Below are 57,067 nucleotides of genomic sequence, written 5' to 3' on the forward strand. Positions count from 1 at the left end.
TTTAAAGAAAGCGTAATAGCTCACTGGTCGAGTCGGTCTGCGCGGAAGATTTAACGGGGCTAAGCACGAAACCGAAGCTTGGGGTGCATCACTTTGTGATGCGCGGTAGAGGAGCGTTCCGTAAGCCTGCGAAGGTGGATTGAGAAGTCCGCTGGAGGTATCGGAAGTGCGAATGCTGACATGAGTAACGATAATGCGGGTGAAAAGCCCGCACGCCGAAAGCCCAAGGTTTCCTTGCGCAACGTTAATCGACGCAGGGTTAGTCGGTCCCTAAGGCGAGGGCGAAAGCCGTAGTCGATGGGAAGCAGGTTAATATTCCTGCACCTCGCGTAAGTGCGATGGAGGGACGGAGAAGGTTAGGCAGGCCAGGCGTTGGTTGTCCTGGTGAGAGCGTTGAGGCGGTTCCCTTTGGCAAATCCGGGGGAGCAACGTTGAGACGAAGGACCAGCCCTTTAGGGCGAAGCTGCTGATATCACGCTTCCAGGAAAAGCTCCTAAGCTTCAGCTTACGCAGACCGTACCGTAAACCGACACAGGTGGGTAGGATGAGAATTCTCAGGCGCTTGAGAGAACTCGGGTGAAGGAACTAGGCAAAATAGCACCGTAACTTCGGGAGAAGGTGCGCCTCTTCTGGTGAATAGCTGGGGGAGGCCGAAGTGACCAGGCCGCTGCGACTGTTTATCAAAAACACAGCACTCTGCAAACACGAAAGTGGACGTATAGGGTGTGACGCCTGCCCGGTGCTGGAAGGTTAATTGATGGGGTCAGCCGCAAGGCGAAGCTCTTGATCGAAGCCCCAGTAAACGGCGGCCGTAACTATAACGGTCCTAAGGTAGCGAAATTCCTTGTCGGGTAAGTTCCGACCTGCACGAATGGCGTAACGACAGCGGCGCTGTCTCCACCCGAGACTCAGTGAAATTGAAATCGCTGTGAAGATGCAGCGTTCCCGTGGCAAGACGGAAAGACCCCGTGAACCTTTACTATAGCTTTACATTGAACGTTGAGTTCGTCTGTGTAGGATAGGTGGGAGGCTATGAAACTGTGGCGCTAGCTGCAGTGGAGCCATCCTTGAAATACCACCCTGATGTGCTTGACGTTCTAACCTAGGTCCGTTATCCGGATCGGGGACCATGTATGGTGGGTAGTTTGACTGGGGCGGTCTCCTCCCAAAGAGTAACGGAGGAGCACGAAGGTACGCTCAGCGCGGTCGGACATCGCGCACTGTGTGCAAAGGCATAAGCGTGCTTGACTGCAAGATCGACGGATCAAGCAGGTACGAAAGTAGGTCTTAGTGATCCGGTGGTTCTGTATGGAAGGGCCATCGCTCAACGGATAAAAGGTACTCCGGGGATAACAGGCTGATACCGCCCAAGAGTTCATATCGACGGCGGTGTTTGGCACCTCGATGTCGGCTCATCACATCCTGGGGCTGTAGTCGGTCCCAAGGGTATGGCTGTTCGCCATTTAAAGTGGTACGCGAGCTGGGTTCAGAACGTCGTGAGACAGTTCGGTCCCTATCTGCCATGGGCGTTGGAGATTTGAGAGGGGCTGCTCCTAGTACGAGAGGACCGGAGTGGACGAACCTCTGGTGTTCCGGTTGTCACGCCAGTGGCACTGCCGGGTAGCTATGTTCGGAAGCGATAACCGCTGAAAGCATCTAAGCGGGAAGCGCGCCTCAAGATGAGATCTCCCGGGACACAAGTCCCCTAAAGGAACCATCAAGACTAGGTGGTTGATAGGTCAGGTGTGTAAGCGCTGTAAGGCGTTGAGCTAACTGATACTAATGATCCGTGTGGCTTGACCATATAACCTCAAGTGGCTTCGCCTAAGCGAAGACCAACTTAGCCTCGACGCACGTCGATGCTCACTAAACACTCTCTACATCACAAGTAACTACGCGAGACTGAGCGCCTAATCCAGCTGTATCGGATGGCGACGCTCCAACCGTCTCCCTGGTGAAATTAGCGCTGTGGTCCCACCCGATCCCATCCCGAACTCGGAAGTGAAACGCAGCTGCGCCGATGGTAGTGTGGCTTAAGCCATGCAAGAGTAGGTCATCGCCAGGGTCTTACCCCAGACCCCCTCGGATCTCGCGATCCGAGGGGGTCTTCTTTTGCGGGAAATAAAACCCTTAGGAAACCGCGGCCAAGCGCCCGCCCTCATCGAGGCAGGCGCACCTCACGGCGGTGATCGGGAAGCGAGGCAGGAGCGCCCGTCGGCGTGCGGCGATCAGGGCTGGCACGCCGGTAGCTGGCCGAGCACGCGGACCCAAGTCTCACGCGGACACGCCGTCGGACCCGCCTGAACTCCTGAACTCACCCGGCGCATACGCTGCAGTCCACTGGATAAACAGGAGGCGCCGGATCGTCGCTTTTTCACCGGAGATTGCAGGAGCAGATGGCTTCATGGCGGCACGTATCGTTACGCAAGCGAGGTTCGCCATGAAAACGTCCCATATCCATGCTTCGCGCCTGATGCTGTGCGTCGGCTTGCTCGGAATCGCTACCTCGGCCATGGCCCAGCGCTACGGGCCGCAGGACGAGGGCCGTCGCTTCAACGACGGCACGCGCGTGGTGTGCAAGAACGTCGAGGTGCGCAAGAACAGCAAGGATTCCAACCGGATCCTGGGCACCGCGACCGGTGCGGTGGTGGGTGGCCTGCTGGGCAACCAGATCGGTGGCGGCAACGGCAAGAAGCTGGCGACGGTCGGTGGCGCTATCGCCGGCGGCGCCGCCGGTCGCACGATCCAGGGCAATCACCAGATCGACCACGGCGACCGCGTGGTGGAGAAGCAGTGCGTTCGCCGCTGATCCGCAGCGCTTCGTGAGACCAACAGAACGGCCGGGCATTGCCCGGCCGTTCTGCGTTCTGGGCCGGGCGTGGGCGCGGAGGCTGCGGCCAGCGGTGTGTCCTTCGCGAACCCCGCGCGATGGATGATGTGTTCGAATCGGCAGGCTTCACGGGTCAAGTGCTGCGCGCTGAGGCCGCCGCCTGCGCGAACGCCTCGAATGCACGCGCTACCGCTTCCGCACCGGGATCGACCACGCCTTCCAGCGCTTCGGCGCGCACCGCGGCCGAGCGGCCGGCCTGCGCCTTCGCCATCTGCGAAGTGGCGTCCGCGCCCTTGCGTGCCACCGCCGCGGCCGCGGACAGATCCTCAGGCCGTGCGCGCAGCGCCGCGACGGCGGGAATGAGGGCGTCGAGCATGGTGCGATCGCCCTGGCCGGCGCCACCGGTTTCCCGCATGCGGGCGAGGCCGCGCTCCAGCGCCTCGGGCCAGGACGCGCCATCGGTCAGGGCCTGGGCGGCGGAGGTGAGCATGATCGACAGCAACACGCCGCTGGAGCCGCCCATGCTGTGTTCGACCAGCGCCGCCAGTTCCTGGGCGAGCTGCGCCGGCGTGCCCGTGCTCAGCGTCTCGGCCTGCAGCGCCTCGAGAACGGCGCTTGCGCCCTGGGCGAAGGTGGAGCCGGCATCGCCGTCGCCGACCTTGGCATCGAGCGCGTCCAGTTCCTCCTTTGCGGCGACCAGGGTCTCGGCGGCCTGTCTCAGGGCCTGGGCAAGGCCGGCGTCGCGGCGGCCGCTGCCCGGAGTGTGGGTGGCACGGGGACGCTCGGGGTCGAACTGCGTCACCGGCCGCGGCGTGGAAACGCCGGGCCAGGCCAGGGTTTCGACCGGCGCGCGCAGGGCTTCGAGCACGTCGGCATCGGCCGGGCCCAGCGTGATCGAGAAGCCATGCATGTCCATCGAGGTCATCAGCGCGGCGGGGCGCACCATCAGGGCGATGCGGTCCAGGCCGATGCGTGCGATCAGGCCGTTGGCCAGGCTGCCGAGCTCCTGGGTGGAGCAGCCGCCCAGGTCGTTGAGGAACACCACCAGCGGCGCGTCCGCGCCGAGGCGGGCGTCGGCCGCCTCGAGGAGCGGTGCGAGCACCAGGTCGAGCGCGTCCTGGAGCGTCTGCGGATCGGCCTTGCGCGCACCCGGTTCGTTGTGGATGCCCAGGCCGAGTTCGGGCGAGCGCTTGCCCTGGTGCTGGCCGGGCACGGTGGCGCTGGACAGGGCCATGCCCAGCGACAGCAGACGGTCGGCGAAGGCCTGGCCGCGCTCGGCGATCTGTGCCAGTTCCACGCCCTGCGCCGCGAGGTGGCCGACGTACTTGTGCACCAGCACGGTGCCGGCCAGGCCGCGGGGCTGGGCGGCATCGGGCAGGGCGATGTCGTCACGCACCAGCACGGTGGCCACATCGATGCCGTCGCCGCGCGCGCGCTCGGCCGCCAGGCCGAAGTTGAGCCGGTCGCCGGTGTAGTTCTTGATCACCAGCAGCACGCCGGGCGCCGCGCGGCAGGCCTGGATCGCGGCCAGGACCGCCTCGACGCCGGGCGAGGCGAACAACTCGCCTGCGATGGCGCCGGTGAGCATGCCCGGGCCGACGAAGCCGGCGTGCGCGGGCTCGTGGCCGGAGCCGCCGCCGGAGAGCACCGCGACCTTCGAGGCGTCCGGTTCGGCCTGCAGCACGATGCGCATGCCCGAATCGGGCGCGCTCATCCGCAGCGGCATCAGCTGCGCGGTGGCGTTGAGGAGATCGGCGACGATGGCGCGCGGTGCGCCGAGGAACTGCTGCATGCGTCGGTCCTGTGCGGGTGGGGCTTGCGAGCCTAGGACATGACGCGTGAGTCAGGTGCGCAGACAAGGGGGGGCATGCACAATGCCTGTCCCCCTCTCCAGGACGACCCGCACCATGGCCGGAGCCAGCCTGTTCACCCTGCTCGACGATATCGCCACCATGCTCGACGACGTGGCGGTGATGACCAAGGTCGCCGCCAAGAAGACCGCCGGCGTGCTGGGTGACGACCTGGCGCTCAACGCGCAGCAGGTCACCGGCGTGAAGGCCAACCGCGAGCTGCCCGTGGTGTGGGCGGTGGCCAAGGGCTCGCTGCTGAACAAGGCGATCCTGGTGCCGGTCGCGCTGGCGATCAGCGTGTGGCTGCCGGTGGCGATCCCGTATCTGATGATGATCGGCGGCGCCTACCTGTGCTTCGAAGGCGTGGAGAAGCTGGCGCACAAGTTCCTGCACTCGAAGGAGGAGGATGCCGCCCATCACGCGCAGGAGGCGCGCGCCCTTGCCGACGAGCGCGTGGACGTGGTCGCGTTCGAGAAGGACAAGATCAAGGGCGCGGTGCGCACCGACTTCATCCTCTCGGCGGAGATCATCGTGCTGTCGCTGGGCGTGCTGAGCGAGCGCACGCCGCCGCCGACCTTCGTCGAGGAGGTGATCGTGCTGGCGCTGATCGCGCTGCTGATGACCGTGGGCGTCTACGGCCTGGTCGCGGCGATCGTGAAGCTGGACGACCTGGGCCTGTGGCTGTCGCGCAAGGGCGCCTCCCTGGCCGCGATCGGCCGTGGCCTGCTGGTGGCCGCGCCGTTGCTAATGAAGTTCCTGTCCATCGCCGGGACCATCGCCATGTTCCTGGTCGGCGGCGGCATCCTGGTGCACAACATCGGCCCGCTGCACCACCTGCTCGAAGGCCTGGGTCTGAGCGGCGCGGCCGGCGGCGTGGTCGGCATGCTCTACAACGGCCTGGTCGGCGTGCTGGCCGGTGCCATCGTGCTGGGCGTGGTGCAGCTGGTCGGCAGGCTGCGCGGCAAGTCCGCCGCGCACTGAAGGCGTTCGGTCAGGCGGTGCCGCCGCCGCGCCCGCGGCGCACCAGGCACAGCGACACGGCCAGCAGCCAGCCCAGGATCAGCACGATCACCGACTTCTGCCCCAAGCCGGTGAGCGGCGGCGGGCACCAGGCCATCGCCCAGATCGCCAGGAAGCACAGCGCCGCCCAGGGCAGCGCCCAGCGCCGATGCGCGCGCCAGTAGGCGTCGTGGCGGAAGTTGTAGGACTGCCAGATCAGCCCGATCGTGGCGCAGACGAACGCGGTGCTGGCCGCGCCGATGTGGATGCGTCCCTGCAAGGTGGTGTGCGCACCGGGCATGTCCATCCAGGCGTAGGCGGTGATGCACAGCGCCAGCGCGGCGGTCACCAACAGCGCCATCGGGATGCGGCCGCGCGCGCGCGGATGCAGGCTGCCGCGCAGGCCGAACACCAGCGCCAGCATGCCGACGCTGAGCACGCAGTACGCCGACTGCAGCAGATGGCCCCAGGGCCCGATCAGATACAGGCTCATCTGGTTGCGGACCACGTCCAGGTCCGGGCGCAGCAGGTGTACGACCACGGTGATGGTGACGAAGGTCGCCAGGCTCACCAGGGCCACGCCCGGCCACAGCGGATTGACCCGCCCGTGCGGCGTCGAGGAGGAAGCGAAGGCGGAGGCGAGCGGCGCCGGTCCTGGCATGGGGGCGGTCTGGCGATGACATTGCTTCGTGCAATCCGCTGATTCTATCCCCGGCGCGGGCCCGCCCGATCCCGGATCGCTCACGCGGCGCTGGCTAGCATGCGGGCCTGTGTTGGTTGGAGGATGGGTCATGGCGTTCAAGGCGTTGCTGGTGAACAGGGTGGACGGCGCGGTGCGGCCGCAGCGGGTGTCGCTGGAGGACAGCGACCTGATGGACGGCGACGTCACCGTCGCGGTCGAGTACTCCACGATCAACTACAAGGACGCGCTGGCGGTGACAGGCCGTGCGCCGATCATGCAGGTGTTCCCGTTGATTGCCGGTATCGATCTGGCCGGGCGTGTGCTCGAATCGGCGGATCCCCGCTTCAAGCGGGGGGATGCGGTGCTGGTCAACGGCTGGGGCCTGAGCCAGACCCACCACGGCGGCTTCGCCCAGCGCGCGCGGGTCCCCGGCGACTGGCTGGTGCGCGTGCCGGACGCTTTCGACACGCGCCAGGCGATGGCGATCGGCACCGCGGGCTACACGGCGATGCTCAGCGTGCTGGCGCTGGAGCACAACGGCCTGACCCCCGATGCGGGCGAGGTGCTGGTCACCGGCGCCAATGGCGGCGTGGGTTCGGTGGCCATCGCCGTGCTGGGCAGGCTGGGCTATCGCGTGGTCGCCTCGACCGGGCGCATGGCCGAAGCCGAGCATCTCAAGTCACTCGGCGCGGTCGAAGTGATCGAACGCGGTCCGCTGGGCGAACCTGGCAAGCCGCTGCAGAAGGCGCGCTGGGCCGGCGCGGTGGACAGCGTCGGCAGCCATACCTTGGCCAACGTGCTGGCGCAGACCCGCGAGCGCGGCACGGTCACCGCCTGCGGCTTGGCCCAGGGCATGGACCTGCCGACGACGGTGGCGCCCTTCATCCTGCGCAACGTCACCCTGGCGGGCATCAATTCGGTCGATGCGCCGCAGGCGCTGCGCGAAACCGCCTGGCAGCGCCTGGCCCGCGACCTGGATCCGGCGCTGCTGGCCTCGGTCACCACGCAGGTCTCACTGGCCGAAGTGCCGCGGGTGGCCGACGACCTGCTTGCCGGCAAGGTGCGCGGGCGCGTGGTGGTGGACGTCAATGCCTGAGTCGGCCCTGGGCAGGGCGCCCGCGATGACGCAGGTGCTGTTAGCGGGTGCGACCGGGCTGGTCGGCGGCCTGGTCCTGTCGCAGCTGCTGCTGGACGAGCGGGTCACGCGGGTGGTGGCGCCGACCCGCCGCCCGCTGCCGATGACCCACGCGCGCCTGTTCAATCCGGTGGTGGACTTCGACGCGCTGCCGGCCGATGCGGACTGGTGGCGGGTGGACAGCGTGATCTGCGCGCTGGGCACGACGATGCGGCAGGCCGGTTCGCGCGCGGCGTTCAGGCGGGTGGATCACGACTATCCGGTGGCGATCGCGCGCCATGCGCTGTCCGGCGGGGCGCTGGCCTATGCGTTGAACTCGGCCACCGGCGCCGATGTCGCCTCGCGCTTCTTCTACAACCGGGTCAAGGGCGAGGTGGAGCGCGATCTGGACGCGTTGGGCTATCTGTCGCTGACGGTGGTGCGTCCCGGGCTGATCGAAGGCGAGCGCACGCAACGCCGCACCGGCGAACACCTGGCTGGCCTGGCGCTGCACGCGCTCGCGCCCGTGTTGCCACGCCGCTTCCGGCCCAGCCCTGCCGACCATGTCGCCGCGGCGCTGGTCGACGCGGCCCTGAATGCGCGTCCCGGCCATCACGTGATCGAAGCCGCACAACTGGCGCGCTGATCCACGCGCGCGTCGGTGGCGGGTTGGTCACGGCTGCAACCATGCGCGGCGGAGTCTGTCTTCGGTGTTATAAAGCACGCCGTTTTTAACGGATCGGTAACGCGCATGACGCTCTGGAACCCCCGCCCACAGGCGCGCCGCATGGCGCCGGTGCTGTGCCTGCTGGCTACCGCCATCGCCATGCCCCTGCAGGCGGCCGAATTCAAGCTCGCCGACGGGGAGGTCACCGGGACCTGGACCACCCGCGCGACCTACGGCATGGGTGTGCGCACGACCGGGCGCTCGGCGCATCTGGTCGGCAAGGGCTTCCGCTCCGATGGCGCGGCCAAGGGCGGCGACGGCGCCGATACCGCGGACGACGGCAACCTCAACTACGGCGCCGGCGATGTGTATGCCTCGCTGTTCAAGCTCAGCACCGCGGTCGACCTGAAGTGGCGCAATCTCGGCGTGGCCGTCAGTGGCCGCGCCTGGTACGACACCGCACTGAAGGACAACGACGTGCCGCAGGGCAACCAGCCCAGCGCGTTCAAGGGCGACGCGCCGCTGAGCGACCATGACTTCTCCCAGTCCAACCAGTTCTCCGGCGCGATGCTGCTGGACGCCTATCTTTACGGCCGCTTCAAGCTGGGCGCGTCCACCACCTGGGATTCGCGCCTGGGCAAGCAGCGGGTGAAGTGGGGTGAAGGGGTGTTCTTCCAGGGCGTCAACCAGGTCAATCCCTACGACTACACCACGCTGCGCCGCCCGGGAACCGACCCGGCCACCGAAGCGCAGCTGCCGGTGGAGCTGTGGTGGAACAAGCTCAGCTTCGACAACGGCCTGTCGGTGGAGGCCTTCTACCAGTGGAAGTGGCGCCCGACCGAACTGGATCCGTGCGGCACCTTCTGGTCCGGCGCGGACATCGGCATCGACAACGGCTGTTCGGGCCTGCAATCCAACGCCTATTACCCGATCAACGCCTACTCGCCCGGCGCGGGGCAGTGGCTGAGCGATGGCTACATGAACGCCGTCGGCGCCTTCCTGCCGCGCGGTCGCGACATCGAGGGCAAGGACAGCGGCCAGTACGGCGTGGCGGCGCATTACACGATCAAGCCCATCGCCACCGACCTGGGCCTGTACTGGATGCGCTACAACTCGCGCCTGCCGATCCTCAACGCCACCACGCCGAACATGGCCAACGCCGATCCGACCCTGGTCGCGCGCATGACGGCCGACGGCGTGCCGGTGGCCTATGCCCAGCTGTCCCAGCGCCTGTCCACGATCACCGAGTTCTGGGAGTACCCGCAGGACCTGACGCTGATGGGGCTGTCGGCCTCGCACAAGGCCGGCCCGTGGAAGTTCGCCGGCGAGGTCAGCTTCACCCAGGACCTGCCGGTGCAGATCAACACGGCCGACATGTTCGCCGCCCTGACGCGCAACGGCGGGCCGGTCGGCGGGCGCACCGCCGGACAGGACCCGGGCTCGCTGCTCAGGGGCTACGACCGCTTCGACAAGTGGCAGGCGCAGGCCTCGGTTACGCGCACGCTGGGGCCGGTGCTGGGCGCCAGCAGCGGCGTCATCGTCGGCGAGGCGGCCTGGCAGCACGTGGATCTGCCCGGGCTGGATGTCGCCCGCTATGGCCGTGGCTTCGCCTGGGGCTATTCGCCGCAGGGCTTCGACGGCAGCTGCGGCGCGGTGCAGAACCCGCAGGGCTGCGTGAACAAGGGCTACTTCACCAAGATGGCCTGGGGCTACCGCGTGCGCGGCCAGCTCAACTATGCCGTGGGCAGCACCACGCTCTCGCCCAGCCTGACCTGGGGCCAGGACGTGCACGGTTACGCGGTGGACGCCACCGTGGTGCAGGACCGCAAGACGGTCACGCTGGGGCTGGCGGCGAAGTTCGCCGGCAACGCCTTCGCCTCGGTGGCCTATACCAACTACCTGGGTAACAACCCGTACGACGTGCTGGCCGACCACGACAACGTGGTGATGGCGATCGGCACCACGTTCTGAGCAGGGAGGGTGCCGTGCCGCCGGTCGGCGGCCCGGCATGCCCGTTCAACCCGCGCAGCGCGTGCCCGGGCCGGGCGCTTCGGCCTGCACGCATTCGCGCACCTGCATGTCCAGGCCCTGGAACACGCGCTGCTCGCCGGCGCCCAGGCTGAACTGGTCCACCGACGTGCGTGCACAGGCGCGCTTGTCGCCGGTGCCGCCGCGACAGGTCTCCTCGAACAGCTGGTAATGGCAGCGCCCACTGGCGCTGCGCACGCACTGGAACGTCGCCGAGCCGGCCTCGCGCGTGGTCCGGCTGAACAGCGTATCCACGCCATCGCGCTGGCTGCGCGTGATGGACGTGCTGCTGCTGCCGTCGTGGCAGCCGAACAGCGCAAGCATGCAGTAGAACATCGAGGTCAACAGGCGCATGGCGCGCTCCTTGTCATGTGATCGGTGGGCCGGCACGCAGGCAGGCCGGGGCTGGCCGTCCCGCTGGGCCAGGATGCAAAACCGTCGTCGCGCCGCCCGAGACCGGCGCGCGGCGACGCGCTACATGCCCTTGAACAAGCCCATGAACGGCTGGCTGACGGTCAGCAGTTCCGGGCGGTTGCGCAGCTTCAACTGGCCCTTGCCGGTGTCGTCGCGGATCACCGAGGCCACGGCCTTGAGGTTGACGATGGTGGAGCGGTGGATCTGCTTGAACACCGCCGGATCCAGCACGCCCAGGAGCTCGCGCAGCGGCGTGCGCAGCAGCGCCTCGCCCTCCGCGGTCATCACCACGGTGTACTTGTGGTCGGCACGGAAGTACGCGACGTCGTCGATCAGGATCAGCCGCGTCTCGCGCCCGGTGCTGGCCGTCACCCACGCCAGCGGCGCGGCCGCGGGACGCGCGCTCGGTGCGAGCCGCCGCAGCAGCGCATCCAGCACGGCGACATCCGGCGCCGACGGCTGGGTACGCGCCTGCAGGCGCTGCACGGTGGCGTCCAGGCGGTCGCGCGTGACCGGCTTGAGCAGGTAATCGACCGCGCCGTGTTCGAAGGCTTGCACCGCGTACTGGTCGTAGGCGGTGACGAACACGACCTGCGTGCGCGGGCTGGCATCGGCGGCCGCGCGCGCCACCTCGATGCCGGTCAGGCCCGGCATGCGGATATCGAGGAAGGCCACGTCCGGCTGGCGCTCGGCGATGGCTTCCAGCGCGCTGGCGCCATCGCTGCATTCGGCGCCGATCCCCAGCTGTGGCCACGCCTGGCGCAGCTGCGCGACCAGCGCGGCGCGCAGCAGATCCTCGTCTTCGGCGACCACGCACTCAGCCATGGGCGTCGGCTCCGGCGCTGGCCTGTTCGGCCGGCAGCGGCGGTGGCGCGACCGGCGCAGGCGAGGGCGATGGCGGCACGAGCGCCGGCTGCGGGCGTGGCAGCACCAGCGTGGCGGCCACGCCCGCGGGAAAGTTGGAGGTCAGCGAGAAGCTCGCCGCATGGCCGTAGATCAGGCGCAGGCGTTCGCGCAGGTTGGTCAGGCCGATGCCGGTGCCGCCGTTGTGCGCGCCGCCGAGGCCCAGGCCGTCATCGGCCACGGTCACCGCGATGCCGTCGTCGACGCTGCGCGCCATGATCCACAGCGTGCCGCCGCCGGGCTTGGGCTCCAGGCCGTGCTTGATGGCGTTCTCCACCAGGGTCTGCAGCATCATCGACGGCAGCGGCACGCCCTTGAGCGCGTCGGGCACCTCGATGCGCGGGTCCAGGCGTGGCCCCATGCGGATCTTGAGGATCTCCAGGTAGGCGCGGGTGCGCTCCAGTTCCTCGCCCAGCGGCGACATCGCGTTTTCCTCGCGCGGCAGCGAGCGGCGCAGGTACTGGATCAGGTGCCCCAGCATCTGTTCGGCGCGCGGCGGGTCGGCGGCGGCCAGCACCTGCGCATTGGCCAGCGTGTTGTAAAGGAAGTGCGGCTCCACCTGCGCCTGCAGCAGGTTCAGGCGCGCCTGGGTGAGTTCCTTCTCGGTGGCGTTGTGCGCGGCGGCGGCCTGTTCGGCGCGGCGGCGCTCGGCCACGCGCCGGGCGATGGCTCGGGTGAGCGATTCGATGTGCTCGTAGTTGACGCCCTTGTCCACGGTGTACAGGTCGCGCCAGGCGCCGGCATCGGGCTCGCAACGCAGGCTGGCGCGGCAGGTGCCCTCGCCCGGCATGATGGTGATCAGCACTTCGTCGCGCTTGATCGCGCACAGCGCTGGCAGGTTGTACCAGGCGATCCTGCGCTGTGGTCCGAAGCCCGGACGTGGCACCTGGCCCTGGATGCGCAGGCTGTCGTGGACGATCTGCAGCGCGGTGATGCGTGGCAGTTCGCGCACCGCGCCTTCCAGCAGGGCGAAGGCGGCATCGGCTTCCATCGGAAGGTCGACCACGCGGCGCTGGCGGTTGGACAGGGTCGCCGCGTCCAGTTCGTCGGCCATGCCCCGGACGCGATGCAGGTGATCGATCACGCGGATGAGCGCCGAGAGCAGCAGCCCGATCGCCAGCAGCCAGAAGATGACCCCCGGCGGCGCCTGGAACTGGTGGAAGAACGCCGCCCACAGCGGGAAGGCGATGGCCAGCGTCAGCAGCCACGCGCCCATGACACGAACGAAGAAGAAGAAGCGCGGAAGCATGGTGACGACCCCTGGGGAAACCTGTTGCGGCCGAGCATACCCAGCGCCCCCTGGAGCACCAGCCCGGACGCGACCAGTCCCCGGAATCGGCGACGAAAGGCCGGTTCGCGGGGACCAGATCCATGCCGTCCATCGATGACGTCCCCCATTTGCGCCGCCCGGAGCGTCCGCGACCCTTGGCATCCAGCCCGCCGCGCGCCTGCGCGCGGGTGCTTGCGGATCCACGGCCGATGCCCAGGACACCGCCCGCTCGTCGGTGTCCGCGTCCACCGCCGTGCCGCTGGCCGCGTACAAGCCAGCAGCGCCGTCGGCCCAGGCCGCCGCCGGGCCTTGGCTCGGCCAAGCCGCTGCCCGCGCGCCCCGCGGGGCCTGCGCCCGCTTCCTGGCGGACAGGCCCGGGTCGGCGCCAGCGCGGTGACGACGCCCGGCACTTCACCTGGGGCGGGGCGATCACCGGGGCCGCCGCCGTGCGGACGGGCTCAAAGCGGCGCGTGTTCTTCCTTGTAGATCCGCAGTCCGCGCGCCTGGTAGTTGGCCAGGGCGGCCGGGTGGTCGAGGGTGCAGGTATGCACCCAGACGCGTTCGGTGCCCGGCCAGTCCCAGGCGGCGCGGATGGCGTGGCTCAGCAGCGCGCCACCGAAGCCGCGGCCCAGGAACGCGCCGGCCAGGCCGAAGTAGCGGATCTCGACGTCGCGGCCGTCCGGGCGGTACAGCTCGTAGTAGCCGGCGATGGCGCCGCGGTGGTGGGCAACCCAGGTGCGGTGGGCCTCCTGTTCCACCAGGGCCCGCCAGTCGGCCTCGCTCCAGCGATCCAGGTCGCGCCACGCCCAGGCCTTGCCGACCAGGCCATAGAGAAAGCGGTTGAGTTCGGGCTGCGGCACCTCGCATTCGACGATCCGCAGGTCGGGACGCTGCGGCGTCTCCCGCAGCGCCTCCGGCGAGGTCATCTCCAGATAGAAGGTGGTGTGGTGCTGCGCCATCCGGCGGCTCCCTGGGAAGGCCAGGCCCGATTGTGGCCAAGGCGACGGTGCCCGCGCGAGGGGGCGTGTCGCCGGTGTCGGCTGCGGCCGCCCTCGCGGCAGGCACGACGGTCCCTTCAGGATCGCGTCCATCCCGATAGTCAGGCTGTACACGCGGCAGCCGTCCGGAGAGAGGTCCGTGTCGTTGCCGGGTTGGCCCTGCGCATCGAGGCGGAGCCCTCGGCCGCCTGCGGAACACCGCGCGTCGCCGCCTCGGGTAGCGGGACCCACGGGCGGTTTCCCCGCGTGTCCCTCGTGCGCGACGGCGTGCGGGTCCGGTCGAATGTGACCCGTTGGACACCTGTGCCTGGGACGGGCGCCGCGATGGACGCCCCATCCGCCGGCGGATGGTGGGATGGACAAATTCTCGCCAATCGCCGGCACGCGTGCGCTGCGTCCGCCGCATGCCCGACCCCGGCGGCTGCGGCCTGGAAATCGCGCCGACGCATCGCTTGACGGCTGTCATCGAATCGTGGCATTTGGTTCACACGTCTTTTATCGCGGCGTTCGTAGATTCGATTCGAGCGGCGTCCCACGGACTTCCCGTCCGCCACGCTTCTCCCTCTCACCCGCGTCACGTCGCCGGTCGCTCAATGGCTTGGCGGCGGTTCCTTGCTCTGCGCTCGTCCGCTGTTGCTGTCAGGTCTCCTCTCTTTCGTTCCTGCGACGGATGTTCGATCCCCCATGTCTGCGTCTGTGCTGCCCGAGATTCCGCGCCCCCTGAAGACCACGCCCAGCGCCGTGCTGCCGCTGCCGCACGAGGCGCTGCGCGCCCGCGATGCGCGCGGCCGGTTCGCGCCGCGCGCGGCCAACGATCCCGATGCGGTGCGCCCCGGCGCCTCGGCGCGCCGGACCTCGCTGTTCGTGACCTCGGAAATGGCCGACTTCATCAAGGCCGGCGGCCTGGGCGATGTCGCCGCCTCACTGCCGCGCGCGCTGCGTCACCGCTACGACGCGCGCGTGCTGATTCCCGGCTACCGCGCCGTGCGCGCCAAGGCGGGCAAGCTGGAGATGGTGGGCCGGATCGCGGCCAAGGCCGGTCTGCCCGCCTGCGCGCTGGGCTACACCACGCTGGCCGATGGCCTGCCGGTCTATGTGCTGATCTGTCCGGAGCTGTTCGAGCGGGAGGGCTCGCCCTACGTCTCCAGCCTGGGCGCGGAGTGGGAAGACAACGCGGTGCGGTTCGCCACGCTCTCGCACGCCGCCGCCGAGATCGCCGGCGGGCGCGCCGGGCTGGAGTGGACCCCGGACCTGCTGCACCTCAACGACTGGCCGTGCGCGCTGGCCTCGGCCTACGTGAAGTGGTCCGGTGGCAGCACGCCCTGCCTGCTGACCATCCACAACCTGGCCTACCAGGGCCTGTTCCCGCATGCGGTGGCACCGCTGCTGGGCATCCCCGACGCGGCGCGCGAGGACCTGGAGTTCTATGGCCAGATGTCCTTCCTGCGCGGGGGCATCGTGCATGCCGCGCACGTGAACACCGTCAGCGTCAGCTACGCGGCGCAGATCACGCTGCCGGCGATGGGCTGCGGCCTGGACCGGCTGCTGGCGCGCCGCGCCGCGGCCGGTGGGCTGACGGGCATCCTCAACGGTATCGACGCCAGCTGGGATCCGAGCACCGACAACCACCTGCAGGCGCATTTCAACCTGCACGACTGGGCCGGGCGCCAGGCCAACGCGCGCCAGGTGCGGCGCGAGTTCGGCCTGCCCGAGCGCGACGGCCCGCTGTTCGCCGTGGTCTCGCGCCTGGTCCACCAGAAGGGGCTGGACCTGATCTGCGAGGTCGCCCCGCAGATCGTCGCCGCCGGTGGGCAGATCGTGGTGATCGGCGGTGGCGAGCCGCAGATCGAGCAGAGCGTGCTGGCGCTGACGCGCCGCTACCCCGGTCATGTCGGCGCCTTCATCGGCTTCGAGGAACAATTGGCTCGGCGCATGTTCGCCGGCTCGGATTTCCTGTTGATGCCTTCCCGTTTCGAACCCTGTGGTCTGAGCCAGATGTATGCCCAGCGCTTCGGCAGCCTGCCCATCGCCCACGCCACCGGCGGGCTGATCGACACGGTGGACGATGGCGTGACCGGCTTCCTGTTCCAGGAGCCGTCGGCCGACGCGCTGCGCCGCTGCCTGGCGCGCGCCTTCCGCACCTTCCGCCTGCCGGGCCTGATCCAGGCCATGCGCCGCGCGGCCATGCTCAAGCCCAGCGGTTGGGACGTGGCGGGCAGCAAGTACCTGGCCCTCTACGACCGCACCGCGGCCCTGGCATGAGTGAATCGGATCCGGCCGGACAGATGGCAAAGCTGACCCTGGCGCACGACGGCGACGCAGGGCACGGCCGTGGCGAGGCGCCGCTCGATCCGCGCCTGCAGGCCCTGGTCGATGGACACGAGAGCGACCCGTTCGCCCTGCTCGGCCCGCGCGCCACGGCGCGGGGCGGCATGCGGATCACCGCGATGGCGCAGGGGGCCGAGGCCATGGCCGTGCTCAACGCGCAGGGCAAGGTGGTGGCGCTGATGCGCTGCGTGCATCCGGCCGGCCTGTTCGAGGCGGAACTGCCCACGCAGATGGCCTACCGCCTGCGCATCGCCTGGCCCGAGGCGCTGGAGGAGATCGAGGATCCGTACCGCTTCGGCCCGGCCCTGAGCGACGACTGGCTGCAGGGCATCGTGTCGGGCGATGGCGAATCGGCGCGGCAGGCGCTGGGCGCGCACCGGGTGACGCACGAGGGCGTGGATGGGGTGCGCTTCGCGGTGTGGGCGCCGAACGCGCGCCGCGTGTCGGTGGTCGGCGACTTCAACGGCTGGGACGGGCGCCGCCATCCGATGCGCCTGCGCCACCATGGCGGGGTATGGGAGCTGTTCCTGCCCGGCATCGCGGCGGGCAGGCGCTACAAGTACGAGATCACCGCGGCCGACGGCACCCGCCTGCCGCACAAGGCCGACCCGCTGGCCCGCCAGTGCGAGCTGCCGCCGGCCACCGCCTCGGTGGTGCCGCAGGCCGAGGCCTTCGCCTGGACCGACGACGACTGGATGGCCCGGCGCGCCGCGCGCGCGACCACGCCCGAGCCCATCGCGATCTATGAGCTGCATGCCGGCTCCTGGCGCCTGCGCGAGGACGGCAGGCACATGAACTGGGACGAGCTGGCCGATGCGCTGATCCCCTACGTGCAGTGGCTGGGCTTCACCCATATCGAACTGCTGCCGATCACCGAGTATCCCTTCGGCGGCTCCTGGGGCTATCAGCCACTGGGCATGTACGCGCCGACCGCGCGCTACGGCAGTCCGGAAGGGTTCGCCCGCTTCGTGGAGGCCTGTCACAACGCCGGCATCGGCGTGATCCTGGACTGGGTCAGCGCGCATTTCCCCAACGATGCGCACGGCCTGCAGCGCTTCGACGGCACCGCGCTGTACGAGCACGCCGATCCGCGCGAGGGCTTCCACAAGGACTGGAACACCCTGATCTACAACTACGGGCGGCACGAGGTCTCGGCCTACCTGGTGGGCAGCGCCCTGGAGTGGATCGAGCGTTACCACATCGATGGGCTGCGGGTGGATGCGGTGGCCTCGATGCTCTACCGCGACTACAGCCGCAACGAAGGCGAGTGGGTACCCAACCAGCACGGCGGCCGCGAGAACCTGGAGGCGGTGGAGTTCATCCGCCGGCTCAACAGCGAAGTCGGCCGCCGCTTCCCCGGCGTGATGATGATCGCCGAGGAGTCCACCGCCTGGGGCGGGGTGACGCAGCCGCCGGAGCACGGCGGTTTGGGCTTCACCCACAAGTGGAACATGGGCTGGATGCACGACACGCTCGAATACATGAAGCGCGATCCCATCCACCGCAAGCATCACCACAGCGAGATGACCTTCGGCATGGTCTATGCGTTCTCCGAACGCTTCGTGCTGCCGCTCTCGCACGATGAAGTGGTGCATGGCAAGGGCTCGCTGCTCACCCGCATGCCGGGCGATGCCTGGCAGCGCTTCGCCAACCTGCGGGCGTATTTCGGCTTCATGTGGGCGCATCCGGGCCGCAAGCTGCTCTTCATGGGCGGCGAGTTCGGCCAGTGGTCGGAGTGGAACCACGACACGCAGCTGGACTGGGGGCTGATGCAGCAGCACGAGCATCACGGCCTGGCGCAGCTGGTGGGCGATCTCAACCGCCTGCTGCGTGCCGAGCCGGCGCTGTACCGCAACGACCACATGCCCGAGGGCTTCGACTGGTCGGTGGGCGACGACCATGCCAACAGCGTGTTCGCCTTCGTCCGCTTCGATCGCGACACCGGCGGCGCGCCGGTGCTGGCGGTGAGCAACTTCACCCCGATGCCGCGCTACGGCTACCGGGTCGGCGTGCCGCTCGCGGGACAGTGGCGCGAGATCCTCAACACCGACAGCGGCCACTACGGCGGTTCCAACGTCGGCAACGCCGGGGCGGTGAGCACCGAGCCGGTGCCCATGCACGGGCACGCGCAATCGCTCTCGCTGGCGTTGCCGCCGCTTTCCACCATCTGGCTGCGGGCCGTCTGATGCCGGGCCAGGGGGAGCATCCGGGCAGTTCGTGGCTCGGCGCGGTCGCATGCGCCGATGGGCAGACGCGGTTCCGGCTCTGGGCGCCGGATGCGCGCCAGGTGCGGCTGGAGGTGGAAGGACAGGGCCCGCAGCCGATGACGCGGCGCGAGGACGGCAGCTTCGACACCGTCCTGCCGCTGCCACCCGGCACGCGCTATCGCTACCGCATCGACGATGCCGAGCCGGTGCCGGACCCCGCCTCGCGCTGGCAGCCAGAGGGCGTGCACGGCCCGAGCGAAGTCATCGATGCGCGTGCCTACGCGTGGCGGCATGCCGACTGGCAGGGCCGCCCTTGGCGCGAGGCGGTGATCTACGAACTGCACGTGGGCACCAGCGGCGGCTACGCCGGGGTGATGGCGCAGCTGCCGCGCCTGGTGGAGCTGGGCATCACCGCCATCGAGCTGATGCCGCTCAACGCCTTCCCCGGCACGCGCAACTGGGGTTACGACGGCGTGCTGCCGTATGCGCCGGCAGCCGCCTACGGCCGTCCGGACGAACTCAAGGCGCTGATCGACGCAGCCCACGGCCACGGCCTGATGGTGCTGCTGGACGCGGTCTACAACCACTTCGGTCCGGACGGCAACTACCTGCACCAGTACGCGGAAGGCTTCTTCAACGCCGACGCGCACACGCCCTGGGGCCCGGCCATCGACTTCCGCCAGGAGGCCGTGCAGCGCTACTTCATCGACAACGCGCTGATGTGGCTGCACGAGTACCGCTTCGACGGCCTGCGCCTGGACGCGGTGCATGCGATCATGCCCAACGATTTCCTGGAGACCCTGCGCCAGGCCATCGTCGCCAGCGTGGACGAAGGCCGACATGTGCACCTGGTGCTGGAGAACGAGGCCAACCAGGCCGCCCGCCTGGCCGACGGCTATACCGCGCAGTGGGACGACGACTTCCACAACGCCCTGCACGTGCTGCTGACCGGCGAGGACGAGGGGTACTACGCTGCCTTCGCCGACGACGCCAGCGGGCATCTGGCGCGCGTGCTGGGGGAGGGCTTCGCCTACCAGGGCCAGCCCGACCCGCGCGGCCATGTGCGCGGCGAGCCCTCGGGCCATCTGCCGCCGACCAAGTTCGTGGTGTTCGCGCAGAACCACGATCAGATCGGCAACCGCGCGATGGGCGATCGCCTGATCACCCAGGTCGCCCCGTCGGCGCTGCGCGTGGCGCTGGCGCTGACCGCGCTGACGCCGATGATCCCGCTGTTCTTCATGGGCGAGCCCTGGGGGGCGCGCCAACCGTTCCAGTTCTTCACCGATTACCAGGCGCCGCTGGACGAGGCCGTGCGCGAGGGCCGGCGACGCGAGTTCGCGCAGTTCGCGGCCTTCGCCAATCCGGCGGTGCGCGCCAGCATCCCGGATCCCAACGCGGTGCAGACCTTCGAGGTGTCCAGGGTGGACATCGGCGAGTCGCTGCGCGGCGAGGGCGCGGCGTTCGCCGGCTGGTTCGCGCAGCTGTTGCAGGTGCGCGCCACACAGCTGGTGCCGCATCTGGATCAGGCGCGCGCGCTGGGCGCGCAGGTGCTGGCGCCGGGCGCCATCGTCGCGCGCTGGCAGCTGGGCGCGGCGGTGCTGCAGGTGGAATTCAACCTGGGCACCGCGCCGCTGACCGTGCCCGTGCCGGCCGGCGCGCGTCTGCTGCATGCCGAAGGCGCCGATGCCGGCAGCGATGCCCTGGGCCCGAACTCCTTGCGCGCGTGGTGGCAGGACGCGCAGGCATGAGCGCCGACGCGCTGCATGCGCTGGCGGACGCCGCCGGCCTGCTGGTCGACTGGGTCGACGTGGCCAGCCAGCCGCGCACGGTGGCCGATACGACGCTGCGCGCCGTGCTCGAGGCGATGGAACTGCCCTGCGCCACGCCGGCGCAATGCGCCGACAGCCAGCGCCGGCTGGAGGCCCTGCAGGGCAGGCCGGCCCTGCGCACCGCGGTGGTCGATGCGCCGGTGGCCCTCGAGGGTCGGCCCGGCGCCCCGTACAGGCTGCTCGATGAGCATGGCCAGGCCCAGGAAGGACGCTTCGACGAGCAGGGCGCGCTCGGCCCTGTCGCCGTGCCCGGCTACTACCGCGTGCTGTGCGAAGGCGCCGGCGAGGACGGCATCGCGCTGGCCGTCGCGCCGACGCGCTGCTGGTCGGTGGCCGATGCCTGCGGGATGGCGCAGCCGCGCGCCTGGGGCGTGGGCCTGCAGGTCTATTCGGCGCGCACGCCGCTGGATGCCTCCATCGGCGATGCCCAGGGTGCGCTGGACTGGGCGCGGCGCGTGGCCGCCGCCGGCGGCGATGCCCTGGCGCTGAGCCCGATCCACGCCGCGCGGCCGCTGCAGCACCATTACAGCCCGTATTCGCCCAGCGACCGGCGCTTCTTCGATCCGCTGTACGCCGCGCCGGCCCTGGTGCTGGGCGATGCGCTGGCGCAACAGGCCCTGCGGACAGCCGGACTCGAGGCGCGCTTTGCCCAGTTGAATACGGCCGCGCTGGTGGACTGGCACGGCGGCGCGCAGGCCAAGTGGGCCTGGCTGCGCGCGTTGCACCAACAGCCCTTGCCCGACGCGCTGCAGACGGATCTGCAGGCCTTCATCGCCGAGGGCGGGCCGGAACTGGAACAGCACGTCGCCTTCGCCGCCGCCGATGCCGGCGATGGCGACCCGGGCCTGCACCGCTACGCCCAGTGGCTGGCCGCGCGCAGCTGGCAGGACGCGCAACAGCAGGCCCGTGCGGCGGGCATGCGCCTGGGCCTGATCAGCGACCTGGCGGTGGGCTTCGATCCGCATGGCGCCGAGGCCGCGGCCTGGCCGCAGGCGGTGCTGCACGGCCTGGTGCTGGGCGCGCCACCGGATGCCTTCAATGCCGACGGCCAGGCCTGGGGGATCGGCAGCTATTCGCCGGCCGGGCTTCGCGCCAGCGGCTTCGCGCCGTTCATCGCCCTGTTGCGCGCGGTGATGCGCGGGCGCGGCGGCGTGCGCATCGATCACATCCTGGGCCTGCTGCGTCTGTGGGTATTGCCCGAGGGTGGCAGCGCCGGTGACGGCGTGTACCTGCGCTATCCGTTCGAGGATCTGCTGCGGCTGCTGGCGCTGGAATCCTGGCGGCAGCGCTGCATCGTGATCGGCGAGGACCTGGGCGTGGTGCCCGACGGCCTGCGCGACGTGCTGGCCGCGCACGGCGTGCTGGGCATCGACGTGCTGATGTTCACCCGTGACGCGGACGGTGCCTTCCTGCCGCCCGCGCGGTGGCGCCGCTCCGCGGTGGCCACCACCACCACCCACGACCTGCCGACCCTGGCCGGCTGGCGCATGGGCCGCGACCTGGACTGGCGCGAGCAACTGGGCACCGGCGGCCGGATCGACCGCGCCGCCGAAGACGCCCAGCGCAGCCAGGACGTCGCGCGCCTGCAGGCGCAGGTCCGCGCCGACGGCGACGATGGCGACACGCTGGCCGGCTGGCTGGCCTTCGCCGCGCACAGCCCGGCACCGCTGGCGCTGCTGCCGGCCGAGGACGCGCTGGAGCTGGAGGAGCAGCCCAACCTGCCCGGCGTGGTCGAAGGCCATCCCAACTGGCGCCGGCGCCTGCCGCAGGACACGCCACACCTGGATGCGGCGCTGGCCGCGTTCGCCACCGCACGCGGCGAGGGGACGCCATGACCGAGTTACGCGCCACCGCGCGCCTGCAGCTGCATGAAGGCTTCACCCTGCACGATGCCGCCGCGCAGGTGCCGTACTACGCGCAACTGGGCGTGAGCCATCTCTATCTGTCGCCGATCGGCACGGCCGTGGCCGGCTCGACCCATGGCTACGATGTCACCGACCCGACCCGCGTCAATCCCGAGCTGGGCGGCGAAGAAGCGCTGATGGCGCTGCACGCGGCGGTGCGCGCGCACGACATGGGCCTGCTGCTGGACATCGTGCCCAACCACATGGCCGCCCATGCCACCAATCCTTGGTGGTGGGACGTGCTCAAGCATGGTCGCCGCAGCAAGCATGCCGACTGGTTCGACATCGACTGGCGCAGCCCCGGCCACGACGGCAAGCTCTGGCTGCCGGTGCTGGACCGGCCCTACGCGCAGGCGCTCGCCGAAGGCGCGCTCAAGCTGGGCGTGTCCGCGGCAGGCGAGCTGCAGCTGGAGCACCACGACGCCTGCTTCCCGGTGCGCGTGGACGGCGCGGCGGTCCCTGCGGACCTGGCGCTGCGCCGCGACTGGGCCTGGCGCATCAGCCAGGGCACCGCGCGCGGGGAGAGCACGCTGCACCGGCTGCTCGAACGCCAGTCCTATCGGCTGGCGTGGTGGGCGGTCGGCAACGACATGGTCAATTACCGGCGCTTCTTCGACATCACCTCGCTGGCGGCCATCCGCGTGGAGCGGCCGGACGTGTTCGCCGCCGTGCACGCGCTGTCGCTGCGGCTGATCGCCGAGGGCGTGCTCGACGGCCTGCGCCTGGACCACGTCGATGGCCTGGCCGATCCGCGCGGCTACCTGCGCCGGCTGCGCGCGCAGGTCGACAAGGCCGGGCGCAAGCGCGGCCTGCGCCCGGGCAAGGTGACCCTGCTGGTGGAGAAGATCCTGGCGCCGGGCGAGACGCTGCCGCGCGACTGGCCGGTGCAGGGCACCACCGGCTACGACTTCATGGACCAGGTCTCCGGCGTGCTGCACGATGCCGCTGGCGAAGCGCCGCTCACCGAGTTGTGGCGGCGCGTCAGCGGGCGCAGCGGCGACTTCGCGCGGGAAGAATTCCAGGCGCGCGGCGAGATCCTCGATGCGTCGCTGCAGGCCGAGTTCACCCGCGCCCAGCAGGCCGCGGCGGCCTGCGCGCATCTGGACCCGGCCTGCCGCGAGTTCAGCCCGCAGATGATGGGCAAGGCGCTGGCGGCGGTGATGCGGCGCTTCCCCGTGTACCGCACCTATGCCGGCAACGACGGACTGGACGCGGGCGATGCGGCGCTGTTCGATCGCGCCGCGCAGGCCGCGCGCGAACACGCCAATCCACGCGTGCAGGCCGCGATCGACGCGCTGCAGCGCTGGATGCACGATGATCCGGCGACGCCCAACGTGCAGCGCAGCCTGCGCCGCGTGCTGCGCCGGCGGCTGGAGCAGCTGTCCGCGCCGCTCAACGCCAAGTCGGTGGAGGACACCGCCTTCTACCGCCACGGCGTGCTGCTGTCGCGCAACGAGGTCGGCTCGCACCCGCAGCACCTGGCGACCGATCCGCAGGTCTTCCACGCCAGCGTCCAGGCGCACGCCGCCGGCCACCAGCGCGCGATGCTGGCCACCGCCACCCACGACCACAAGCGTGGCGAGGATGTGCGCATGCGCCTGGCGGTGCTGAGCAGCCGCGCGCCATGGTGGGCCGAACAGGTGGAGACCTTCAATACGCTGGCGGGCGCGCGCATCGGCGCGGAAGCGTGTTCGCCTGGCGATGCGCTGATGCTGTGGCAGACCCTGGTCGGCGCCTGGCCGCTGGAGCTGGGCGTGGACGATGCCGATGGCCTGGCGGCGTTCGCCGAGCGCGTGGCCCAGTGGCAGACCAAGGCCCTGCGCGAGGCCAAGCTGCGCAGCACCTGGACCGAGCCGGACGAGGCCTATGAAGCCGCCGCGCGCGCCCTGCTCGACCTGGCCCTGGTCGAGGCGGACGGCAAGGCGCTGCGCACGGCCCTGCACGGCGCCGCGCAGGCGATCGGCGCGGCCGGCGCGGTCAACGGCCTGGCGCAGGCGACGCTGCGGCTGACCGCGCCCGGCGTGCCCGATCTCTATCAGGGCACCGAAGGCTGGGACCTGTCGCTGGTCGATCCGGACAACCGCCGGCCGGTGGACTTCGACCTGCGCCGCCGCTGGCTGGCCGATGAGGCGTCCTGGCCCGCGCTGCTGCAGGACTGGCGCAGTGGCCAAGTCAAGGCGCGGCTGGTCGCGCTGCTGTTGCAGCTGCGCGCGCGGCTGCCCGAACTGTTCGCCCGCGGCGACTACCGCGTGCTGCACGCCGAAGGCGCGCGCGCCGAGCAGGTGCTGGCCTTCCGCCGCCAGCACGAGGGCCAGCGCCTGGTGGTCGCGGTGCCGCGGCTGGCGGCCGAGGGCCTCGTCGACGCGGACGTACCGCAGTTGCCGGCAGACTGGTGGCAGGATGGGGCGCTGCCCGTTCCCGATGGCACCTGGCATTGCCTGCCCGATGGTCGGCAGCTGCAGGTACAGTCAGGGCGCATCGCGCTGTCCGAGTTGTTCGCCCATGCCCCGGTGGCCGTGCTGGTCGCCCCTGAATGACGTGTCGCCATGGATCCCAATGCCCGCAGGCTCCGCATCGAACAGCTGGCCCACGAAATCTGGGAAGCCGAGGGTCGCCCCGACGGCCAGTCCGCGCGACACTGGGCCATGGCCGAACGCCTGGCCGATGCCGAGTCGCGCGTGGCCGAACAGAGCGGCTCGACCCTGACACCCCGCTCCGAGGATCCTGACACGCCGTGACCCTTGCGCCCCCACGCACCCGGCCCGCCCGCGCCCAGGACAAGCGTCGCCCGATCCGCCGCTCCCGCATCCGCGAGGGCCGGCCGTTCCCGCTGGGGGCCACCTGGGATGGGCTGGGCGTGAACTTCGCCCTGTACTCGGCCAACGCCACGCGCGTGGAGCTGTGCCTGTTCGACGAACGCGGGCGCGAGGCCGAGCGTATCGTGCTGCCCGAGTACACCGACGAGATCTGGCACGGCTACCTGCCCGACGCGCGGCCCGGCCAGCTGTACGGCTATCGCGTGCACGGCCCCTACGCGCCCGACGCGGGCCACCGCTTCAATCCCTACAAGCTGCTGCTGGACCCGTACGCCAAGCAGATCGTGGGCGAACCGAAGTGGGCGCCGCACCTGTTCGGCTACACCGTGGGTCACAAGGACAAGGACCTGTCCTTCGACCGCCGCGACAGCGCCGGCTACATGCCCAAGTGCGCGGTGATCGATCCGGCCTTCACCTGGGGCAACGACAAGCGCCTGCTCACGCCCTGGCAGCGCACGGTGATCTACGAGGCCCACATCCGCGGCCTGAGCATGACCCACCCGGGCGTGGACGAGAACCTGCGCGGCACCTTCTCGGCGCTGAAGAACGACGAACTGGTCGAGTACATCCAGGGACTTGGCGTGACCGCGGTCGAGCTGTTGCCCATCCACGCCTTCGCCGACGACCAGCACCTGCTCGAGCAGGACCTGTCCAACTACTGGGGCTACAACACGCTGGGCTTCTTCGCCCCGCATTCGCGCTACATGGCCACCGGCACGGTGCACGAGTTCAAGCAGATGGTCGCGCGCCTGCACCACGCCGGGCTGGAGGTGCTGCTGGACGTGGTCTACAACCACACCGCCGAAGGCAACCAGATGGGGCCGACGCTGTCGTTCAAGGGCATCGACAACGCCAGCTATTACCGGCTCGCCGACGACCGCCGCTACTACATCAACGACACCGGCACCGGGAACACCTTCGACCTGACCAACGCCGGCGCGCTGCGCATGGTGATGGACTCGCTGCGCTACTGGGTCGCCGAGATGCACGTGGATGGCTTCCGCTTCGACCTGGCCACGATCCTGGGGCGCGAGCGACACGGCTTCGATCCGTCCAGCGGCTTCCTGGCCGCGTGCCGGCAGGACCCGCTGCTGAGCCAGGTCAAGCTGATCGCCGAGCCCTGGGACGTCGGCCCCGGCGGCTACCAGGTCGGCGGCTTCCCGCCGGGCTGGGTGGAGTGGAACGACAAGTTCCGCGACAACGTGCGCGCGTTCTGGCGCGGCGATGAAGGCAAGCTCTCCGAGCTGGCCACGCGCCTGACCGGCAGCGCCGACCTGTTCAACCGTCGCGGCCGCCGGCCGGGCGCCTCGGTGAACTTCGTCACCGCGCACGACGGCTTCACCCTGCGCGATCTGGTCAGCTACGAGCACAAGCACAACCAGGCCAACGGCGAGGACAACCGCGACGGCACCGACAACAACCTGTCGTGCAACTACGGCGTCGAAGGGCCGACCGACGATGCGCAGATCAACGCCGTGCGCGCGCGCCAGCAGCGCAACCTGCTGGCGACCCTGCTGCTGTCCCAGGGCACGCCGATGCTGCAGGCCGGCGACGAGTTCGGCCGCACCCAGGGCGGCAACAACAACGCCTACTGCCAGGACAACGCGATCAGCTGGCTGGACTGGGCGGCCGCCGCCGCGCCGGACGGCGTGGAGCTGACCCGGTTCGTGCAGCGCCTGACCGCGCTGCGCCGACGCTATCCGCTGCTGCACCGCGCGCGTTTCTTCGACGGCAAGTTCGACGAGGAGCTGGGCATCAAGGACGTCACCTGGATGGCGCCGGACGGCACCGAGATGACCGAGGAGGACTGGCACAACCCGCAGGCGCGCGCGCTGATGATGCGCCTGGACGGCCGCGCGCCGGCCAGCGGCCTGCGCCAGGTGGCCGCCAACGTGACCCTGCTGATGCTGCTCAACGCCGACCCCGAGGAGGTGGTGTTCCACCTGCCCACCGTCGAGGGCGAGCACTGGCGCGTGCAGATCGACACCAGCGGCCGCAGCAACGCGCGCGCGGTCCCGGCCGGCGCGGCCTGGACCGCGATGGGCCGCTCGCTGGCGCTGATGGCGGTCGAGCAGGACAGCGTCGCGTCCGTCGAGCGCGCGGGCTGAGGCCAGGTGGCCGCCGGACCCGGCGTGCGCCATCTGGTGGTGGTGCTGGGCGACCAGCTCGACCCCGACTCGGCCGCGCTGCACGACTTCGACCCGGACCGCGACGCGGTATGGATGGCCGAAGTCGCGCACGAGGCCTCGCACGTGTGGAGCACCCAGCCGCGCATCGCGCTGTTCCTGGCGGCGATGCGCCACTTCCGCGACGCCCTGCGGGCGCGCGGCTGGCGCGTGGAGTACCGCGCGCTGGACACCCACGACTTCGCCACGCTCGAAGACGCCCTGGCGCACGACCTGGCCGCGCTGCGACCGGACAAGGTCATCGCCGTGCGGCCGGGGGAATGGCGCCTGGCGCAGTCGCTGCCGCAGGTGGCGGCCACGGCCGGCGTCGACTGGCGCGAGCGACCGGACCTGCATTTCTTCTGCGATCCGGCCGACTTCGCCGACTGGGCGCGCGGCCGGCGCGAGCTGCGCATGGAGCACTTCTATCGCTGGATCCGCCGCCGCGAGAATGTGCTGATGGATGGCGCCCAGCCGGTGGCCGGGCGCTGGAACTTCGACGCGGACAACCGCGGGTCCTTCGGCAAGGCCGGGCCGCAGCAGCTGCCGGCGCCGGCCGCCTTCCCGCCCGATGCGGTGACAGGCGAGGTGATCGCGCTGGTGCGCGCGCGCTTCGGCGACCGGCCCGGCGACCTGTCGCGCTTCGACTGGCCGCTCACCCCGGCACAGGCGCGACAGGCGCTGGAGGACTTCATCGCGCTGCGCCTGCCGCACTTCGGCCGCTACCAGGATGCGATGTGGACCGACCAGCCGTGGCTGTTCCATGCGCTGCTGTCGGCGGCGATGAATCTCAAGCTGCTCTCCCCGCGCGTGGTGGTCGAGGTGGCGGTACGCGCCTGGCGCGACGGGCAGGCGCCGATCGAGGCGGTGGAAGGCTTCGTGCGCCAGGTGATCGGATGGCGCGAGTTCGTGCGCGGGGTGTACTGGCTGCGCATGCCGGCCTTCGCCCAGGACAACGCCCTGGACGCGCAACAGCCGCTGCCGGCCTTCTACTGGGACGGGCGCACGCACATGGTGTGCATGCGCCAGACCCTGCAGCAGACGCTGCAGCTGGGTTACGCCCACCACATCCAGCGGCTGATGGTGACCGGCGCGTTCGCGCTGATGCTCGGCGTCGCGCCGGCGCAGATCCACGCCTGGTATCTGGCGGTCTATGTCGATGCGGTCGAATGGGTGGAACTGCCCAATACGCTGGGCATGAGCCAGTTCGCCGATGGCGGGCGCATGGTGTCCAAGCCCTATGCCGCGTCGGGGCGCTACATCCAGCGCATGTCCAACTACTGCCAGGGCTGCCGCTACGACCCGGGCGTGGCCAGCGGCGAGGACGCCTGTCCGTTCACCACCTTGTACTGGGACTTCCTGATGCGGCATGCGCGCCGCTTCGCCGACCATCCCCGTGCTGCGCTGCAATGGCGCAGCCTGGAGCGCCTGGACGAGGACCAGCGCGCGGCCATCGCCGCACGCGCCGCGCAGCTGCGGGCGCTGCTGGCGCCCGCGGCCGACGGCTGAAGCGTTTCGTGTGGTTCCAGCCCTGGAGGTTCGCCGCTCCCGGGTAGGCGAGCAGTTCGTGTCGAGCGCGGGCCTGTGCCTCTTCGCGTCTTGTTGACGATGATCACAGGGCAAGCGCGCCTGCCGGGACATCGTGCTTTGGCGAGGTGCTATAAGGCGTTCCTGCGGCTGTTCGCAGGCCAAGGAGCATCGCGGACCATGGATCGGAAACAGCGCGACTCGTTACGCGCCGCGGTGATTGCGGGCTGGCTCCTCGGCGCGTCCTGCCTCGCCCAGGCCGCGGACTGTCCTGCACCCGCCGAGGCCGCGGGTGGGCCCAGCAACGCCCATACCCGCTATGTCGAGATGAACCTGCGGCCGGCGGTCATCAAGCCGGGAGACAAGCCGATCCCCCTCGTTGAACGCATGCGTCAGTTCGACGTGCCGGGGCTCAGCGTGGCCGTGATCCATAACGGCAAGGTGGACTGGGCACGCGGCTGGGGCCTGCGCGACACGGCGGCGTGCCTGCCCGTGACGCCTGATACCGCCTTCCAGGCCGCTTCGATCAGCAAGGCGGTGACCGCCGTGGTGGCCTTGCGACTGGTGGAGCAGGGCAAGATCGGCCTGGATCAGGACATCAACACCGCGCTGCGTTCCTGGCAGCTGCCGAAGGACCCGAAGCTGGCGCCGCATGGCGTGACGCTACGGGAACTGCTGAGCCATACGGCCGGGCTCGGGGTGCATGGATTCGAATCCGACCCTCCTCCCGGTACGACACGGCTGCCCACCCCCGTCCAGATCCTGGACGGCGTGGCGCCCAGCCACAACGCGCCGGTGCGCAGCGTGTTGCCGGCGGGCGCGCAGTTCGAATACTCGGGAGGCGGCTACATGGTGACGCAAGTCGCGCTTGCCGACGCGAGTGGCATCTCCTTCGCCGACCTCGCGCAGCGTGAGGTGCTGGGGCCGCTCGGCATGACCCGCAGCGCCTTCGCCATGCCGCCGTCGAAGGCGATCCTGACCGACATGGCGTTCGGCCATGTCAATGGCAAGCCGATTCCTGGCAACTACGTGGTTTATCCCGAGCTCGCACCCGCGGGCCTGTGGACGAGCGCCAGCGACCTGGCGCGTGTGTTGATCGACCTGCAGGCCTCGCTCGCGGGCAAAACGGGCCGCCGTCTCTCGCCCGGGATGGCGCGCGAGATGGTGAAGCCCGTGAAAGACAACTGGGGGCTTGGCCTTGCCCTGTACACGGACGGGGCCCCCCGTTTTGGCCACGACGGCCTGAATCAGGGATTCGAATCCTTCATGGTCGCTTACGAAGGCAAGGGCGACGGCATCGTGGCGCTGACCAACGGCGGCGACGGGCGTCGCTTGATGGCGGACGTGGTCCGGGCCATCGCAACCGACTACGGCTGGCCCGACACCGCGGTGCCGGCGACCGAGGAGAAGAAGCTGTCGCCCGAAGAACTCTCCAGGGCCGCCGGTCGCTATGTGGGGGGCGGGCTCGACGTCGTGCTTGAGGCGCGCCCGGAGGGCTTGTTCGCCAACGCGGGCGCCCCGGTCGCCGAGCGGCTGGTCGCGCTCTCACCCACGCGCTTGCGGTCTGAATCCATGGGGATCACGGTCGAGTTCGCGCCCGATTTCTCGAGCGGCACCATGATCGAGGGCGCTCCTCCGATGAGGTTGGTGCGCGTTCAAACCCCCTCTTCCCCTGCGAGGACGCACTGAGCGCTCGCTCTGGCGTTGCCCGCAGGTCCTTGGCTTGAATCCCGCCGAGGTCGAAGCTCGGCGTCGCGGGGGCGGCGATACGGGTGCCCGGGATCGGCCTCAGGCCTCGCGCTCCAGGCTGCGCGCCAGCGCGTCGTCGAGGGTGGGGTAGAGGAACTGGAAGCCCTGGCCCTGGGCGCGGGCCGGGATCACGCGCTGGCCGTCGATCAGCATCTGGCCCATCTCGCCGAATGCCGCCTTCAGCGCGAAGCCCGGCGTCGGCAGCACGGTCGGGCGGTGCAGGGCGCGCCCCAGCGCCGCGGCGAAGTCGCGCTGCCGCACCGGTTCGGGCGCGGTGGCGTTGACCGGGCCGTCGAGCGTGTCCTGCTCGATCAGCCACACGATCAGCCGCACCAAGTCCTCGCGGTGGATCCAGCTGAACCATTGCGCGCCGCTGCCGATCGGCCCACCCAGCCCCAGCCGGTACGGGGTCAGCAGTTGCTGCAGGGCGCCGCCGCCGCCGTCCAGGACCACGCCGGTCCGCAGGCAGGCCGTGCGCACGCCGAGCTGCTGGGCCGGCCAGGCCGCGGCCTCCCAGTCGGCGGCCAGGTGCGCGCCGAAATCGTCGCCGGGCGGGTCGGTTTCGGTCAGCGGGGTGTCGTCGCGTGGCCCGTAGTAGCCGATGGCCGAGCCGGAGACCAGCACCGCCGGGCGTACGGTCAGGCCCTGCATCCAGGCCAGCAGCGCCTCGGTGGTGCGCAGGCGCGATTCCCGCAGCAGCTGCTTGTAGCGCTCGGTCCAGCGCTGTCCGGCCAGCGGCGCGCCGGCCAGGTTGACCACCGCGTCGGCGCCGCCGGCGCCTTCGATGTCGGCCAGCAGGCGCACGCCCTGCGGCAGCACCTCGGCCGCCGCCTGCAGGTCGCGCGAGACCACGCTGACCTGCCAGCCACGGGCCAGCAGCGCCGGGCACAGGGCCTGGCCGATGAAACCGCTGCCGCCGGTGATCAGCACCTGCATGGGGACTCCCGATGTCCAGACATCCCGGCAGCCTAGGCGGCGATCTGTGACGGAGACGTGCGACGGAGCGCGCCGGGCCAAACGCCGACTGAGCGGAGCGCCCGGCCGCATGAAACCGATTTCGCGCGCCGGGGTTATCCTTCGAGGGTTTCCACCAGCATCTCCGGCCTCCCATGCCCAATCGCCTGTTCTCCCTCGCCCCTCTGACCGCGGTCCTGCTGCTGGCCGGCTGCGGCCATATGCCGTTCGAGAAGAAGGGCGAGATGCTGGCCAAGGAGACCTTCGATTCGGACGGCACCTATTCGCGGACCTTCGACCGTTCGCCCGAGCAGGTGTGCGAGGCCTCGCGCCGCGCGCTGCTGAGCCAGGGCTACGTGGTCAGCCGCTCTGACGCGTCCACGGTGGAAGCCAACAAGAACTTCCAGCCCGAGCCGGAAGTGCACGAACAGGTCGCCATCCGCGTGTCCTGCGTGGCCCAGGCCTCCGGCGAGTCGTGGGTGTTCGCCAGCGCGACCCAGGACCGCTACAACCTGCGCAAGTCCAACACCTCGGCCAGCGTGGGCACCGCGCTGGGGTCGCTGTCGCTGCCTTTCGGCAGCACCGACGATTCGCTGGTGCGCGTGGCCAGCCTGACCGTGCAGCAGCCCACCTTCTACCGCTCGTTCTTCGCCCTGGTCGAGCGTTACCTGCCGCCTCCGCCGCCGAAGAAGCCCAAGGCCGACCCGACGCCCAAGCCGGCCGACGGGACCCCGCCGCCGGCGCCGCAGCCGCTGCAGCCGCAGCCGGTGGGCGAGTCGATCCCGGTGCCGGCCAACGAGGCCAAGCCGGCCGACGGAACGCTGGTGCCGCAGTCGTCGACCACCGCGCCCGCGCAACCCTCGCAGGCGCCCGACACGCTCTGAGCGCGTCAGCCGCGTGGGTCAACCGGCCAGGCCGCCTTCGGGCGGCCTCTGTCGTTTCATGGCGGGTTCTGCCGCGTCCGAATGGGTGAAGGTGCAGGGTTGCCACGACAGCGTGCGCTGGGCGTCCCGTTTCCCCGACATCGCTGCAACGCACCGTGAGCCATGCAGGCGATCTTCATCCGCGCCGGCCTAGGCTCGTGCCTCGCATCGAGATTCCCCGGGAGGGACGACACGATGGACACCCGCTACTTCATGACCCAGGACAGCACCGGCGAGCGTCGCCGCGTGCGCATCCTGCCTTCGCCATCCGGCGGCAGCGACGCCGGCCATCCGCACGACCGCTACGCCCTGGACGACGGCTCGCCGGTCCGCCGCGTGGACAACGAAACCTTCCAGGTCATCGGCAGCGGCGCCTACGTGACGCTGGTGCGCGACTGACATCTGGCCTCGGCGCTTCGGCGCTACTGAGGCTCCTCCGCTGTCGCGAAGCGAGGGGAGGGTGGGAGGGAGCGCTTCTGCTTTCGACTTCACCGCGAAGGGCGAGCCCTCTCCAGCCCTCCCCCTTGGCCTGCGGCCAACGGGAGGGGTAAAGCGTCAAGCGCCGTGCGAACGGCGACCCGACCCTCCTCTGGCCTGTAGGGAGGCAGATCGAGGCCGCACACGCCACGCCGCGCCACCTTTCACCCGCCACTGCAACGATGCGGTGCGCCTCCTGCCATCGTCCGCATACCCGCCGCTCACGGCGGCGACCTATCCTTGTCGCCTTCGCGCGCAAGCGCCTGGCATCGAAACGAGGACACGCTGATGGAACTGGGTATGGTCGGACTGGGCAGGATGGGGGCCAACATGGCGCAGCGGCTGGCGCAGGGCGGCCACACGGTCAGCGGCTTCGATCCTTCGCCCGAGGCGCGCCAGCGCGTCGCCGCCCAGGGCATCGCTCCGGCCGAGTCGCTGCAGGCGCTGGTCGCCGGGCTGTCCGCGCCGCGCGTGGTCTGGCTGATGGTGCCGGCCGGCAAGATCGTCGATGACACGCTGGATGCGCTGCTGCCGCTGCTGTCCAAGGGCGACATCGTCATCGACGGCGGCAACTCGTTCTATCAGGACACCTTGCGCCGCGCCCAGCGCCTGCAGGAGGCCGGGCTGCACTACGTCGACTGCGGCACCAGCGGCGGCGTATGGGGCCTGACCGAGGGCTACAGCATGATGGTCGGCGGCGCCGACGACGCGCTGGCCCGGCTCAAGCCGATCTTCGAGACGCTGGCGCCGTCGCCGACCACCGGCTGGGGCCATGTCGGCCCGACCGGCGCCGGCCACTTCACCAAGATGGTCCACAACGGCGTCGAGTACGGAATGATGCAGGCCTATGCCGAGGGCTTCGCCATCCTCGAGCGCAAGGCCGATTTCAAGCTCGACCTGCACCAGGTCGCGCAGATCTGGCAGACCGGCTCGGTGGTGCGCTCCTGGCTGCTGGACTTGACCGCCGATGCGTTGAAGCAGAATCCGACCATGGCCGGCATCGCGCCGTACGTGGAGGACTCCGGCGAGGGCCGCTGGACCGCCAAGGAGGCGCTGGACCTGGACGTGTCCGCGCCGGTGATCACCCTGTCGCTGCTCGAGCGCCTGCGCTCGCGCGAGAAGGACTCCTTCGCCGACAAGCTGCTGGCGGCGATGCGCAACGGCTTCGGCGGCCATCGCATCACCAGGGAGTAAGCGCGGTTCAAGCCCGGCGTTCCCGCGTGAGGCGGGAACCCCTGGCGTATGCGAGAGGAGCCCCAAGGCGATGGGTTTCCGCGTTCGCGGGAACGATGGCTGGGGGGCTGATGGTGCGGCCAACACGCACCGCTGACGCGCGCTGGCCATACTCGCGCGCCATGCGCACGCTCGCCCTGCTCCTGCTGTGCCTGATCGTCTCGCCACCGGCGCTGGCGCGCACGGTCTATCGCTGCGTGCGCGAGGGCACGCTGAGCCTGTCCACCGCGCCCGAGCCCGGCTCCAGGTGCGAGGCGGTGCAGCTGGACGACAACGCCGTGCAGACCCCCGACCTGTGGGGGCGCATGGGCGTCTTCAGCGGCACCCTGTACGAACGCGAGCAGGACGGAGTCAAGGTCTACGGCACGCGCAAGCTGCCCGGTGCGGTGCCGTACCTGCGCTTCACCGTGGCCACGCCGCCGGGCGAGCCGGCGCATGCCGGCCTGGGCCAGGTCGGTACGCCCAGGCTGGATGCCTGGCCCAAGCTGTTCGCCGCCGCGGCCAAGCGCAACCAGGTCGAGGACGCGCTGCTGCGGGCCATCGCCCATGCCGAAAGCGGATTCGATGCCGCCGCGGTATCGCCCAAGGGCGCGCAGGGCGTGATGCAGCTGCTGCCGGGCACCCAGCGCGACTACGGCGTGGCCGATCCGTTCTCGCCCGAGCAGTCCATCGCCGCCGGCGCGCGCCACCTGCGCTGGCTGCTGCGCCGCTACGACGGCGACCGCACGCGCGCGCTGGCGGCCTACAACGCCGGCGTCGGCGCGGTGGAGCGCTATGACGGTGTGCCGCCCTATGCCGAGACGCGCGCCTACGTCGACAAGGTCGAAGCGCTGCTGGCGCGCTACCGGCAGGCGCTGGGCACCGCGCCGCTGCGTCCGGCGGACGCGGTGCCGGTGCCGGCGGCGGGGCTCACGCCTTCGGGGTGAGCTTGAGCAGGTGCCCGGCGCCGGCGTCCTCGCCGTCCTCCAGCAGGTACAGCGCCCCATCCGGTCCCTGCTCGATCTCGCGGATGCGCTGGCCCATGTCGTAACGGGCGGCCTCGCGGGCCTGGGTGCCGTCGAACTCCACCCGCACCAGCGTGTGCGAGGAGAGCCCGCCGATGAAACCGTCGCCCTTCCAGTCCGGGAACACGCTGCCCGAATAGATCACGAAGCCCGCCGGCGAGATCACCGGCGTCCAGGTGATCCTGGGCGCGGCGAACTCCGGGCGGGTGGCGTGGTCGGGGATCTCGCGCCCGTCGTAGTGGTCGCCGTTGGAGACGATGGGATAGCCGTAATTGGCGCCGCGCTCGATCAGGTTGAGTTCGTCGCCGCCCTTGGGGCCCATTTCGTGTTCCCACAGACGGCCCTGCGCGTCGAAGGCCAGGCCCAGGATGTTGCGATGGCCGAGCGACCAGACCTGCGCGGCCACGCCGCCCTGGGCGGCGAAGGGGTTGTCCGGCGGCACGCTGCCGTCGTCGTTGAGGCGGATGATCTTGCCCAGGTTGCTGGCCATGTCCTGGGCCGGGTCGAACTTCTGCCGCTCGCTCGATCCGATCCACAGCTTGCCGTCGCGGTCGAACGCCAGCCGGTGGCCGTAATGCCCCTGGCCGCTGACCTTGGGCACCTGGCGCCAGATCACCTGGACATCCTGCAGCGAACCGCCCCCGGCCGCGTCCAGCACCAGCTTGCCGCGCGCGACCGCGGCGCCGCGGGTATCGCCTTCGCCGGCCTCGGCGTAGCTCAGGTACACCCAGTGGTTCTGCGCGAACTTCGGATGCGGCAGCACGTCGCCGAAGCCGCCCTGGCCGCCGTAGGCGACCTTGGGCACGCCGGAAATCTGGGTCGCCTTGCCGGTCCTGAGGTCGAACAGCTGCAGCTGGCCGCGCTTCTCGGTCACCAGCAGGCGGCCGTCCGGCAGGAAGGCCATCGCCCAGGGCTCGTCGAAGCGGTGGACCGGCGTGGCGGTGAAGGGCAGGGGAGCGGAGGCCGGTTCCGGCGGCGCCGCGCCGCTGCAGGCGGCCACCGCCAGCAGGGTGGGCAGCAGGGCCAGGCGCAGGCGATGGGTGAGCGGCATGGCGCGGGGTCTCGGCGATGCGCGAAGGCGCGGGAACGCGGTTGTAACCGCTGGCCGGCGCGCAGTTGTTCAGGCCGCGTCAGGCTGACCGGTTCGTCACCGGGCTGCCGCGCGCCCGCCTCAGCTCGACGACATGACACTTGGCACCTTGCGCCGCACCGCGCGTGGTTCCACGCTGCGTCGGTCCTCGCCAGGAATTCCGCCATGCCAGTCCATGCCGCATCGCCGCTGACGCCGTACCTGCCCATGGTGGCGATCGCGTTCCTGTACTACCGGCGCATCCGCCGCAGCTTCGGGCGGCAGCCGTGGCGGCCGGTGCGCGCCGGGATCCGCCTGGGGCTGCTGGCGCTGGTGGCGGTGCTGCTGATCGTGCTCGGGTTCCTGATCCCGCACGTGGCCCCGGGTTTCGCGCTGGGCGCACTGGCCGGCGCCGGGCTGGGTCTGCTGGCGCTGCGGCATACGCGGACGGAGTGGCGCGACGGGCAGGGCTGGTACACGCCCAATCCGTGGATCGGCGCCCTGCTGATGGTGCTGCTGCTGGGACGGCTGGCCTTCCGCTGGAGCACCGGCGCGTTCGCGGGCGGCGCCGCGACCGCGGGCTCGCAGGCCAGTCCCCTGACCTTGGGCATGGCCGCGGCACTGGTGGTGTATTCGCTGGTGCATGTGGGCGGGCTGTGGCTGCGCATGCGCGCGCTGCGTGGCGATGCGGTACCGCCGGTCGCGCCGCCGCCGCCGCCGACCGTGTCCTGAGTCGCGCCGATGCTCGACTTCCAACTGATCCACTGCCCCTACTGCGGCGAACCGCTGGAGATCGCGGTGGACGCGTCCGCCGGCGATGCCGACTACATCGAGGACTGCCAGGTGTGCTGCCGCCCGATCGCCATCGCCCTGCGCCTGGACGAGGACGGCGCCGCGCAGATCGCCGCGCGCGCGAAGAACGACGCCTGAGGCGAGGCCCGGCGCTGCTACAGTGCCGCCACTCCCGCATCGCGCCGCCACCCCAATGAACCTGCCGCTGCATTTCGGCCTGCTCGGCGCCCTGGAAGCCGGGGCCATCGCCTTCCTCATCGGCCTGCTGGTGTACGCGGCCTGGCATGCCATCGCGGCGCGGACCGGCCTGCATCCTTCCCACGCCATCGGCTGGAGCTGTGTCATCGCCGTGGCGATCGGCGCGGGCATCGACGCCTGGCACCTGTTCTCGCTGGGCGTGGTCAAGCTGGAGTCGCCGGTATATGCGCGCACGGCCCTGCAGCGCATCCACGATCCGGACGCGCTGGGGACGCGCGTGGCGCTGGAGGCGATCGGCGCGGTGGTCGGCGTGGTGCTCTCGCGCCTGGGGTTCAGCGCGCGTTCCTCGGCGCGGGACCCCGCCTGAGCCGCATCGCGGGTCGCCTGGGCGCCAAGTCCGTCACGCGATCAACGCCTGCCTGACATCCTGCCTACATGCGGCTAACGACCGGCCTAACGCGTCGCGCCGCGCAGGAGGTTAACCCGATGTCGGTAACGCTTCGCACCACCGGCGGAGTTCATGCCGCGCCGCGCAGGGTGGCGTCCATGCGCCGATGAAAGGGCGCATGCCCCGTTGCAGAAGAGGTAGATCGCGCATGAAGCGTCTTCGATTCCACACACCCTGGCTGGCCATGCTGGCCTGCGGCGTCCTGGCCGCGCCGGCATGGGCGCAGTCGCAGCCATCATCGCCGCAGCAGTCGGCCCTGCCGCCGGCCGCGGACGTCGCGGCCCCGGCCAGCGCGCCGCGACAGCAGCGCTGGGACGATCTGGACGGCAACCACGACGGCAGCATCAGCAAGGCCGAGGCGTCCGCCAACCCCGGGCTCTCGCAGGTCTTCGACCAGGTCGACACCAATGCCGATGGCGCGGTCTCGCTGGACGAATACAAGGCGTTCGTGGCCAAGCACTATGGGGCCGGTGCCGGCGAGGCCTCGCCAGGCAGATAGTTCGGCCATTCCCTTGACCCTGGCGGTGAGGGAAATCCATACGCCGTCGCGCTTTCCGCTTGACCGCGGCGTGAAGACGGCGTTTCATGCGCGAGAGGCGCCGCCTTCACGGGTGCCTGGTCGCACCTCACCTGTCTTGCCCACCCCCTCGCGCCCGTGCGCCACCCGCGCACGGCGTCCCGCATCCAAGGAGTTTTCTGATGAAGATCCGCAACACGCTGCTGGCTTCGGCCGCCCTGACCGCCGCTTTCGCCCTGACCGCCTGCGGCCCGAAGGCGGACGAGACCGCCCCGGCCGACAGCACCCCGGCCGCCACGACTCCGGTGGAGTCCACCACCGCCCCGGCCGAGACCTCCACCCCGACCGAGACGACCACCCCGGCCGAGACCTCGGCTCCGGCGGAGACCACCATGCCGGCCGAGACCACCGCCCCGGCCGAAACCACCACGCCGCCGGAAAGCAAGCCGGCCGCCTGATCGCAGGCGCCCGCCCGGCCGGCGTATCGCCGTCCGGGCGACGGTAGACAGAACGGGCGACCCTCGCGGGTCGCCCGTTTCGTTTGGGCCTCGCTATCCTGTGCAGCCCATGCATGCAGGAGTGGCCATGCCACGGATCGACTGGGTCGGCTTCGACGGCGATGACACGCTGTGGAAGAGCGAGGACTACTACCGCGCGGCCGAGGCGGCGTTCGAACAGATCATCGGCCACTACATCGACCTGGCCGACCGCCGCACCCAGCAGCACCTGCTGGCGGTCGAACGGCGCAACCTGCGCGTGTTCGGCTACGGCGTCAAAGGCATGACCCTGTCGATGATCGAGGCGGCCATCGAGCTGACCGGCCAGCGCATCAGCACGCGGCATATCCAGGACATCCTTGCCATCGGCCGGGCCACGCTGGACCATCCGGTGGACCTGCTCGACGGCATCCGTCCGGCGGTGGAGGCCATCGCCGCGCGCCACCGTATCGTGCTGATCACCAAGGGCGACCTGTTCCACCAGGAAGCCAAGATCGTGCAGTCCGGGCTGTCGGACCTGTTCCACCGCATCGAGGTGGTCTCGGAGAAGGACACGCCGACCTACCAGCGCGTGCTCGACGAACTGGACGTGGCGCCCGAGCGGTTCGCCATGATCGGCAATTCGCTGCGCTCGGACATCGCGCCGGTGGTGGGCCTGGGCGGCTGGGGCATCCACATGCCCTACCACGTCACCTGGGCGCACGAGGCCGAGCACGACCTGGCCGAGAACACCCCGCGCCTGCTGCAGGTGCAGGACGCGCGCGAACTGCCCGGCGCGCTGGCCCGGATCGAGTCGGGCCTGGAAGCGCCATGAGGCGGCGCGCGCTGGTCTGCGCCGCGGCGCTGCTGGCCATGCCCGCCATGGCCCAGCAGACCCCGGCGCAGCCGCAGGCCGCGTCAGCCCCCTCGCCGATCTACACGCCGGACACCGGCGATGCCTGGATCGATGCGCGCCTGCGCGACCTGGGCGCCTATGCGCCGCGCTATCCCGATGCCTTCGTCGACGAGATCGCGCGCTACCTGGACGTGCCGCGCGCGTATGTCGTCGCGCTGGGACAGCAGCCGAACTGGGCGCCGGGCGACGTCTACTACGCCTGCGCCCTGGCCAAGGCGCTGGCCCAGCCGTGCCGCGCGGTGGTCCGCGCCCGCGCCCAGGACGCCAGCGACGGCTGGCAGGGCGTCGCCCAGCGCCTGGCCGGCAAGGGCAAGCCGCTTCCCCACCGCGCCGTGCGCACCCTGCTGCGCACCAGCTACGCCCACTGGGCGCGGCCGCTGGACTGAGCGGGCACGAGGGCGGCCTTCGCCCGCGTGCGCGGAGGGCTCCCTCCCGCATCCCGGCGCGGCCGCGCGAGGAGGGAGGGGTGCACACGATCAATCGGATGGGCACCTGGCTCACGCCCAGGCCGGGCCGTGAGGCGAGACGACCGCTTGATGCTCTCCCTCGCGTCATCGACGGGCGCCTGTGTCGCACGCTCTCGAAGCCTGGATCGCGGACGTGACGCTTCCCACCCGGCGACCTGTGCGCTGCGGACCGCGTGCCGTCCGCGAAGCGGGCCAGCGCCCGGCGCTTGGTGCGTGTGCCGCTGGCTGTGTTCAGACCAGCGCGCATCCGATCGCGCGTGCAAACCCCCGCCGGGATGCAACGTTGCTTCCGGTCGTATACCCGCGGCGCAACGAACTTCGCCGGGGCGATCATTGAACGGGTGAGGGGAGCCGATAGGCTGGATTCGTCGTCCACACGCGGGTTCCGCGCCGCCTGTGTCGGCCTTTTCCCGCGATGTGAGGTTGCCTGTGCCCCTGGATTCCCTGACCCGGCAGCCGGCCGATGGCCTGCTGGCGCTGATGTCCCTGTACGCAGCCGATCCGCGGCGCACCAAGCTGGATCTGGGCGTGGGCGTGTATCGCACCGAGGCGGGGGCCACGCCGGTGATGGTGGCGGTCAAGCAGGCCGAGCAGCGGTTGGTGGACATCCAGGGCAGCAAGTCCTACCTGGGGCCGGAAGGCGATATCGGATTCGTGCATGCGCTGCAGCCAGTGGTGTTCGGCGATGCGCTGACCGCCGAGCTCGGCGCGCGCCTGACCGGCCTGCAGACCGTGGGCGGCACCGGCGCCTTGCGTCTGGCAGCCGACCTGATCGCCAGCGCATCGCCGGGCCATCGCCTGTGGTTGGGCACGCCCAGCTGGCCCAATCACGCGCCGGTGTTTGCTGGCGGCGGCCTGCAGGTCCGGACCTATCGCCAGTTCGACGCGGCGACCCAGCGCTTCGACCTGGACGCCACGCTGGAAGCGCTGGGCCAGGCCCACGCGGGCGATGTGGTGCTGCTGCACGGCTGCTGCCACAACCCGACGGGCGCCGATCCCAGCGCGGGGCAGTGGGACCAGATCATCGAGGTCCTGATCCAGCGCGGGCTGGTGCCGCTGATCGATATGGCCTACCAGGGCCTGGGCCAGGACCTGGATCGCGATGCCTGGGCGCTGCGCCGGATCGTCTCGCGGGTGCCGCAGGCGCTGGTGGCGTACTCGTGCGACAAGAACTTCGGGCTGTATCGCGAGCGCGTGGGTGCGCTCTATGTCGTGGCTGCGCACGCAGCCGGTGCCGAAGCCGCGTTGAGCCACCTGGCTGCGCATGCGCGCGCCAGTTACTCGATGCCCGCAGACCACGGTGCGGCCGTGGTGCGGACCATCCTGGCCGATGCGGTGCTGCGTGCGCAGTGGAGCGATGAGCTGCGTGGCATGGCCGCGCGCGTTGCCTCGATCCGCCAGCAGCTGTCGGCGCTGGGCCGGATCGGCCTGGTCGACCTGACGCCGCTGGGCCAGCAGCGCGGCCTGTTCGCACTGCTGCCGTTGGCGCCGGCGGTGATCGAGCGCCTGCGCGTGGAGCACGGCGTGTACATGGCCGGCAACGGACGCATCAATATCGCCGGGCTGGCGCAGTCGGCCGTGGGGCAGTTCGGCGAAGCTCTGCGTGCGGCGCAGACGGCGGTCGCCGCATGAGCCCCTCGGCGCCACGCATCGGCGTTGTCGGCGCGGGCGCGATCGGCGCGGTGGTCGCGGGCCTGCTGGCCACGGCCGGTGCCCAGGTCAGCGTGGTGGAGCTGGGTGCGCGGCGTGAGGCGATCGCGCGCGACGGGCTGCGGTTCCGGATCGGCGATGCGCCCGCGCGGTCGCTGGCGCTGCCGGTCGGCGATGCGACGGACTTCGGCGTGCAGGACATCGTGTTGCTTGCGGTGAAGTCGCACGTGCTGCCGGCCGCGCTGGCCGGCGCGATGCCGATGATCGGGCCGCAGACACAGGTGGTGCCGCTGGTGAACGGGGTGCCGTGGTGGTACTTCGCGGGCACGCGGGCGCCGTTCGCGCGCGCCCATGTGGAGACCGTCGATCCCGGTGCCAAGGCCCAGCGACTGCTGCAACCCGGGCAGCTGATCGGCAGCGTGGTCTACATCACCGCCGCGCTCACCGCGCAGGGCCTGGCGCACGCCACCGGTCCGCAGCGGCTGGTGATCGGCGACGTGCTCGGCGGTGCGAGCGCCCGCACCCAGGCGGTGGCCGACCTGCTCGAGCGTGCCGGCATCGCCACCAAGCTGAGCAGCGACATCCGCCGCGACGTGTGGACCAAGGTCGCGCTGAACCTGGCGACCAATCCCTTGTCGGTGGTGGCCGAGGCGCACCTGGCCGACCAGTTCAATCGCGACGATCTCCGCAATGCGGTCGATGCGGTGCTGCATGAAACCGTCGCCCTGGCCGCCTTGTACGGCGTGCAGCCGTCGATGGACCTGGAACAGATGATCGCCACAGGCAAGCGCGTCGGCCCGTTCGAGACCTCGATGCTGCAGGACTACCGCGCCGGGCGCCCGCTGGAGCTGGGCGCGATCGGGCAGGCCGTGCTGGAGCTGGCCGACCAGGCCGGCCATCCCATGCCGGTCGCCCGCAGCATGGTCGGCCTGGCCACCTACAAGGCGCAGCGCGCCGCCGCCAACGTCGCCAAGGAGGCCCCATGAACGCCGCCGCCAACGCGCTGCCCGCCGCCCTGCCGGAGGCCGTCGAACGCCAACTGCGCCAGCAGTTGTGCGACTTCTACCATCTGGTCGACTGGATGGGCTGGGGCGAGCTGATCTTCAACCACATCTCGGTGCGCCTCCCCGGCCCCGAGCATCACTATCTGGTCAACCCGTTCGGCCTGAACTACTTCGAGATCACGCCTGAAAACCTGATCAAGGTCGGCGTGGACGGCAAGCTGGTCGAGGCGTCGGACTACCCTGCGAATCCGGCCGGCTTCGCGCTGCATGGCGCGATCCACGGCGCGCGCAGCGACGTGCACTGCGTCGCGCACACCCACACCCTGCCGGTGTCGGGCGTGGCGATGAAACAGGCCGGCTTCAGTCACGACAATTTCTACGGTGCGCAGCTCACCGGTCGCATCGGCTACCACGACTTCGAGGGCATCACGCTCTTCGACGACGAGCGTGGCCGCATGCTCGACAGCCTGGGCGACAAGCATGTGCTGTGCCTGCGCAACCATGGCATCGCCGTGTGCGAGCGCGACATCCCCAACACCTTCATGCTGCTGTGGATCGTGCAGCGGGCCGCCGAGGTGCAGTGCCACGCCGGCATGATCCCCGGTGCGGACATCGCGCTGGACATCGACGTGCGGCAGCGCTGCGTCGCATCGGCGCGGCGCATGGTCGACGGATCCAATGCCGCGCAGCTGGTGTTCGACGCCACCGTGCGCCGCATGCGCCATGCCCAGGGTCGCTGAGATGGCGGCTTCGCGCGCGCGTCCGATCTTCATCGAATCGCTGGCGCTGGGCGATGGCGCGCTGCGCGTGGCCGTCAAGGACACCATCGACATCGCGGGGCTGCGCACGCGCGCCGGCTCTGCGGTGTTCGACCAGGATCCGCCCGCCGCGCGCCATGCGCGGGTGGTCGAACGCGTGCTGTCGGGCGACTGCACGATCGTGGGGAAAACCCATCTGCATGAACTGGCCTTCGGCGTCACCGGCATCAACGCCCGCATGGGGACGCCGCCCAATCCGAAGTTCCCCGATCGCGTGCCAGGCGGTTCGTCCAGCGGCTCGGCCGCGGCAGTCGCGGCCGGGCTGGTCGACTTCGCGCTGGGCACCGACACCGGTGGCTCGGTGCGGATCCCCGCGGCCTGTTGCGGCGTGTTCGGGATCAAGCCTACCTATGGCCGCGTCAGCCGTGTCGGCGTGGCCCCGCCGCTGTCATCGCTGGACTGCGTCGGCGTGTTCGCCGGCGACGCGCCGATGCTGGCAAGGGCCATGGCGATCATCGACCCGGGTTTCGTCCCCGATCGCGGCCCGTGCGCGGCCAGCATCGGCTGGCTGCAGGTGGACGCCGATCCGCAGATCCAGCGGGCCATCGCCATCGCCATCGAGCATTCGGGTTTCGCACACGCGCCGATCGCGCTGCCGTTGCTGGCGCAGGCCTTCGATGCCGGGCTGGTCATCATCAACCAGGAAAACTGGCAGGCCTTCGGCACGCTGGTCGGCCATCCGCAGCTGGGCGAAGACGTGCGCGCCCGACTCCGGGCCGCCGGCGACACCACACCCACGGCGGTCGCCGGCGCCGAAGACGTGCGCGCGCGCTTTTCCGCCGCTGTCGATGCGGCGCTGGCCCAGGTCGATGCGCTGGTGCTGCCGACCATGCCGGACTTTCCGCTGACGCTGGAGCAGGGCGCCGATGCGCGGGCGGCGATCGGCATCACAAGCCTGGTGCGGCCGTTCAACCTGAGCGGCCATCCGGCCATCACCGTGCCGCTGTCCACCCCGCAGGGCCTGCCCGCGGGCCTGCAGCTGGTGGGTCGCAAGGGCGACGACGCGCGCCTGTGCCGGATCGCCGAATGCCTGGCGCAGCGCGCCCCGAACGTCATCGTCACCTGAGGTCGCCCATGCACGCCGACATGCTTGAAAGCGCCGTGTTGCCCCCCGTGCAGGCCGAGATCGCGTCCGACGCGGCCTTCGACGCCCTGTTGCTGGACATCCGCGCGCGCCGCGACGAGTTCGCCACGCAGACCTACCTGTCGCAGGACATCGTGGAGAAGCTGCGCCAGGTCGGCGTGTATCGCGCCCTGGTGCCGCGCAGCCTGGGCGGCGATGAGGTCAGCCCGGCCGATTTCTGCCGCATGGTCGAGCGCATCGCCCAGGCCGACGGCTCGGCCGGCTGGGTCGCCAGCTTCGGGGTGTCGGTGATGTATCTGGCCGCCCTGCCGCAGGCCACGCTGGAGGCGATCTACGCCGATGGTCCGGACGTGGTGTTCGCCGGCGCGGTGTTTCCGCCGCAGGCCGCGCAGGCCAAGGACGATGGCATCCATGTCGCGGGCCGCTGGAAGTTCGGCAGCGGTTGCACCGGCGCCTCGCTGGTGGGCGTGGGCATCAGGCTGGACACCGATCCGGCGCCGGGGCTGCCGCGCATGGCGGTGCTGCCGCGCGAGGCGGTGCGGATCGAACACAACTGGGATGTCATCGGCATGCAGGGCACCGGCAGCCACGATGTGGCCGTCGATGCGGCGATCGTGGCGCCGGAATGGACCTTCATCCGCGGCGGCGCGCCGACGCTGGAGTCGCCGCTGTACCGCTATCCCGCGATCGCGTTCGCCGCGCAGGTGCTGGCCGTGGTCGGCCTGGGCGTGGCACGCGCCGCGCTGGACGAGATCACCGCGGCGGCGGACGGCCGGGTGTCGATCACTGGCGCGCCCAACCTGGCCGATCGCGCCTACGTGCAGATCGAACTGGCCAAGGCCGAGGCGCAGCTGCGCTCGGCGCGCGCCTTCTTCTACGAATCCACCGACAGCGTCTGGCGGGCCGTGCTGGCCGGCGAGGCCATCAGCCCCCAGCAGAGCAACCTGCTGCGCCTGGCGTCGACCAATGCCGCGCGCGCCGGCGCCGACGTGGCGCGTGCGGCGTTCACCCTTTCCGGCACGCCGGGCATCTTCCGCGCCCAGCCGCTGCAGCGTTACCTGCACGACGCGCTGGTCGTGGTCCAGCACGCGTTCCTGGCCGAAGGCCACTGGCAGAGCGCGGGACGCGTGCTGCTGGGCCAGTCCACGCCGCCAGGCTATCCCTGATTCCCATCTTGAAAGTGAGTACGCCCATGTCCGATGCCACGCCTTATCCGATCCGCGCGCTGCTGTGCATCGCGGTCACCCAGAACTTCTTCGACCTGCGGGGCAGCGAGATCGGCACGGTGTGGAAGGCCGTGGGCGAGATGCTCAAGGGCGTCAACACGATGCCGGGCCTGCGCCTGCTGGGCACGATGGACGATGACGAAACCATGGTCGGCACCTCGCCCAGCGGCTGGCCGTGGACCTGCTACCTGCTGGTCGAAGCGGCCGACCGCCAGGCCGTGGTCAATGCATGCAACCTGTTCCGCACCATCCAGATCGGCGAGTACCGCCTGTGGAAGTACCTGCGCGTGGAAGCCCGCCTGGGCCGCGAGCTGGCCGTGCCTGCATGAGCGCCGCGCGCGTCACCCGCAGCCGTCTGCGCGAGCCCACGGTCCAGGAACTGGCGACCAAGCTGGCGACGCTGGAACGGCGCGTGGCCCAGCACGAGGCCGAAAGCGCATGCCGTTGGGTCATGGCCGAGTACATGCGCCTGTGCGACCAGCTGGACGCGTCCACGCCGATGGACGAGCTGGGCGCGCTGTTCACCGCCGACGCCCTGTGGGAAGGGCGTGGCGGCAAGTACAGCGCCGCGTTCGGCCGGCACGAAGGCCGCCAGGCGATCGTCGACTTCCTCGATGGCTATCGCGGGCCGACGCCGCACTTCGCGCTCAACGTCCACTACCTCACCTCCGAGACCATCCATGCCGACAGCGCGCAGCTGGCGCACGGCAGCTGGGTGATGCTGCAGGCGTCCACCCTGACCAGCGGGGAATCGACCCTGCGCAGCGCGCGCATCGAAGCCGAGTTCCGGTTCGACCTGGGCCGCTGGCGCATTGCCCACTTCACCACCACCAATCTGTTCAGCCAGGCCTGCGCGCATCCCTGGGACGACGCCGCCGTCGTGCCCGAACCGCGCCCGCGCTGAGCTTCCAGACCCCCCTTCGCCAGGCAGGAGATCCACATGCAAACCGCCGCCCCCGCGCCCGTGCCGGTCGATCTGGACCAGTGGGTCCAGCCCGACCGCGTGCATGGCGCGATGTACAAAGATCGTGCGCTGTTCAACGTCGAGATGCAGCGCATCTTCGAGAGCACCTGGGTGTGGGTGGCGCACGTCAGCGAGATCCCCCAGCCGGGCAGCTTCAAGAACACCCACGTCGGCCTGCACCCGGTGATCGTGGTGCGCGATCGCAAGGGCGAGGTGCACGTGCACCTCAATCGCTGCCGCCATCGCGCCTCGACCGTGTGCGAAGGCCGCAAGGGCAAGACGGCCAGCTTCGTCTGCCCGTACCACGGCTGGAGCTATGGCCTGGACGGCGCCCTGCGTGGCGTGCCGCATCCGGAAGGCTATGCCGCCGATTTCGACAAGACCCGGTTCCCGTTGCGTTCGCTGCGCGTTGCGCAATACGCGGGAATGATCTTCGCCACCTTCCGCGAGGACATCGAGCCGCTGGAAGACTTCCTTGGCCCGGCCAGGAAGTGGATGGACCTGTTCATGAAGCAGGGCGCCGGTTACCCGATCAAGGTCGCGGGCGAGCACAAGTTCCGCTTCCCGGGCAACTGGAAGATCCAGATGGAGAACACCACCGATGCGTATCACTTCCCGGTGGTGCACAAGTCGTTCCTGCAGTCGCTCGACGGCAGCACCGAGGAACTGTTCACCTTCGTCGGCCGCAAGGGCAGCGTCGAGGATCTGGGCAATGGCCACAGCGTCATGGTCATGATCCCGGAGCTGGTCGACCTGGATGAGCACCTGGACGATCCGATTCCCGAGCGCTTCCAGGCGCTGGCCGACGAACTCGCCGCCGAAGGCCACGACGACGCGCAGGTGCGCCGGATCGTGCGTGCGGTCGGCGGCCCTGGCTTCAACCTCAACCTGTTCCCCAACATCGCCTGCTCGATGGCGTTCTTCCGCGAGCTGCGCCCGATCTCGGTCGAGGAAACGGAGATCAACCACATGGTGATCACGATGGACGGCGGCCCGGCTGCGGCCAACCGTGCGCGCCTGCGGCTGCATGAGCACTTCCAGGGGCCGATGGGGTTCGGCACGCCCGACGATGCCGAAGCCTGGCAGCGCGTCCAGCGCGGTGTTCAGGCCGGCGGCGATGACGTGTGGATCCTGCTCAATCGCAGCCTCGGACTGGAAACCACCTCCGACGCGGGCAGGCCGCTGGGCGATGTCAGTGCCGAGACCGGCATGCGCGCCTCGTACGCACAGTGGAAGAGGATGATGGCCGCATGAGCGCCGTGACCGCACTGGCGCCGCAGGCGCGCACGATCTCCCTCGAGGAGGCATCCGAGTTCATCTGGCTGGAAGCCGATCTGCTGGACCACAACGACTACCCGGCCTGGCTGGCGCTGTGGTCGGACACCGGTCACTACGTGATCCCGATCGAGCCGGACGAGACCGACTTCGAGAACACGCTCAACGTGGCTTACGACGATGCGCAGATGCGCACCATGCGCACCCGGCGCCTGAGCGGCGGCTTCACCATCTCGGCCGCGCCGGCGGCGCGCACCGTGCGCACGGTGTCGCGTTTCCGCGTGACCCGTCGCGGCGAAGGCCTGCTGGAGCTGCGCGCGGCGATGGTGCTGGTCGAACAGCGCCTGCAGGTGCAGCGCCTGTACGCGGCCGAGGTGGAATACCGCCTGCTGGCCGATGGCGATGGCCTGAAGCTGGACCAGAAGGTCGTGCGCCTGGTCAATTCGTCGGACGCGCTGCATGCGCTTGGCTATCTGCTGTGAGCCCAGCATCTGCGAATGAGGCCGCGCAGGCCGTGCTGGTCACCGGTGCGGGGCAGGGTCTGGGCGCGATCATCGCCGCGCAGCTGCATTCGGCCGGCTGGAAGGTGGCCGTGTCGGATCTCGACGGCGCGGCCGCCCGGGCCGTGGCCGATACGCTGGACGCCAGCGGTGCCACCGCCTGCGCACTGGCCCTGGACGTGGCGCATCACGCCGCGTTCGAGACCGCGCTGGCCTCGCTGCAGGCGCGCTGGGGCGGTGTACAGGCCTTGGTCAACAACGCCGCGGTCACGGTGGCCACGCCGGTGATGGACATCGCGCCGGACGAGTTCCAGCGCGTGCTGTCGATCAACGCCGGCGGCGTGTTCGCCGGCAGCCAGGTCTTCGGCCGGCACTTCGCGGCCAACGGCTACGGCCGCATCGTCAACCTGGCCTCGCTGGCCGGGCAGAACGGCGGCACCGCCACCGGCGCGCATTACGCCGCGTCCAAGGGCGCGATCGTGACGCTGACCAAAGTGTTCGCGCGCGAGCTGGGCCCGTCCGGGGTGACGGTCAATGCGGTCGCGCCTGGCCCGCTGGACCTGCCGATCGTGTATCGCACGGTGCCGGCCGAGCGGATGGGCGCGTTCCTCGGAAACATCCCGGTCGGCGCGCTCGGCGATCCCAGCTACGTCGCCGCCACGGTCGCGCATCTGCTCTCCCCGGCCGCCGGGTTCGTCACCGGCGCGACCTGGGACATCAACGGCGGTCTTTACCTGCGCTAGGACGCGCAGGCGCTTTCCTCGTTTCCCCTTCGCGCGAGGCCCGGTGGCGTCGCGTGCTGTCCTCCAGGCAGGTCAGGCCATGTCCGCTTCCGCTGCTCCACTCCAACTCCAGGTCGCCCGCCGCGAGCGACACACCGCGCAGATCGTGGTGCTCGACCTGCAGGCGCCCGATGGCGCGCCGCTGCCCGCCTTCGAGGCCGGCGCCCACGTCGACCTGCACCTGGCCGACGGGCTCGTGCGCCAGTACTCGCTGTGCGGCGACCCGGCCGACCGTTCGCGCTATCGACTGGGCGTGCTGCTGGACCCGGCCACGCGCGGCGGCTCGCAGGCGGTGCACCGGCTGCTGCCAGGTGCCACGGTCGGCGTCGGGGCGCCGCGCAACCTGTTTCCGCTGGCCGGCGACGCGGCGTACTCGGTACTGGTCGGGGGCGGCATCGGCATCACGCCGATGATCGCCATGGCCCATGCGCTGCAGGCGGCCGGGCGCGCGTTCGAGCTGCACTACTGCACGCGCGCGGCCGAGCACACCGCCTTCGTCGAGGAACTGCGAGCGGCGTCGTTTGCGCACCATGTGCGGCTCTACCACGACCAGGGCGGTGCCCGGCTCGATTTGGCCAGCCTGCCGCCGCCAGCCCCGCGCACGCATGTCTACGTGTGCGGGCCGAACGGTTTCATGGACTGGGTGATCGCCGGCGCGACCGCCGCCGGCCATGCGCCGGCCAACGTGCATCGCGAGTATTTCACCGCGGAGGTCGATACCAGCGGCGGCGGCTTCGAGGTGGAGCTGGCCAGCACCGGCCAGGTGCTGCAGGTCGCGCAGGGGCAGAGCATTGTCTCGGCGCTGCAGGCCATCGGGGTCAAGATCCAGGTCTCGTGCGAGGAAGGCGTGTGCGGCACCTGCCTGACCAATGTCCTCTCGGGCGTGCCCGACCACCGCGACGTGTTCCTCACCGACGAGGAAAAAGCCGGCAACGACCAGATGCTGCTGTGCTGCTCGCGCGCCAGCAGTCCGCGCCTGGTGCTGGACCTGTGAGGGCACACGGGGCGGCCATGGACGCCATCGACACCATGACCAGCGAACGGTTCCGCCACGCCCTGTCCCGCCTGGGCGCCGCGGTCAACGTCATCACCACGGCCGGTCCGGCCGGGCGCCATGGCATGACGGCCTCCGCCGTCTGCAGCGTGACCGACAGTCCGCCGACGGTCCTGGTGTGCATGAACCGCCGTTCCGGCTCGCACCAGCGTTTCCGCGACAACGGCACGCTGTGCGTCAACGTCCTGGCCGGCCACCACCAGGCGCTGTCGACGCGTTTTGCCACGCCGGCCGAGGCGGCCGCGCGCTTCGATTACGACCACTGGACCGAGCTGGTGACCGGCGCCCCGGTGCTGGCCGATGCCAGCGCCGCGCTGGATTGCCGGATCAGCCAGGTCAGCGACGTCGGCACCCACAGCGTGTTCTTCTGCGAGGTGGTGGGCGTCTCACTGGCCGCGCAGGCCGGCGGCCTGGTCTGGTTCGACCGGGCTTACCACGCGCTCGGCACCGGCTAGGCCGTCACGGCCCGAACGGGCGCGCCCATCCAGGTGTGACCTGGCCGACGGATAGCGCCGCCCGCTTGGGCGGCCCGTGCCTGCGCTAGCATGCGCGGCGGGGCGATCGGCGATCGATCAAGGACGGAACCCTGCCGTGCCTGCGCGGCGGGGTTTTTCGCGCCCGCAGCATCTGTTGCCGTGGCACTCCGGCGGGGCCGCCTGCGCCTCGGGCGATTGCGTTATGAGCAACAAACTCCCCGCCATGTGTTATCGACCTGCCACCACGGCCGAAACAGTATCGGTCTGCGGATTGCAGGAGATCGCAATCCCGTGTCGCCGGTGCCTGGGGAGGGGCCGGCGGCAAGGAGTTGTGATCACGAAGGCCGGTTTGGCCATCACTTCAGTCAGACGAATGCGCGTCCGCGCATCGCCCAACCGCTCCATACCTCATCGGGGAACCCATGAATCCGAAGTCCAACCGTCGATCGGGCTGCCAGGCCGCCGACTTCGCACCCTCCCAGCTCCACCGCGCCGTGCTGATTGGCCTGGCCCTGCTGGCGCCACTGCCGGCCGCCGCCCAGGACACCGCGACCGCCGACGCGACCGCGCCCAAGCTGCTGGGCAACGTCAAGGTCACCGCCAGCAAGATGTCCGCGGCCAGCACGGTGCAGGACACGCCGATCTCGGTGCAGGCGCTGGGTCAGGAAGATTTCGACAAGAAGGCGGCGACGGATTTTTCGGATTTCTACCACCAGATCGACGGCCTGTCGGTCCAGGACAACGGCCCGGGCGACAAGCGCTACGTGATCCGGGGCATCACCTCCAACGGCGCCGGCACGGTCGGCGTGTATCTGGATGACGTGGTGATCACCGGTTCCAACGAGCAGGATGGCGGCGGCCAGCAGGCCGACGTGAAGCTGTTCGACCTGGACCGCGTGGAAGTGCTCAAGGGCCCGCAGGGCACCACCTTCGGCTCCGGCTCGCTGGCCGGCACCATCCGCTACATCACCGCCCAGCCCAACACCTCCAGATTCGAAGGCAAGATCAACACCTCGGTGCGCGCCACCAAGGGCGCCGACCTGGGCTACCAGAGCGACGTGGCGATCAACCTGCCGATCGTGAAGGACATCTTCGCCGTGCGCGTGGCCGGCTTCGGCACCGAGCTGCCGGGCTGGATCGACAGCAAGTTCGACAAGGGCATCAACGGCGAGACCAGCAAGGCCGGCCGCGTCTCGGCGCTGTGGACCCCGACCGACGACCTCTCCATCACCGCCATGGTGATGCAGCAGAGCACCCAGCAGGACGGCAAGAGCTACTACAACGTCACTGGTTACGACGGCAGCGTCATCTCCAGCGGCAGCCACTACAACCAGGCCGACCTGACCCGCAATCCGTGGGACGAGAACACCCACCTCTACAACTTCAAGCTCGAATACGCCCAGCCGTACGGCACCTTCACCGCCACCGCCTCGCGCTTCGACCGCCAGACCACCTACAGCCGCGATGCCTCCTACGTGGCCGGCCTGTACTTCGGCCTCGATCCTTACACCACCGGCCTGAGCCAGCTGCGCCAGCCCAACACGCGCGCGGTCAACACCTACGAAGCGCGCTTCGCCTCGACCTTCGACGGCCCGGTGCAGTTCCTGGCCGGCCTGTACCAGCAGAACCAGAACCGCCTGTTCCGCAGCGTGTGGCCCTACGCCGACGCGGCGGGCAATCCCGAGGTGGGCGGCCCGACCCTGCTCGAGCGCACCCTGCAGACCGGCCTGAAAGAACAGGCCGCCTTCACCGAAGTGTCCTGGGCGGTCAACGACCAGCTCGACCTGACCGTCGGCGGCCGCTACTACAAGTTCGACCTGGAATCGCAGCCGCGCAGCATCACCCGCGCCGGCGGCAGTGCCGGCACCGGCTATGGCCTGGCCGGCAGTTCGTCCGACAACGGCTTCATCGGCAGGTTCAACGCCAGCTACAAGTTCAGCCCCGACGTGATGGGCTACCTGCAGATCGCGCAGGGCTTCCGGCCTGGCGGTGTCAACGACCAGACCGCGGCCGAGCTTGCCAACGTCAGCATCCCGGGCGGCTACGACGCCGATTCGCTGGTCAACTACGAGCTGGGCTTCAAGACCAGCTGGCTGGACCAGCGCCTGATCTTCAACGCCGCGGCGTACTACATCGACTGGAGCGACATCCAGGTCACCTCGCAGGCGACCTCGGGGACGCTGTCCTTCCCGTACACCGCCAACGGCGGCGGCGCGGACGTGACCGGCTTCGAATTCCAGCTGCAGGCGCAGCCCACCGACGGCCTGACCCTGGGCGTGTCGGGCAGCTACAACGACGCCAAGCTGTCCAAGAACAACCCGGCGCCCAGCGACGGCAACAAGGGCGACCGCCTGCCGTACTCGCCCAAGTGGACCGCCTCGGCCAACGTCGACTACGCGTTCTCGCTGGCCAGCCTGGGCGACGGCCTGGAAGGCAACATCGGGGCCGACTACTCCTACACCGGCGCGCGTGCCACCGACTTCAACGACAGCGTCAACACCTACATGCCGCTGGATGCGTACTCGCTGCTGGGCGCGCACGTGAGCATCGGCAAGGGCCCGTGGACGATCGCGCTGTCCGGTTCCAACCTGACCAACGACGACACCGCCATCAACTACGATGCGGTGGCCTACGGCGCCACCCCGTGGAACGTGTACATCAACCGCCCGCGCACCTTCGTGTTGAGTTTCTCCTACAAGCTGTAAGTGTTGTCCCCGGCGAGGCCGCCGTCCGGCGACGGTGGCCTCGCCGTTCGACGTATCTCCCGAGAACCCAGGCTGGTCTCCATGCTCCGACGCCCGTTGCGTGTCACGCTCTCCCTGCTTGCCATCGCGCTGTGCGCACCTGCGATCGCGGCCGACACCACGTCGCGCCCGTGGCTGGACGCCGGCAGGCCGGCCGCCGAGCGCGCCCGCGCGGTACTGGCGCAGATGACGTTGGAGGAAAAGCTCAAGCTGCTCAACGGCGACGTGGAACTCGACGACATCGGCACCGGCGTCAATCCGTGCATCGGCCACATCGCCGCCAATCCGCGACTGGGGTTGCCCGAGCTGTGCATGGCCGATGGCCCGGCCGGCGTCAGCAACGGCACCACCGGCGTGACCGTGTTCCCGGCGCCGATGATGGCCGCATCGAGCTGGAGCCCGGACCTGCTGTATCGCTACGGCGTGGCGCTGGGCGCCGAGCATGCCGGCAAGCGCCACAACGTCGTGCTGGCACCGACCATCAACATCGCGCGCTCGCCGCGCTGGGGCCGCCTGGCCGAGACCCTGAGCGAGGATCCGCTGCTGACCGCGCGCCTGGGCACGGCGATCATCCAGGGCGTGCAGACCCATCCGATCATGGCCGACGCCAAGCACTTCGCCGCCTACAACCAGGAAACCGACCGCTTCGGCGATGCGCCTGGCTACAACGCGGTGGACGTGCGGGTCGGGCAGCGTGCGCTGCACGAGATCTATTACCCGGCGTTCAAGGCCGCGGTGCAGGACGGCAAGGTCGGCTCGGTGATGTGCGCCTACAACCGCATCAACGGCGTGTATGCGTGCGAGAACGCGCAGGGGTTCGATGTGCTGCGCAAGGAATGGGGTTTCGATGGCTTCATCGTGGCTGACTGGTACTTCGGCCATCGCAGCCTGCTGCCGTCGGTCAAGGCGGGCATGGACATCTCCATGCCGGGCGGCAAGAACCCGTTCGGCTTCGAGGATTTCTACGGCGCGCCGCTGGCCGCGGCGGTCGAGGACGGCAGCATCACCGGCCGTGATATCGACCGACTGGCGCTGAACGTGCTGACACCGATGTTCCGCCTTGGCCTGGTCGACCATCCGCTGCCGCGCGAGGTCAAGGCCGACGTGCGTACCCCCGAGCACACTGCGCTGGCGCGCGAGATCGCCGAGCGCGGCATCGTGCTGCTCAAGAACGACCGTGGCGTGCTGCCGTTGTCGCCTTCGCTCAGGACCCTGGCGGTGATCGGTGATGACGCCGGCGCCAACGTCAGCGCGACCGAGCGCTACGGCGGCTTCGTCAACTATCCGGGCATGCGGATCGTGACGCCGCTCGATGGCCTGCAGCGCCGCGCGCCCAGGGCCACCCAGGTGAACTACGCCCCCGGCACCGCCGGCATCAAGCCGCTGCCGCTGATGGAGGGCAGTGCGTTGCAGGGCCATGGCTGGACCGCGCGGTACTACGCCAACAACGAATTCGCAGGGGCGCCGGCGATCACGCGTACCGAGGCGACGATCGACATGATCGACAAGGTGCCCGAGTCGCTGCCCAAGCCGTTTTCCGCGCGCTGGAACGCGACACTCGTGCCGAGAAGCAGCGGCCTGTATCGCTTCTCGGTGACCGGCGGCAGCGACCTGCGCCTGTTCGTCGATGGCGTGGAGATCGCCAGGACCTGGAAGCAGAGCTTCAGCGGTACTAGCCACGGCGTCGCTCGGCTGACCGCCGGCCAGGCCGTGCAGCTGCGCGTGGACTACGCCAGCGGTGCGGGCCTGTCGCATCCCGGCGCGCGCCTGGGCTGGGAACCCGCCTCCGATTCGAGGATCGCGGCCGCGGTCGACGTGGCGCGCAAGGCCGAGGTCGCGCTGGTGTTCGTCGGCGACCACGTCTCCGAAGGCATGGATCGCACCTCGCTGTCGCTGCCGGGTGACCAAGACGCGCTGATCGCCGCCGTGTCCGCGGTCAACCCGAAGACCGTGGTCGTCCTCAACACGGTGGGTCCGGTGACGATGCCTTGGCTGGACCAGGTCGCCGGCGTGGTGCAGGCCTGGTATCCGGGCGAAGAGGCCGGCAACGCGATCGCCGCGGTGCTGTATGGCGATGTGGACGCCACCGGCCGCCTGGCCGTGACCTTCCCGCGCGGCGAGGACCATCCGTTGCTGCTGCCGCAGGCGCGCTTCCCCGGCGTCAACGCCCAGGCCGATTACGACGACGGGCTGCTGGTCGGCTATCGCGGCTACCACGCCACGGGCGAACAGCCGCTGTTCCCGTTCGGCTATGGCCTGTCGTACACGCGCTTCGCGCTGTCCGAGTTCGCGCTGAGGCCGGTCGCCGGCCAGCACGTGCCCGGCGCCAGCGTGCGCGTCACCAACACCGGCCAGCGCGCCGGCACGCAGACCGTGCAGCTGTACCTGACCTACCCGGCCGGCGCCGGTGAACCGCCGCGGCAGCTGGTCGGCTTCGCCCAGGCCACCCTGGCTCCCGGTGCGAGCGCGGTGGTGGAGATTCCGGTTTCGGCCGACGCCGGCAGGATCTGGGACACCGCCGACAACGGCTGGAAACGGCCCGCTGGCAGCTATCGCCTCGAAGTGGGCACCTCGTCCGCGGACATCGCCGACGCCAGGACGTTCTGAGGCCACCAGCGCAGGGTCCTGCCGCGGCGTGCGGGAGTGGATCGCCGTGGCGACGTCGCAAACGCATCGCGCGGCTGTGCGCGAACGCGAGAAGAAGCCTCCGCCTGCTCACCAGCCGTTGTTGCGGGCCGCATCCAGCAGAAAGTCCCGCAGCAGCTTCGCGCCGGGTCCGATCTTTCTCGAGTGAACCAGATAGATGTCCAGTGGCGCCGTGACGGCCTGCGGCAGGACGCGCAACAGTTCGCCCGCGGCCAGCGGCGCGGCCGCGTCGTACATCGGAAGGCGTGCGATGCCTTCGCCTGCCAGCACGAACGCCAGCCGCGAGACCGCGCTGTCGGTGACGATGTCGCCCTGCACCGGGATCTCGATGCGCGCACCATCGACCTGGATCTGCGTGTGCCGCTGGCTCGGCGGATAGACTACCCAGCGATGCTGCTTGAGCTCCTCGGGCGTGGTGGGCATGCCGTAGCGCTTCAGATACGCAGGTGATGCGCACAGCAGCGTGGCCTCGTGCACCAGCGGTCGCGCATACAGGGTTGAGTCGGGCAGCGGGCCGGCGCGGACGGCCAGGTCCACGCCCTGCTGGACGAGATCCACGTTCGCATCGCCCATCGCGATATGGAGGCGAATCGCCGGATAGCGCCGCCGGAACGCCAACAGCGCCGGCAGGATGCGCTTGTTGCCGAAGTGGTGGGAACAGGTCAGGCGCACTTCGCCCTGCGGTTCGGCGCGCAGCAGCTCCATGCCGCGCAGTCCATCGAAGGCCTCATCCAGCAGCCGCTCGCAGTGGACGCGGAACGCTTCGCCCGCCGGCGTCAGGCTGAAACTGCGCGTACTGCGCTGGGCCAGTGGCACGCCGAGGCGGGTTTCGAGCGCGCCGACATGGTGGCTGACCACCGCGCGGGTCAATCCCAGCTCGCGCGCCGCCGCAGCGAAACTGCCACAGCGCACCACCGTCGCGAAGATCGCCATGGCGCGCAGTTCATCCAGGAGGGCCATGGCCCGCCTCCGGCTATTTGTCCAATCGGATTTTACAATCTGTCAGGCGCCAGGTGTCTACTCGCCCTGTCTCGCGTCTCCTATCGTCTCCCCACCGGCTTGCGCCGGATCCCCATCCACCCAAGGAGAA

48 protein-coding genes and 2 rRNA genes (1 of these 50 running past the window's edge) are annotated in these 57,067 nt (G+C 70.0%); 41 read left to right on the forward strand and 9 right to left on the reverse strand.

The window, feature by feature from the left end; all coding sequences use genetic code 11:
- The 3 genes from LAJ50_RS02060 to LAJ50_RS02070 all read left to right on the forward strand — a co-directional run.
- Positions 1 to 1,804, forward strand: a 23S ribosomal RNA gene (locus tag LAJ50_RS02060); it begins 1,063 nt to the left of the window's first position.
- 146 nt (positions 1,805 to 1,950) lie between these two features.
- Positions 1,951 to 2,065, forward strand: a 5S ribosomal RNA gene (gene rrf / locus LAJ50_RS02065).
- Positions 2,066 to 2,440: 375 nt separating this feature from the next.
- Positions 2,441 to 2,809, forward strand: a complete 369-nt coding sequence (locus tag LAJ50_RS02070; RefSeq protein ID WP_138651984.1) for a glycine zipper 2TM domain-containing protein — start codon at positions 2,441 to 2,443, stop codon at positions 2,807 to 2,809.
- Between the two features lie 154 nt (positions 2,810 to 2,963).
- Here the strand turns inward: LAJ50_RS02070 and LAJ50_RS02075 are convergent, their stop codons facing one another.
- Complete coding sequence (locus LAJ50_RS02075) at positions 2,964 to 4,622, reverse strand: dihydroxyacetone kinase subunit DhaK (protein ID WP_138651986.1); 1,659 nt, start codon at positions 4,620 to 4,622, stop codon at positions 2,964 to 2,966.
- Positions 4,623 to 4,737: 115 nt separating this feature from the next.
- Here LAJ50_RS02075 and LAJ50_RS02080 point away from each other — a divergent pair, with 115 nt between their 5' ends.
- Entirely contained in the window at positions 4,738 to 5,661 is a 924-nt protein-coding gene (locus LAJ50_RS02080) for a DUF808 domain-containing protein (protein WP_130550371.1), read from the forward strand.
- 10 nt (positions 5,662 to 5,671) lie between these two features.
- Here LAJ50_RS02080 and LAJ50_RS02085 read toward each other — a convergent pair whose 3' ends face one another.
- Entirely contained in the window at positions 5,672 to 6,340 is a 669-nt protein-coding gene (locus LAJ50_RS02085; protein ID WP_171044553.1) for a DUF998 domain-containing protein, read from the reverse strand.
- Between the two features lie 130 nt (positions 6,341 to 6,470).
- Here LAJ50_RS02085 and LAJ50_RS02090 point away from each other — a divergent pair, with 130 nt between their 5' ends.
- The 3 genes from LAJ50_RS02090 (at position 6,471) to LAJ50_RS02100 (ending at position 10,113) form a co-directional block, all read left to right on the forward strand.
- Positions 6,471 to 7,457: an MDR family oxidoreductase gene (locus LAJ50_RS02090; RefSeq protein WP_138651990.1), complete on the forward strand. Its 987-nt coding sequence runs from the start codon at positions 6,471 to 6,473 to the stop codon at positions 7,455 to 7,457.
- Positions 7,450 to 8,121 carry an NAD-dependent dehydratase gene (locus LAJ50_RS02095; RefSeq protein WP_224096438.1) on the forward strand — a complete coding sequence of 224 codons (672 nt, stop codon included), beginning with the start codon at positions 7,450 to 7,452 and terminating at the stop codon, positions 8,119 to 8,121. The genes LAJ50_RS02090 and LAJ50_RS02095 overlap by 8 nt, the downstream gene beginning before the upstream one ends.
- 105 nt (positions 8,122 to 8,226) lie before the next feature.
- Entirely contained in the window at positions 8,227 to 10,113 is a 1,887-nt protein-coding gene (locus tag LAJ50_RS02100) for a DUF1302 domain-containing protein (RefSeq protein ID WP_138651992.1), read from the forward strand.
- Between the two features lie 45 nt (positions 10,114 to 10,158).
- Here the strand turns inward: LAJ50_RS02100 and LAJ50_RS02105 are convergent, their stop codons facing one another.
- The 4 genes from LAJ50_RS02105 to LAJ50_RS02120 all read right to left on the reverse strand — a co-directional run bounded on the left by LAJ50_RS02105 (position 10,159) and on the right by LAJ50_RS02120 (position 13,716).
- Positions 10,159 to 10,524 (reverse strand): hypothetical protein, encoded by a 366-nt coding sequence (locus tag LAJ50_RS02105; protein ID WP_138651994.1) that lies wholly within the window; start codon positions 10,522 to 10,524, stop codon positions 10,159 to 10,161.
- 120 nt (positions 10,525 to 10,644) lie between these two features.
- On the reverse strand, positions 10,645 to 11,409 hold the full coding sequence (locus LAJ50_RS02110) for a LytTR family DNA-binding domain-containing protein (RefSeq protein WP_138651996.1): 765 nt from the start codon (positions 11,407 to 11,409) through the stop codon (positions 10,645 to 10,647).
- Complete coding sequence (locus LAJ50_RS02115; RefSeq protein ID WP_138651998.1) at positions 11,402 to 12,736, reverse strand: histidine kinase; 1,335 nt, start codon at positions 12,734 to 12,736, stop codon at positions 11,402 to 11,404. The genes LAJ50_RS02110 and LAJ50_RS02115 overlap by 8 nt, the downstream gene beginning before the upstream one ends.
- Before the next feature lie 479 nt (positions 12,737 to 13,215).
- A complete protein-coding gene (locus LAJ50_RS02120) occupies positions 13,216 to 13,716 on the reverse strand; it encodes a GNAT family N-acetyltransferase (protein WP_130550378.1) in 501 nt (166 codons plus the stop codon).
- Positions 13,717 to 14,439: 723 nt separating this feature from the next.
- Here LAJ50_RS02120 and glgA point away from each other — a divergent pair.
- The 9 genes from glgA (at position 14,440) to LAJ50_RS02165 (ending at position 30,220) form a co-directional block, all read left to right on the forward strand.
- Positions 14,440 to 16,017, forward strand: coding sequence for a glycogen synthase GlgA (gene glgA / locus LAJ50_RS02125; RefSeq protein ID WP_130550379.1), 1,578 nt, complete (start codon positions 14,440 to 14,442; stop codon positions 16,015 to 16,017).
- Complete coding sequence (gene glgB / locus LAJ50_RS02130; RefSeq protein WP_343227974.1) at positions 16,014 to 18,269, forward strand: 1,4-alpha-glucan branching protein GlgB; 2,256 nt, start codon at positions 16,014 to 16,016, stop codon at positions 18,267 to 18,269. Before glgA ends, glgB begins: the two co-directional genes overlap by 4 nt.
- Positions 18,269 to 20,038, forward strand: coding sequence for a malto-oligosyltrehalose trehalohydrolase (treZ, locus tag LAJ50_RS02135; RefSeq protein ID WP_138652000.1), 1,770 nt, complete (start codon positions 18,269 to 18,271; stop codon positions 20,036 to 20,038). Before glgB ends, treZ begins: the two co-directional genes overlap by 1 nt.
- Positions 20,035 to 21,954, forward strand: a complete 1,920-nt coding sequence (locus LAJ50_RS02140; RefSeq protein ID WP_130550382.1) for a 4-alpha-glucanotransferase — start codon at positions 20,035 to 20,037, stop codon at positions 21,952 to 21,954. The genes treZ and LAJ50_RS02140 overlap by 4 nt, the downstream gene beginning before the upstream one ends.
- Entirely contained in the window at positions 21,951 to 24,560 is a 2,610-nt protein-coding gene (gene treY / locus LAJ50_RS02145; protein ID WP_138652002.1) for a malto-oligosyltrehalose synthase, read from the forward strand. The genes LAJ50_RS02140 and treY overlap by 4 nt, the downstream gene beginning before the upstream one ends.
- Before the next feature lie 9 nt (positions 24,561 to 24,569).
- Positions 24,570 to 24,761, forward strand: coding sequence for a DUF2934 domain-containing protein (locus LAJ50_RS02150; RefSeq protein WP_130550384.1), 192 nt, complete (start codon positions 24,570 to 24,572; stop codon positions 24,759 to 24,761).
- Between the two features lie 53 nt (positions 24,762 to 24,814).
- Complete coding sequence (gene glgX / locus LAJ50_RS02155) at positions 24,815 to 26,947, forward strand: glycogen debranching protein GlgX (protein ID WP_130550972.1); 2,133 nt, start codon at positions 24,815 to 24,817, stop codon at positions 26,945 to 26,947.
- Between the two features lie 6 nt (positions 26,948 to 26,953).
- Positions 26,954 to 28,513 carry a cryptochrome/photolyase family protein gene (locus LAJ50_RS02160; protein ID WP_205957634.1) on the forward strand — a complete coding sequence of 520 codons (1,560 nt, stop codon included), beginning with the start codon at positions 26,954 to 26,956 and terminating at the stop codon, positions 28,511 to 28,513.
- A gap of 198 nt (positions 28,514 to 28,711) precedes the next feature.
- A complete protein-coding gene (locus LAJ50_RS02165) occupies positions 28,712 to 30,220 on the forward strand; it encodes a serine hydrolase domain-containing protein (protein ID WP_171044554.1) in 1,509 nt (502 codons plus the stop codon).
- A 99-nt stretch (positions 30,221 to 30,319) separates the two neighbouring features.
- Here LAJ50_RS02165 and LAJ50_RS02170 read toward each other — a convergent pair whose 3' ends face one another.
- On the reverse strand, positions 30,320 to 31,216 hold the full coding sequence (locus LAJ50_RS02170; RefSeq protein WP_130550386.1) for a TIGR01777 family oxidoreductase: 897 nt from the start codon (positions 31,214 to 31,216) through the stop codon (positions 30,320 to 30,322).
- A 173-nt stretch (positions 31,217 to 31,389) separates the two neighbouring features.
- On the opposite strand from LAJ50_RS02170, the gene LAJ50_RS02175 reads away from it, so the two are divergent.
- From LAJ50_RS02175 to LAJ50_RS02190, 4 genes are all read left to right on the forward strand, one after another.
- Positions 31,390 to 32,118 (forward strand): DUF2242 domain-containing protein, encoded by a 729-nt coding sequence (locus LAJ50_RS02175; protein ID WP_224096439.1) that lies wholly within the window; start codon positions 31,390 to 31,392, stop codon positions 32,116 to 32,118.
- 234 nt (positions 32,119 to 32,352) lie between these two features.
- On the forward strand, positions 32,353 to 32,556 hold the full coding sequence (locus LAJ50_RS02180) for a hypothetical protein (RefSeq protein WP_130550387.1): 204 nt from the start codon (positions 32,353 to 32,355) through the stop codon (positions 32,554 to 32,556).
- 366 nt (positions 32,557 to 32,922) lie between these two features.
- Entirely contained in the window at positions 32,923 to 33,828 is a 906-nt protein-coding gene (gnd, locus tag LAJ50_RS02185) for a phosphogluconate dehydrogenase (NAD(+)-dependent, decarboxylating) (RefSeq protein WP_138652006.1), read from the forward strand.
- 161 nt (positions 33,829 to 33,989) lie between these two features.
- Entirely contained in the window at positions 33,990 to 34,793 is an 804-nt protein-coding gene (locus LAJ50_RS02190; RefSeq protein ID WP_130550389.1) for a lytic transglycosylase domain-containing protein, read from the forward strand.
- On the opposite strand, the gene LAJ50_RS02195 is transcribed toward LAJ50_RS02190, so the two are convergent.
- The gene (locus LAJ50_RS02195) at positions 34,777 to 35,922 is read right to left on the reverse strand and encodes a PQQ-dependent sugar dehydrogenase (RefSeq protein WP_138652008.1); all 1,146 of its coding nucleotides are present in this window, start codon (positions 35,920 to 35,922) and stop codon (positions 34,777 to 34,779) included. The genes LAJ50_RS02190 and LAJ50_RS02195 overlap by 17 nt on opposite strands.
- Before the next feature lie 204 nt (positions 35,923 to 36,126).
- Here LAJ50_RS02195 and LAJ50_RS02200 point away from each other — a divergent pair, with 204 nt between their 5' ends.
- The 21 genes from LAJ50_RS02200 to LAJ50_RS02300 all read left to right on the forward strand — a co-directional run bounded on the left by LAJ50_RS02200 (position 36,127) and on the right by LAJ50_RS02300 (position 55,938).
- The gene (locus LAJ50_RS02200) at positions 36,127 to 36,672 is read left to right on the forward strand and encodes a hypothetical protein (RefSeq protein WP_130550391.1); all 546 of its coding nucleotides are present in this window, start codon (positions 36,127 to 36,129) and stop codon (positions 36,670 to 36,672) included.
- 9 nt (positions 36,673 to 36,681) lie between these two features.
- Positions 36,682 to 36,870 carry a CPXCG motif-containing cysteine-rich protein gene (locus tag LAJ50_RS02205; RefSeq protein WP_138652010.1) on the forward strand — a complete coding sequence of 63 codons (189 nt, stop codon included), beginning with the start codon at positions 36,682 to 36,684 and terminating at the stop codon, positions 36,868 to 36,870.
- A gap of 55 nt (positions 36,871 to 36,925) precedes the next feature.
- A complete protein-coding gene (locus LAJ50_RS02210; protein WP_138652012.1) occupies positions 36,926 to 37,297 on the forward strand; it encodes a hypothetical protein in 372 nt (123 codons plus the stop codon).
- Positions 37,298 to 37,526: 229 nt separating this feature from the next.
- A complete protein-coding gene (locus LAJ50_RS02215; RefSeq protein ID WP_224096440.1) occupies positions 37,527 to 37,877 on the forward strand; it encodes an EF-hand domain-containing protein in 351 nt (116 codons plus the stop codon).
- Positions 37,878 to 38,077: 200 nt separating this feature from the next.
- Positions 38,078 to 38,353, forward strand: coding sequence for a hypothetical protein (locus LAJ50_RS02220; RefSeq protein WP_130550394.1), 276 nt, complete (start codon positions 38,078 to 38,080; stop codon positions 38,351 to 38,353).
- Positions 38,354 to 38,480: 127 nt separating this feature from the next.
- On the forward strand, positions 38,481 to 39,206 hold the full coding sequence (locus LAJ50_RS02225; protein WP_130550395.1) for an HAD family hydrolase: 726 nt from the start codon (positions 38,481 to 38,483) through the stop codon (positions 39,204 to 39,206).
- Positions 39,203 to 39,673: a hypothetical protein gene (locus LAJ50_RS02230; protein ID WP_130550396.1), complete on the forward strand. Its 471-nt coding sequence runs from the start codon at positions 39,203 to 39,205 to the stop codon at positions 39,671 to 39,673. The genes LAJ50_RS02225 and LAJ50_RS02230 overlap by 4 nt, the downstream gene beginning before the upstream one ends.
- 510 nt (positions 39,674 to 40,183) lie before the next feature.
- Positions 40,184 to 41,386, forward strand: a complete 1,203-nt coding sequence (locus LAJ50_RS02235; RefSeq protein WP_138652014.1) for an amino acid aminotransferase — start codon at positions 40,184 to 40,186, stop codon at positions 41,384 to 41,386.
- A complete protein-coding gene (locus tag LAJ50_RS02240) occupies positions 41,383 to 42,390 on the forward strand; it encodes a 2-dehydropantoate 2-reductase (protein ID WP_138652016.1) in 1,008 nt (335 codons plus the stop codon). The genes LAJ50_RS02235 and LAJ50_RS02240 overlap by 4 nt, the downstream gene beginning before the upstream one ends.
- Entirely contained in the window at positions 42,387 to 43,148 is a 762-nt protein-coding gene (locus LAJ50_RS02245; RefSeq protein WP_138652018.1) for a class II aldolase/adducin family protein, read from the forward strand. Before LAJ50_RS02240 ends, LAJ50_RS02245 begins: the two co-directional genes overlap by 4 nt.
- Position 43,149: 1 nt before the next feature.
- Positions 43,150 to 44,292: an amidase family protein gene (locus tag LAJ50_RS02250; RefSeq protein ID WP_138652020.1), complete on the forward strand. Its 1,143-nt coding sequence runs from the start codon at positions 43,150 to 43,152 to the stop codon at positions 44,290 to 44,292.
- 20 nt (positions 44,293 to 44,312) lie between these two features.
- Positions 44,313 to 45,476, forward strand: a complete 1,164-nt coding sequence (locus LAJ50_RS02255) for an acyl-CoA dehydrogenase family protein (protein ID WP_138652022.1) — start codon at positions 44,313 to 44,315, stop codon at positions 45,474 to 45,476.
- Between the two features lie 26 nt (positions 45,477 to 45,502).
- Positions 45,503 to 45,865, forward strand: coding sequence for a hypothetical protein (locus LAJ50_RS02260; protein WP_138652024.1), 363 nt, complete (start codon positions 45,503 to 45,505; stop codon positions 45,863 to 45,865).
- A complete protein-coding gene (locus LAJ50_RS02265) occupies positions 45,862 to 46,440 on the forward strand; it encodes a nuclear transport factor 2 family protein (RefSeq protein WP_138652026.1) in 579 nt (192 codons plus the stop codon). The genes LAJ50_RS02260 and LAJ50_RS02265 overlap by 4 nt, the downstream gene beginning before the upstream one ends.
- 36 nt (positions 46,441 to 46,476) lie before the next feature.
- Positions 46,477 to 47,754 (forward strand): aromatic ring-hydroxylating dioxygenase subunit alpha, encoded by a 1,278-nt coding sequence (locus tag LAJ50_RS02270; protein ID WP_138652028.1) that lies wholly within the window; start codon positions 46,477 to 46,479, stop codon positions 47,752 to 47,754.
- Positions 47,751 to 48,257 (forward strand): aromatic-ring-hydroxylating dioxygenase subunit beta, encoded by a 507-nt coding sequence (locus LAJ50_RS02275; protein ID WP_130550405.1) that lies wholly within the window; start codon positions 47,751 to 47,753, stop codon positions 48,255 to 48,257. The genes LAJ50_RS02270 and LAJ50_RS02275 overlap by 4 nt, the downstream gene beginning before the upstream one ends.
- Complete coding sequence (locus LAJ50_RS02280; protein ID WP_138652030.1) at positions 48,254 to 49,018, forward strand: SDR family NAD(P)-dependent oxidoreductase; 765 nt, start codon at positions 48,254 to 48,256, stop codon at positions 49,016 to 49,018. Before LAJ50_RS02275 ends, LAJ50_RS02280 begins: the two co-directional genes overlap by 4 nt.
- 79 nt (positions 49,019 to 49,097) lie before the next feature.
- The gene (locus tag LAJ50_RS02285) at positions 49,098 to 50,051 is read left to right on the forward strand and encodes a PDR/VanB family oxidoreductase (protein WP_138652032.1); all 954 of its coding nucleotides are present in this window, start codon (positions 49,098 to 49,100) and stop codon (positions 50,049 to 50,051) included.
- Between the two features lie 17 nt (positions 50,052 to 50,068).
- Positions 50,069 to 50,566: a flavin reductase gene (locus LAJ50_RS02290; RefSeq protein WP_205961511.1), complete on the forward strand. Its 498-nt coding sequence runs from the start codon at positions 50,069 to 50,071 to the stop codon at positions 50,564 to 50,566.
- 443 nt (positions 50,567 to 51,009) lie between these two features.
- On the forward strand, positions 51,010 to 53,292 hold the full coding sequence (locus LAJ50_RS02295; protein ID WP_138652034.1) for a TonB-dependent receptor: 2,283 nt from the start codon (positions 51,010 to 51,012) through the stop codon (positions 53,290 to 53,292).
- Between the two features lie 81 nt (positions 53,293 to 53,373).
- Positions 53,374 to 55,938, forward strand: coding sequence for a glycoside hydrolase family 3 C-terminal domain-containing protein (locus LAJ50_RS02300; protein WP_138652036.1), 2,565 nt, complete (start codon positions 53,374 to 53,376; stop codon positions 55,936 to 55,938).
- Between the two features lie 108 nt (positions 55,939 to 56,046).
- Here LAJ50_RS02300 and LAJ50_RS02305 read toward each other — a convergent pair whose 3' ends face one another.
- Positions 56,047 to 56,910 (reverse strand): LysR family transcriptional regulator, encoded by an 864-nt coding sequence (locus tag LAJ50_RS02305; protein WP_240792488.1) that lies wholly within the window; start codon positions 56,908 to 56,910, stop codon positions 56,047 to 56,049.
- Positions 56,911 to 57,067: the final 157 nt, after the last annotated feature.

Source organism: Pseudoxanthomonas sp. X-1 (assembly GCF_020042665.1).
Lineage (GTDB): Bacteria > Pseudomonadota > Gammaproteobacteria > Xanthomonadales > Xanthomonadaceae > Pseudoxanthomonas_A > Pseudoxanthomonas_A spadix_A.

Coding starts and splice junctions, on each gene's coding strand:
- LAJ50_RS02070 (WP_138651984.1), top strand. CDS start 2,441: ATGAAAACGTCCCATATCCATGCTTCGCGCCTGATGCTGTGCGTCGGC.
- LAJ50_RS02075 (WP_138651986.1), bottom strand. CDS start 4,622: ATGCAGCAGTTCCTCGGCGCACCGCGCGCCATCGTCGCCGATCTCCTC.
- LAJ50_RS02080 (WP_130550371.1), top strand. CDS start 4,738: ATGGCCGGAGCCAGCCTGTTCACCCTGCTCGACGATATCGCCACCATG.
- LAJ50_RS02085 (WP_171044553.1), bottom strand. CDS start 6,340: ATGCCAGGACCGGCGCCGCTCGCCTCCGCCTTCGCTTCCTCCTCGACG.
- LAJ50_RS02090 (WP_138651990.1), top strand. CDS start 6,471: ATGGCGTTCAAGGCGTTGCTGGTGAACAGGGTGGACGGCGCGGTGCGG.
- LAJ50_RS02095 (WP_224096438.1), top strand. CDS start 7,450: ATGCCTGAGTCGGCCCTGGGCAGGGCGCCCGCGATGACGCAGGTGCTG.
- LAJ50_RS02100 (WP_138651992.1), top strand. CDS start 8,227: ATGACGCTCTGGAACCCCCGCCCACAGGCGCGCCGCATGGCGCCGGTG.
- LAJ50_RS02105 (WP_138651994.1), bottom strand. CDS start 10,524: ATGCGCCTGTTGACCTCGATGTTCTACTGCATGCTTGCGCTGTTCGGC.
- LAJ50_RS02110 (WP_138651996.1), bottom strand. CDS start 11,409: ATGGCTGAGTGCGTGGTCGCCGAAGACGAGGATCTGCTGCGCGCCGCG.
- LAJ50_RS02115 (WP_138651998.1), bottom strand. CDS start 12,736: ATGCTTCCGCGCTTCTTCTTCTTCGTTCGTGTCATGGGCGCGTGGCTG.
- LAJ50_RS02120 (WP_130550378.1), bottom strand. CDS start 13,716: ATGGCGCAGCACCACACCACCTTCTATCTGGAGATGACCTCGCCGGAG.
- glgA (WP_130550379.1), top strand. CDS start 14,440: ATGTCTGCGTCTGTGCTGCCCGAGATTCCGCGCCCCCTGAAGACCACG.
- glgB (WP_343227974.1), top strand. CDS start 16,014: ATGAGTGAATCGGATCCGGCCGGACAGATGGCAAAGCTGACCCTGGCG.
- treZ (WP_138652000.1), top strand. CDS start 18,269: ATGCCGGGCCAGGGGGAGCATCCGGGCAGTTCGTGGCTCGGCGCGGTC.
- LAJ50_RS02140 (WP_130550382.1), top strand. CDS start 20,035: ATGAGCGCCGACGCGCTGCATGCGCTGGCGGACGCCGCCGGCCTGCTG.
- treY (WP_138652002.1), top strand. CDS start 21,951: ATGACCGAGTTACGCGCCACCGCGCGCCTGCAGCTGCATGAAGGCTTC.
- LAJ50_RS02150 (WP_130550384.1), top strand. CDS start 24,570: ATGGATCCCAATGCCCGCAGGCTCCGCATCGAACAGCTGGCCCACGAA.
- LAJ50_RS02165 (WP_171044554.1), top strand. CDS start 28,712: ATGGATCGGAAACAGCGCGACTCGTTACGCGCCGCGGTGATTGCGGGC.
- LAJ50_RS02170 (WP_130550386.1), bottom strand. CDS start 31,216: ATGCAGGTGCTGATCACCGGCGGCAGCGGTTTCATCGGCCAGGCCCTG.
- LAJ50_RS02175 (WP_224096439.1), top strand. CDS start 31,390: ATGCCCAATCGCCTGTTCTCCCTCGCCCCTCTGACCGCGGTCCTGCTG.
- LAJ50_RS02180 (WP_130550387.1), top strand. CDS start 32,353: ATGGACACCCGCTACTTCATGACCCAGGACAGCACCGGCGAGCGTCGC.
- gnd (WP_138652006.1), top strand. CDS start 32,923: ATGGAACTGGGTATGGTCGGACTGGGCAGGATGGGGGCCAACATGGCG.
- LAJ50_RS02190 (WP_130550389.1), top strand. CDS start 33,990: ATGCGCACGCTCGCCCTGCTCCTGCTGTGCCTGATCGTCTCGCCACCG.
- LAJ50_RS02195 (WP_138652008.1), bottom strand. CDS start 35,922: ATGCCGCTCACCCATCGCCTGCGCCTGGCCCTGCTGCCCACCCTGCTG.
- LAJ50_RS02200 (WP_130550391.1), top strand. CDS start 36,127: ATGCCAGTCCATGCCGCATCGCCGCTGACGCCGTACCTGCCCATGGTG.
- LAJ50_RS02205 (WP_138652010.1), top strand. CDS start 36,682: ATGCTCGACTTCCAACTGATCCACTGCCCCTACTGCGGCGAACCGCTG.
- LAJ50_RS02210 (WP_138652012.1), top strand. CDS start 36,926: ATGAACCTGCCGCTGCATTTCGGCCTGCTCGGCGCCCTGGAAGCCGGG.
- LAJ50_RS02215 (WP_224096440.1), top strand. CDS start 37,527: ATGAAGCGTCTTCGATTCCACACACCCTGGCTGGCCATGCTGGCCTGC.
- LAJ50_RS02220 (WP_130550394.1), top strand. CDS start 38,078: ATGAAGATCCGCAACACGCTGCTGGCTTCGGCCGCCCTGACCGCCGCT.
- LAJ50_RS02225 (WP_130550395.1), top strand. CDS start 38,481: ATGCCACGGATCGACTGGGTCGGCTTCGACGGCGATGACACGCTGTGG.
- LAJ50_RS02230 (WP_130550396.1), top strand. CDS start 39,203: ATGAGGCGGCGCGCGCTGGTCTGCGCCGCGGCGCTGCTGGCCATGCCC.
- LAJ50_RS02240 (WP_138652016.1), top strand. CDS start 41,383: ATGAGCCCCTCGGCGCCACGCATCGGCGTTGTCGGCGCGGGCGCGATC.
- LAJ50_RS02245 (WP_138652018.1), top strand. CDS start 42,387: ATGAACGCCGCCGCCAACGCGCTGCCCGCCGCCCTGCCGGAGGCCGTC.
- LAJ50_RS02250 (WP_138652020.1), top strand. CDS start 43,150: ATGGCGGCTTCGCGCGCGCGTCCGATCTTCATCGAATCGCTGGCGCTG.
- LAJ50_RS02255 (WP_138652022.1), top strand. CDS start 44,313: ATGCTTGAAAGCGCCGTGTTGCCCCCCGTGCAGGCCGAGATCGCGTCC.
- LAJ50_RS02260 (WP_138652024.1), top strand. CDS start 45,503: ATGTCCGATGCCACGCCTTATCCGATCCGCGCGCTGCTGTGCATCGCG.
- LAJ50_RS02265 (WP_138652026.1), top strand. CDS start 45,862: ATGAGCGCCGCGCGCGTCACCCGCAGCCGTCTGCGCGAGCCCACGGTC.
- LAJ50_RS02270 (WP_138652028.1), top strand. CDS start 46,477: ATGCAAACCGCCGCCCCCGCGCCCGTGCCGGTCGATCTGGACCAGTGG.
- LAJ50_RS02275 (WP_130550405.1), top strand. CDS start 47,751: ATGAGCGCCGTGACCGCACTGGCGCCGCAGGCGCGCACGATCTCCCTC.
- LAJ50_RS02285 (WP_138652032.1), top strand. CDS start 49,098: ATGTCCGCTTCCGCTGCTCCACTCCAACTCCAGGTCGCCCGCCGCGAG.
- LAJ50_RS02290 (WP_205961511.1), top strand. CDS start 50,069: ATGGACGCCATCGACACCATGACCAGCGAACGGTTCCGCCACGCCCTG.
- LAJ50_RS02295 (WP_138652034.1), top strand. CDS start 51,010: ATGAATCCGAAGTCCAACCGTCGATCGGGCTGCCAGGCCGCCGACTTC.
- LAJ50_RS02300 (WP_138652036.1), top strand. CDS start 53,374: ATGCTCCGACGCCCGTTGCGTGTCACGCTCTCCCTGCTTGCCATCGCG.
- LAJ50_RS02305 (WP_240792488.1), bottom strand. CDS start 56,910: ATGGCGATCTTCGCGACGGTGGTGCGCTGTGGCAGTTTCGCTGCGGCG.